Annotated in this window: 39 protein-coding genes; 23 read left to right on the forward strand and 16 right to left on the reverse strand. The window is 29.1% G+C overall.

Going from position 1 to position 49,293, the window contains the following annotated elements:
* Positions 1-240 precede the first annotated feature (240 nt).
* Together htpG and Q0H31_RS03800 are read left to right on the forward strand one after the other, a co-directional pair.
* On the forward strand, positions 241-2,160 hold the full coding sequence (gene htpG, locus Q0H31_RS03795; RefSeq protein ID WP_295295885.1) for a molecular chaperone HtpG: 1,920 nt from the start codon (positions 241-243) through the stop codon (positions 2,158-2,160).
* Between the two features lie 412 nt (positions 2,161-2,572).
* Entirely contained in the window at positions 2,573-4,174 is a 1,602-nt protein-coding gene (locus Q0H31_RS03800) for a peptide ABC transporter substrate-binding protein (RefSeq protein ID WP_295295887.1), read from the forward strand.
* A 389-nt stretch (positions 4,175-4,563) separates the two neighbouring features.
* On the opposite strand, the gene Q0H31_RS03805 is transcribed toward Q0H31_RS03800, so the two are convergent.
* Entirely contained in the window at positions 4,564-5,172 is a 609-nt protein-coding gene (locus Q0H31_RS03805) for a hypothetical protein (protein ID WP_295295889.1), read from the reverse strand.
* 258 nt (positions 5,173-5,430) lie between these two features.
* On the opposite strand from Q0H31_RS03805, the gene dapD reads away from it, so the two are divergent.
* The 4 genes from dapD to Q0H31_RS03825 all read left to right on the forward strand — a co-directional run bounded on the left by dapD (position 5,431) and on the right by Q0H31_RS03825 (position 12,064).
* Positions 5,431-6,135, forward strand: a complete 705-nt coding sequence (gene dapD / locus Q0H31_RS03810) for a 2,3,4,5-tetrahydropyridine-2,6-dicarboxylate N-acetyltransferase (RefSeq protein ID WP_295295891.1) — start codon at positions 5,431-5,433, stop codon at positions 6,133-6,135.
* 155 nt (positions 6,136-6,290) lie between these two features.
* Complete coding sequence (locus tag Q0H31_RS03815; RefSeq protein ID WP_295295893.1) at positions 6,291-7,463, forward strand: iron-containing alcohol dehydrogenase; 1,173 nt, start codon at positions 6,291-6,293, stop codon at positions 7,461-7,463.
* 303 nt (positions 7,464-7,766) lie between these two features.
* Positions 7,767-10,190, forward strand: a complete 2,424-nt coding sequence (locus tag Q0H31_RS03820; protein WP_295295894.1) for a hypothetical protein — start codon at positions 7,767-7,769, stop codon at positions 10,188-10,190.
* Positions 10,191-10,393: 203 nt separating this feature from the next.
* Positions 10,394-12,064 carry a hypothetical protein gene (locus tag Q0H31_RS03825; protein WP_295295896.1) on the forward strand — a complete coding sequence of 557 codons (1,671 nt, stop codon included), beginning with the start codon at positions 10,394-10,396 and terminating at the stop codon, positions 12,062-12,064.
* A 2-nt stretch (positions 12,065-12,066) separates the two neighbouring features.
* Here the strand turns inward: Q0H31_RS03825 and Q0H31_RS03830 are convergent, their stop codons facing one another.
* The 3 genes from Q0H31_RS03830 to mltG form a co-directional block, all read right to left on the reverse strand.
* Positions 12,067-12,282, reverse strand: a complete 216-nt coding sequence (locus Q0H31_RS03830; protein ID WP_295295897.1) for a hypothetical protein — start codon at positions 12,280-12,282, stop codon at positions 12,067-12,069.
* Positions 12,275-12,577 carry a BrnT family toxin gene (locus Q0H31_RS03835; RefSeq protein WP_295295899.1) on the reverse strand — a complete coding sequence of 101 codons (303 nt, stop codon included), beginning with the start codon at positions 12,575-12,577 and terminating at the stop codon, positions 12,275-12,277. Before Q0H31_RS03835 ends, Q0H31_RS03830 begins: the two co-directional genes overlap by 8 nt.
* Before the next feature lie 465 nt (positions 12,578-13,042).
* Positions 13,043-14,050, reverse strand: a complete 1,008-nt coding sequence (mltG, locus tag Q0H31_RS03840) for an endolytic transglycosylase MltG (protein WP_295295901.1) — start codon at positions 14,048-14,050, stop codon at positions 13,043-13,045.
* A gap of 314 nt (positions 14,051-14,364) precedes the next feature.
* Between mltG and Q0H31_RS03845 the strand changes: the two genes are divergently transcribed.
* The 9 genes from Q0H31_RS03845 (at position 14,365) to Q0H31_RS03885 (ending at position 24,398) form a co-directional block, all read left to right on the forward strand.
* Positions 14,365-15,633 (forward strand): PTS transporter subunit IIC, encoded by a 1,269-nt coding sequence (locus Q0H31_RS03845; protein WP_295295902.1) that lies wholly within the window; start codon positions 14,365-14,367, stop codon positions 15,631-15,633.
* Position 15,634: 1 nt separating this feature from the next.
* Positions 15,635-16,234: a ribulose-phosphate 3-epimerase gene (locus Q0H31_RS03850; RefSeq protein ID WP_295295903.1), complete on the forward strand. Its 600-nt coding sequence runs from the start codon at positions 15,635-15,637 to the stop codon at positions 16,232-16,234.
* A 10-nt stretch (positions 16,235-16,244) separates the two neighbouring features.
* Complete coding sequence (locus Q0H31_RS03855) at positions 16,245-17,048, forward strand: BtpA/SgcQ family protein (protein WP_295295904.1); 804 nt, start codon at positions 16,245-16,247, stop codon at positions 17,046-17,048.
* An 11-nt stretch (positions 17,049-17,059) separates the two neighbouring features.
* Positions 17,060-18,172, forward strand: coding sequence for a M42 family metallopeptidase (locus tag Q0H31_RS03860; protein ID WP_295295905.1), 1,113 nt, complete (start codon positions 17,060-17,062; stop codon positions 18,170-18,172).
* A gap of 14 nt (positions 18,173-18,186) precedes the next feature.
* Positions 18,187-18,468, forward strand: coding sequence for a PTS sugar transporter subunit IIB (locus Q0H31_RS03865; protein WP_295295907.1), 282 nt, complete (start codon positions 18,187-18,189; stop codon positions 18,466-18,468).
* A gap of 13 nt (positions 18,469-18,481) precedes the next feature.
* Complete coding sequence (locus Q0H31_RS03870; RefSeq protein WP_295295909.1) at positions 18,482-18,955, forward strand: PTS sugar transporter subunit IIA; 474 nt, start codon at positions 18,482-18,484, stop codon at positions 18,953-18,955.
* Positions 18,956-18,981: 26 nt separating this feature from the next.
* A complete protein-coding gene (locus Q0H31_RS03875) occupies positions 18,982-19,758 on the forward strand; it encodes a DeoR/GlpR family DNA-binding transcription regulator (protein ID WP_295295910.1) in 777 nt (258 codons plus the stop codon).
* A gap of 234 nt (positions 19,759-19,992) precedes the next feature.
* Positions 19,993-22,380, forward strand: coding sequence for a sodium-translocating pyrophosphatase (locus Q0H31_RS03880; protein ID WP_295295912.1), 2,388 nt, complete (start codon positions 19,993-19,995; stop codon positions 22,378-22,380).
* 185 nt (positions 22,381-22,565) lie between these two features.
* Entirely contained in the window at positions 22,566-24,398 is a 1,833-nt protein-coding gene (locus tag Q0H31_RS03885) for a methyl-accepting chemotaxis protein (RefSeq protein WP_295295914.1), read from the forward strand.
* Between the two features lie 555 nt (positions 24,399-24,953).
* Here Q0H31_RS03885 and Q0H31_RS03890 read toward each other — a convergent pair.
* Positions 24,954-26,897 carry a fructose-1,6-bisphosphatase gene (locus tag Q0H31_RS03890; RefSeq protein ID WP_295295915.1) on the reverse strand — a complete coding sequence of 648 codons (1,944 nt, stop codon included), beginning with the start codon at positions 26,895-26,897 and terminating at the stop codon, positions 24,954-24,956.
* A 198-nt stretch (positions 26,898-27,095) separates the two neighbouring features.
* Between Q0H31_RS03890 and Q0H31_RS03895 the strand changes: the two genes are divergently transcribed.
* Together Q0H31_RS03895 and Q0H31_RS03900 are read left to right on the forward strand one after the other, a co-directional pair.
* Complete coding sequence (locus Q0H31_RS03895) at positions 27,096-27,500, forward strand: hypothetical protein (RefSeq protein ID WP_295295917.1); 405 nt, start codon at positions 27,096-27,098, stop codon at positions 27,498-27,500.
* A 12-nt stretch (positions 27,501-27,512) separates the two neighbouring features.
* Positions 27,513-27,917 (forward strand): SAVED domain-containing protein, encoded by a 405-nt coding sequence (locus Q0H31_RS03900; protein WP_295295941.1) that lies wholly within the window; start codon positions 27,513-27,515, stop codon positions 27,915-27,917.
* Here Q0H31_RS03900 and Q0H31_RS03905 read toward each other — a convergent pair whose 3' ends face one another.
* The 6 genes from Q0H31_RS03905 to Q0H31_RS03930 all read right to left on the reverse strand — a co-directional run bounded on the left by Q0H31_RS03905 (position 27,918) and on the right by Q0H31_RS03930 (position 34,411).
* Entirely contained in the window at positions 27,918-28,814 is an 897-nt protein-coding gene (locus Q0H31_RS03905; RefSeq protein WP_295295918.1) for a class I SAM-dependent methyltransferase, read from the reverse strand.
* Between the two features lie 5 nt (positions 28,815-28,819).
* Positions 28,820-30,307: a transcription termination factor NusA gene (gene nusA, locus Q0H31_RS03910; RefSeq protein ID WP_295295920.1), complete on the reverse strand. Its 1,488-nt coding sequence runs from the start codon at positions 30,305-30,307 to the stop codon at positions 28,820-28,822.
* A gap of 27 nt (positions 30,308-30,334) precedes the next feature.
* Positions 30,335-30,880, reverse strand: coding sequence for a ribosome assembly cofactor RimP (locus Q0H31_RS03915; RefSeq protein WP_295295921.1), 546 nt, complete (start codon positions 30,878-30,880; stop codon positions 30,335-30,337).
* Positions 30,881-31,015: 135 nt separating this feature from the next.
* Positions 31,016-31,954, reverse strand: coding sequence for a thioredoxin-disulfide reductase (gene trxB / locus Q0H31_RS03920; RefSeq protein ID WP_295295922.1), 939 nt, complete (start codon positions 31,952-31,954; stop codon positions 31,016-31,018).
* Between the two features lie 85 nt (positions 31,955-32,039).
* A complete protein-coding gene (locus Q0H31_RS03925; protein WP_295295924.1) occupies positions 32,040-33,503 on the reverse strand; it encodes a helix-turn-helix domain-containing protein in 1,464 nt (487 codons plus the stop codon).
* A 119-nt stretch (positions 33,504-33,622) separates the two neighbouring features.
* Complete coding sequence (locus Q0H31_RS03930; protein WP_295295925.1) at positions 33,623-34,411, reverse strand: hypothetical protein; 789 nt, start codon at positions 34,409-34,411, stop codon at positions 33,623-33,625.
* 169 nt (positions 34,412-34,580) lie between these two features.
* Between Q0H31_RS03930 and Q0H31_RS03935 the strand changes: the two genes are divergently transcribed.
* The 3 genes from Q0H31_RS03935 (at position 34,581) to Q0H31_RS03945 (ending at position 41,031) form a co-directional block, all read left to right on the forward strand.
* Positions 34,581-36,095: a DUF4026 domain-containing protein gene (locus Q0H31_RS03935; protein WP_295295927.1), complete on the forward strand. Its 1,515-nt coding sequence runs from the start codon at positions 34,581-34,583 to the stop codon at positions 36,093-36,095.
* 83 nt (positions 36,096-36,178) lie between these two features.
* Positions 36,179-36,496 carry a hypothetical protein gene (locus Q0H31_RS03940; protein ID WP_295295929.1) on the forward strand — a complete coding sequence of 106 codons (318 nt, stop codon included), beginning with the start codon at positions 36,179-36,181 and terminating at the stop codon, positions 36,494-36,496.
* A 2-nt stretch (positions 36,497-36,498) separates the two neighbouring features.
* Positions 36,499-41,031 (forward strand): hypothetical protein, encoded by a 4,533-nt coding sequence (locus Q0H31_RS03945; protein WP_295295930.1) that lies wholly within the window; start codon positions 36,499-36,501, stop codon positions 41,029-41,031.
* Here Q0H31_RS03945 and pyrR read toward each other — a convergent pair.
* The gene (pyrR, locus tag Q0H31_RS03950) at positions 41,028-41,555 is read right to left on the reverse strand and encodes a bifunctional pyr operon transcriptional regulator/uracil phosphoribosyltransferase PyrR (protein ID WP_295295931.1); all 528 of its coding nucleotides are present in this window, start codon (positions 41,553-41,555) and stop codon (positions 41,028-41,030) included. The genes Q0H31_RS03945 and pyrR overlap by 4 nt on opposite strands.
* A 238-nt stretch (positions 41,556-41,793) precedes the next feature.
* Between pyrR and fliL the strand changes: the two genes are divergently transcribed.
* From fliL to fliN, 3 genes are read left to right on the forward strand one after another with little or no spacing between them, the layout of a single operon-like run.
* A complete protein-coding gene (fliL, locus tag Q0H31_RS03955; protein ID WP_295295932.1) occupies positions 41,794-42,342 on the forward strand; it encodes a flagellar basal body-associated FliL family protein in 549 nt (182 codons plus the stop codon).
* A gap of 30 nt (positions 42,343-42,372) precedes the next feature.
* Positions 42,373-43,404, forward strand: coding sequence for a flagellar motor switch protein FliM (gene fliM, locus Q0H31_RS03960; protein ID WP_295295934.1), 1,032 nt, complete (start codon positions 42,373-42,375; stop codon positions 43,402-43,404).
* 4 nt (positions 43,405-43,408) lie between these two features.
* Complete coding sequence (gene fliN / locus Q0H31_RS03965; protein WP_295295936.1) at positions 43,409-44,440, forward strand: flagellar motor switch protein FliN; 1,032 nt, start codon at positions 43,409-43,411, stop codon at positions 44,438-44,440.
* Positions 44,441-44,933: 493 nt separating this feature from the next.
* On the opposite strand, the gene Q0H31_RS03970 is transcribed toward fliN, so the two are convergent.
* From Q0H31_RS03970 to trxA, 4 genes are all read right to left on the reverse strand, one after another.
* Positions 44,934-45,476, reverse strand: coding sequence for a hypothetical protein (locus Q0H31_RS03970; RefSeq protein ID WP_295295937.1), 543 nt, complete (start codon positions 45,474-45,476; stop codon positions 44,934-44,936).
* Between the two features lies 1 nt (position 45,477).
* Positions 45,478-47,016: an NAD(P)H-hydrate dehydratase gene (locus Q0H31_RS03975; protein WP_295295938.1), complete on the reverse strand. Its 1,539-nt coding sequence runs from the start codon at positions 47,014-47,016 to the stop codon at positions 45,478-45,480.
* 9 nt (positions 47,017-47,025) lie between these two features.
* On the reverse strand, positions 47,026-48,675 hold the full coding sequence (locus Q0H31_RS03980; RefSeq protein ID WP_295295939.1) for a hypothetical protein: 1,650 nt from the start codon (positions 48,673-48,675) through the stop codon (positions 47,026-47,028).
* A gap of 109 nt (positions 48,676-48,784) precedes the next feature.
* Positions 48,785-49,102: a thioredoxin gene (gene trxA, locus Q0H31_RS03985; protein WP_295295940.1), complete on the reverse strand. Its 318-nt coding sequence runs from the start codon at positions 49,100-49,102 to the stop codon at positions 48,785-48,787.
* Positions 49,103-49,293: the final 191 nt, after the last annotated feature.

A 49,293-nucleotide genomic window follows, 5' to 3' on the forward strand; every position in this document is an offset into this window, starting at 1 on the left:
TTTAGTTAATTAAATTATAAGGAATACCTGCTTTTTTTAAACTAAAAAACGTGCAATATGTATGGCTCCTAAACATAGTTATTATTAAAAAATATTTGAATTTTTTTATTTTTATTTTATAATATATTAAACTTTATTTTAGACTTTATATATTCACTTCAATACTTTTTACATATTTAATCTTTAATCCGTATAAAGAATTTTTTTAATTTATAAAAACCTATAAAAGGAGAGTTTATTATGGCAGAAAAACAAATACTTAATTTTGAAGCCGAAACAAAACAGATATTAAATTTAATGGTGCATTCTATATACACTCATAAAGAAATATTTTTAAGAGAGCTTATATCAAATGCAAGCGACGCTTTAGATAAAGCAAGATTTGAATCTATAACTAAAAGCGATAAATATACTGATATAGATAATTTAAGAATAAAGATAGAAGTAGATGAGCAAAATAGAACATTAAGTATTATAGATAACGGAATTGGTATGACAAGAGAAGATGTTATCAATAATATAGGCTCTATTGCAAGAAGCGGTACTAAAGCATTTTTGGAGAAAATACAAAAAGATAAAGAAGCTTCAAAAGAAAGCGGAATAGATTTAATAGGGCAATTTGGTGTTGGTTTTTATTCTGCATTTATGGTTGCTGATGATATTATAATAGAAACTAAAAATGTTGATAGTGAAAAGGGTGTTCGTTGGGAGAGTAATGGAGACGGTTCTTATTCTATAGAAGATATTGATAAACAAGACAGAGGCACAAAAATCATACTCAAGCTAAAACCAAAAGATAAAAAACTAGAAGAAGACGGATTTGTTGATGATGATTATTGCAACAGATACACTTTAGAAAGTCTTATTCATAAATATTCAAACTATGTTCATTATCCTATAGTTATGGATATGCCTATACCAAAAAAAGATGAAAAAGAAGTTCAGCAATATGAAGAGAAAACTATTAACTCAATGGTGAGTATATGGCAGAAATCAAAAAGCGATGTTAAGGCAGAAGAGTATAATGAGTTTTATAAAGAGCATTTCCACGACTATGCAGACCCATTTGAAGTAATACATACAAAGGCAGAGGGTACTATAGAATATACTGCACTTTTATTCATACCTTCAAAAGCACCTTTCAATTTCCTTCATCCAGATTTTGAGAGAGGTTTAGAGCTTTATTCAAGAAACGTGTTTATAATGGGTAAATGTAAAGATTTGCTTCCTGAATATTTAAAATTTGTTAGAGGTTTGGTTGATTCTCCTGACTTCTCACTTAATATTTCAAGAGAGATTTTACAGCATAGCACTCAATTAAAAAGAATAGCTTCTAATGTTGAAAAAAAGGTTTTGGAGACTTTAGAAAATATATTAAAAAATGACAGAAAAAGATATCAAGAGTTTTTCAAAGAGTTTGGAGAATCTATAAAAATAGGAATATATTCAGACTTTAGTAAAAAAGATAAATTATCTAATTTGTTATTATTTGAGTCATCAGAAACAGCTGACGGAGAGTATACAACATTAGCAGAATATAAATCAAGAATGAAAGAAGGTCAGGAGTTTATATATTATGCAGCTGCTAAAGATAAAGCTACAATAGAAAAACTTCCTCATATGGAAGGCATGAAAGATAAAGGATACGAAGTGCTTTATTTTACTGATAGAGTTGATGAGTTTATGGTTAATATGATGAGAGAGTTTGACGGCACTAAGCTTCATTCTATACTTCAGGCTGATAACAACACAGAAAATAAAGATGAAAACAAAGATTCTGCTAATAAAGATGTACTTAATGCTATAAAAGAGGTGTTAGGTGCTGATAAGGTTTCTGAGGTGAGAGAGACTAACAGACTTAAAGAGAGTGTTGTTTGTTTATCAAATAAAGAAGATTCTATAAGCTTTAATATGGCTAAGGTGCTTGCTGAAAGCGGAAACCCTATGTTTGCTATGAAGCCTGAGAGGGTATTAGAAATTAATACTTCACATGATGTATTTAAAGCTATAGAGAAAGAGTATCAGGCTAATAAAACTTCTGATTTGTTTAAGGAGTATAGCGAACTTCTTTATGATGAGGCTTGTATACTTGAAGGACTTCCTTTAGAAGACCCTAAATTATTTGCAAGCAGAATGAGCAAATTAATGCTAAAGTTATAATTGATAATGATTTTATTAAAGATAGAAATTGGGAGAATATTTTTAAAGATTATATTTTTTCAATTTTTATCTTTTTAGTTTTTTTTGTTCTTTTTCCCTCGTACGAGCTGTACCACCTTGCCGCACGGTAATGCTATGGTTTAATTATAACTTCTTAGTCGTGTAGGGGAGTGCATTTTAATGTACAATTAAATTATAAAATTTATAATAAAAATGCAGTTTTTCGCGAAGCGTATCCGAAGGATATAAGGTTCTTTTATACCAATACCGAAAGGTAGCTATTTGCTAAAAGAACTGGGGTGTTACCCTACGGGCACGCTTTGCAGGGGGGCAAAGCCCTGCAATAATAAAAATAAAGAAAGCTAAAAAATGCAGTATTTTTTAAATATATATTAAGTATTGGAGTTAATTTATGAGATTAAAAATTATTACTTGTTTAATGATGTTATCTGTTTTATTAGCATCTTGTTCTAATAATAATGAATCATCTGATAACACATTAAATATCAACCTTGGTCCGCAGACAAAAAGTATAGACCCTGCTATAAGCTCTACAGTTATAGGTTCATACTATATCACTCATGCTTTTGAGGGTTTAACTACAATTGATAAAGACGGAAAAATGTCAGGCGGAGCTGCAGAAAGCTGGGAAGAGCTTGACGGCGGTTTGAGATACATATTCCATTTAAGAACTAATGCTAAATGGAATGATGGTAAAACTGTAACTGCTGAAGATTTTGTATATTCTTGGAGGAGGGTTGTTGATCCGAAAACTGCAAGCGATTATGGATATCAATTTGCTCCTGTAAAAAATGCAGAAAAAATTATAGCTGGTGAATTGCCTAAAGAAGAATTAGGTGTTAAGGCTATAGATGATTATACTTTAGAAGTAGTATTAGAAAGACCTACTGTTTATTTTTTGGATTTGGTAAGTTTTACTACATTCTACCCTGTAAGAAAGGACATTATAGAACAATATGCTGATAAATGGGAATTAAATGCAGAAACTTATATAGGAAATGGTCCTTTTACAACTATAGAAATTTCTCCTGATGATAGAATAGTAATGGTAAAAAATACAAATTATTGGAATTATAAAGAAGTGTTGCCTGAAAAATTAAACTTCATAATGATGCAAAACCCTACTGCTTCAGTTGCTGGTATAAAAGACGGAACATTAGATTTTTCTAAAGTAGTTCCTACTCAAGATATACCTGTATTAAAAGAAGAGGGTATATTGCAAATAAAACCTTTATTAGGCTCTTACTATTATTGTTTCAGCACTACTAATGAGATTTTAAAAGATGTTAGAATACGTAAGGCTTTGACATTAGCTATTGACAGAAAATATATAGTTGAAAATGTTACAAAGGGAGGAGAGATACCTACTAGTGCTTTTGTGCCTTATGGTGTTAATGATGTTGATGGGGGCGATTTTAGAGAAAAAGGCGGAGAGTTCTTTGATATAAATGATTATGCTAAAAATGTTGAAGAGGCTAAAAAGTTATTAGCAGAGGCTGGCTATCCAGATGGTAAGGGTTTTCCTGTTTTAGAGTTTAATACAGACAGCGGATTAAATGTTACAATATTTGAAGCTGTTCAGCAGATGTGGAAAGAGAATTTAGGTATAGATGTTCAAATAGTTCAAGAGGAGTTGGCTGCTTTCTTTAGCAATAGATATAGCAGATTATTTACTATAGTGAGAGGCGGTTGGTATGCAGATTTTAATGACCCTATTAATTTTTTAGATTTATTTACCACTCCAGCACCCCTAAACTTCCCAACTTTCAGCAATAAAGAATATGATGAATATTTAAAAGTAGCTTTAACTTCTTCAGATAGAAATGTTAGAATGGACGCCATGCATAAAGCTGAAAAGATATTGATAGATAGTTATGCTATAATGCCTATGTATTTCAATACTGAGCCTTTGCTTGTATCAGAGAAATTAAAAGGTGTATATTATAATCCTCTTTCAATACATAGATTTACATACGCTTATAAAGAGAAATAATTTTTAATAAATTGTATTTTTGATTAAGTTCTTTTACTGCTAAATGAAGTACATACGGTAGTAAAAGGACTGGGGGTGTGTACCCTAAGGGCACGCTTCGCAGGGGGGGGCTAGTCCCCACAAATAAAAAAACATAAAAATTATATTGTTCTTTTTCCCGCCTTACACGGTGCGGACTTCGTCAAAGAACCAAAAAGTGCAAATACTATAGTTAATATTTTTTAATAAAGCAAAAAAAATTTAGCAAATACCAATTGATGAAAAATCACACAACGCACGCAGAACATTACTTTAAAACATAGTAAATCTAAAATGATAAACCAAATTTTTAACCAGAATTTTGTCCACCGTGCGGTTAATATTTTTTATTCTTTTATATAAGAATTCTATTAATAAGTATTTGTAGAATTTTGAATTTCTTCAAGCTTGTTAATGGCATCTCTAAACATAGTAAAATTACTTTGCCAATTGCTTGTTGCTGTAGGGGATATTGCTATATCTTCGTATGTGTTTTCATTAAAATTATTAATAAAATTAAATCTTATATTTGATATGCTTTTTGCAGTGAAATTGTCAAACTCATTATCATTATTAAATTTATATCTTACTTCTATATCATAGTATTTTAAATTACCCATTGTAAATGGATTATACACTGTTTTTTGTATGTTTGTTAATTCTAAAGTGCTTCCGTCATCAAACATAAATATTATAGGAGTTGAGCTTGCTACTTGAAAATAGTACGGATATCTATATCTAAACTCTAATGTTAAAGTTCTTCCATATCTTTTGAAAAATCTAAAACTATTTTCACGCATATATTTTTGAGTATTTTTCCAAGAGGTAAGTATATTTATTTTTGATGTGAGTTTATCTCTTTCTGTGATATATGCTCTGTTTTTTATAATATCATACATTATACTGTTTGTATCCATATCGTTTTGAGCAAATAGCATTAGAGAGCTAAACACTATAAAGATAAATATATATCTGTACATAGAAAAACTCCATTTTTCAATATTATAACACACCGTATAATAAAACGGAATTATAATATTTAAAATTGAATGCAAATGTATATTTTTTAAATATAAATAAAAATCTTTTATTATTCTTTTAATAATCCCGATGGTTATTATTTATAAAAATATAATAATATTTATGTATATATTTTTAATAGATAATATAATTTTTTTGACAAATTTTAATTAATTGTGTATTATGTTAATCTAAAAAATTAAATTTGGGAGTAAAAAATGGATATGTTAGAAAAATCTGAAGATATAATCGCTTATATAAAGAACTCTACAAAAAAAACACCTGTTAAAGCATATATAAAAGGTACTTTATCAAATATAAAAACTAATGCTAAAATTTTCTCTTATGGAGACTTTAATTTTATAGTTGGCGATTATGATGAAATAAAAAAAATATTAGAAGAGTATAAAGAGTTTATAATGGACTATTATTTAGAAAATGACAGAAGAAACTCTGGAGTACCTACATTAAATTACTTTAACATTAATGCCAGAATTGAGCCGGGTGCTATTATAAGAGACAAGGTGAAAATAGGGGACAATGCTGTTATAATGATGGGAGCTATCATAAATATTGGTGCTGAAGTAGGCGAGGGCACTATGATAGATATGGGAGCTGTATTAGGCGGACGTGCTATTGTTGGAAAGAATTGTCATATTGGTGCTGGTGCAGTTTTGGCTGGAGTAATAGAGCCTCCTTCTGCTAAGCCTGTTATAGTTGAGGATAATGTTGTAATAGGAGCTAATGCTGTTGTATTGGAGGGTGTTCATATTGGTAAAAATGCTGTTATTGGTGCTGGTGCTATTGTTATAGAAGATGTGGCTGAGAATCAGGTTGTTGCTGGTAATCCTGCTAAAGTTATTAAAGAGAAAGACAGTAAAACTATTGATAAAACAAAATTAGTTGATGATTTAAGAAAATAATTTTAATTATTTTATAGTATTCTCAAATGATTGCATTTTTTTATTTTTGATTTTTTATAAAAATAATTTATTAGTAAATATTATTTTGTAAAAATTAAAATTTTAATAAAGTGCAATCATTTTTATATTTTATTATTTTTATAAGGGGATAAAATATGCAAAGCTTTAATTTACAGCTTCCTACTAAAGTAATATTTGGAAAAAATGCTCAGGAGAACACTGTTTCAGAAATAAAAAAATTAAATGCTAAAAAAGTATTTATAGTTTATGGTTCTAATAGAATAAAAGAAAATGGATTATTAGATAATATAGAAAATATGTTAAAAAAAGAAAGTATTGATTATGCTTTCTTTAATAATGTAAAAGCAAATCCTCTACTCTCGCATGCAAGAATAGGAGTAAAAAAAGCTATAGAGTTTAATGCTGATTTAATTTTAGGGGTTGGCGGAGGAAGTGTAATAGACACTGCAAAAGCAATAGCTATAGGAGTTGCAAATCCTGATGTTGATATTTGGGACTTTTGGACTAACAAAAAAACTTTAGAGAAAACTACTCATGTAGGAGCTATACTTACAATTTCTGCGGCAGGAAGTGAGACTAGTACATCTGCTGTATTAACAAACGATGAAACTTTAGAAAAGAGAGGTTTTAATACAGAGTTTAATCGCCCTAAATTTGCAATAATGAATCCTTGTTTTACTTTTACTTTGCCTTATTATCAAGTGGCATGCGGAATAGTGGATATTATGATGCATACTTTAGATAGATATTTTGCTGATAATTGCTATAATGAAACTACTGATGCTATTGCTGAGGCACTGCTCAGAGTTGTTATAAAAAATGGTCTTATAGCTATGAAAGACAAAACTAATTATGATGCTATGAGCGAGCTTATGTGGTGCGGAAGTTTGTCGCATAACACTTTAACAGGTTTAGGCAATGAAGCTGATTTTATAGCACATAAATTTGGTCATGAACTTAGTGCTAAGTTTGATGTAGCACATGGGGCTAGTCTTTCTACTGTTTGGGGGCATTGGGCTAAATATTGTTATGATTATTCTGATTATACTAAAGAGAGATTTAGAAAATATGCAAAAAATGTGTGGAATATAGATGATGCTCTTGAAGGAATAAATAAAACTATAGAATATTTCAAACAAATTAATATGCCGACTAATTTTACAGAGTTAGGAATTGGCATTCAAGATGATAATATGCTTAATGTGCTTACGAATGGCACTACTAAAAACGGCAGTTTAACTTTTAAACATTTTAGAGTTTTGAATAAAGACGATGTATTTAATATATTTAGAAGCTGTAATGTTTGATATACACTAAGAGTTTTTAATTTTTTTATTTTAGTTGTTTGCAGGGCTTTGCCCTTAACGAAGTACACACCGTGCAGCCCCCCCCTTTTCTTTTACGACCGAAGGAAGTGCCTGCGACTGAAAGGAGTCCTTCAGGGCGACTGAAAGAAGTACCTTTAGGTATGGGTGCGAAGGCGGGAAAAAGTTGAATAAAACAAAAACTTATATGACAAAATATTGTTCTTTAGTAAAATTAAATTAAGACTCTATAAAACTATTATGAAATTATTGACTTTTAGTGAAAATTAAAATATTATAACTATTATGTCTTACAGTAAAACTATCAGAGAAGAAGAATTAAAAAATAAAGTTGCTAGGGATTATTTTTACTCTTTTGATAATACTCAAATTATAGAGGAGATTGATTTTAGTATCGCTCCAAAAAAAGAAGCTGACAAAAAAGATACAGAATATTTTTTGTGGGCAGAAGCTAAAAAAGGAAATAAAAATGATATTTATGAATCCTTTGTGCAGCTTATACTCACTATCGGAAAAAAAAGAGTATTTGATAAACATTTGCCGCCGCCTTTCTTGGGGGCTTTTGATGCTGAGAAAATCGCTTTTATTCAGTATTATAAAGTGCTTGATGTATTTAATCAAAATGATTTTAATTGGAATGTAACGCCTTCTGACCATGAGTCTAAAGAGTTTAAACAGCTATACAACCTTGTAGAAAATACTTTGAAAAATGAAAGCTATATTTATAAATTTGATGATGATGAGAGAGAATTAAAAGAGTTTATAAGGGCTAATTTTATAGCGGGTAAAAACTCCTTATCGAAAGTGCAGATTGATAAGAATAATTTTGTTAATATATATTCAAAGTGGCTTAATGCCGTAAAAGAATCTATATCTGTGGATTGGGATAGGGCTAAAAGTTTTGGTATAATAGATGCCGATTTTTATTTGGCGGATTTACTAAGCGAGAATAATTTAACATTAAAAGAAAAACTATATGTAATACTAAAAACTGACCATTATGAGCTTGACAGAAAAATAGACGATATGGGGCTTGCATCGAGTAAGGAAGCGTATTTTTATGATAAGCAGAAGGCACATAATGAGTTTTGGAAGAGGTATCAAAGACCGCCTAAAAGTGAGTATTGGGATTATATAATAGAGAGGCGGGATTTACTTGTGCCGCAGGATATAAGAGAGCGAAAGGGGTCGTTTTTCACGCCGCAGATATGGGTTGAGAAGAGTCAGGAATATATAGCGGAAGTATTGGGGGAGAATTGGCAGGATGAATATTATATATGGGACTGTGCGGCAGGCACGGGGAATTTGCTTGCGGGGCTTACGAATAAATATAACATATGGGCATCTACTTTGGACAAGGCAGATGTAGAGATAATGAAAGAGCGAGTGAAGAATGGCGCGAACTTGCTAGAGAATCATATATTTCAATTTGACTTTTTGAATGACGAGTTTGATAAGCTTCCAGAAGATTTGAGGCGAATAGTAGAAGATGAAGAGAGTAGGAAGAAATTAGTAATCTATATCAACCCACCTTACGCCGAGGCTACAACGGGAACAACTATATCAGGAACAGGAAAAAATAAAGCAAACGTTGCTTTAGATAATAATACATATTATAAATATAAAGATATAATGAGCAGTGCGAGTAATGAACTATTTGCACAGTTTTTTATAAGAGTTTATAAAGAAATACCTAATTGTATATTGGCTTCTTTTTCAACTCTAAAATATGTTAACTCTACTAATTTTATAAAGTTTAGAGAAACTTTTAGAACTAAATTTTTAAAAGGCTTTATTGTACCTGCTTATACATTTGATAATGTTAATGGAAAATTTCCTATAGGCTTTATAATTTGGGATACTTCTAAAAAAGAGAAAATAAAAGAAATAAAACTTGATATTTTTGATAATATAGAAAATTATTTATATAGTAGAATATTTTATAGTAATGAAAATATAAAAAGTATAAATCAATGGATTACTCAATTTAATATAAAAAAAGAATTTATTGGATTAATTGTTAGCTCTTCTCCAGATTTTCAGCATAATCAACAAGTAGCTATATTGTCTAAACCTCAAGCAAGATATTGTTTCTATATTACAAAAAATTATTTAAAAGAATTCTGTATATATTTTTCAGTGCGTCATTGTATTGAGCATACTTGGATTAATCACAACGACCAATTACTTTACCCCCAAAATTCTTGGGAGGAGGACACTGAATTTCAGAATGATTGCATAGCTTTTACGCTTTTCCACTCTAAAAACAGAATTTCTTCAGAGCAGGGCGTTAATCATTGGATACCGTTCACCGAAGTGCAGCTTAATGCTAAAGACTCTTTCGCCTCTCATTTCATGACTGATTTCCTCTCTGGTAAAATTAAAAAAACTACTTCAGACAATGACAGTCTTTTTAGCAGCGACACAAAATCGTCTTCTCCTTTAAAATTTTCAAGTGAGGCTAATGCGGTTTTTGAGGCTGGGTTATCCTTATGGAAATATTATCATTCTTTCGACCTTATTAATGTTAATGCGTCCTACTATGACATACGTGCGTTTTTCCAGAAGTTTAATGACAAGGGGCGTATGAATCCAACCTCTAAAGACGAGACTTACAACTCATTACTTGCAGACCTCAAGTCTGAAATGGATATTCTTGCCCAAAAAATTGCCGTTAAGGTGTATGAGCATGGGTTTTTGAAGGAGTGATTTTAGTTTTTGATTTAACTTTTTAGCGTTGCCAAAGGTGAATTTTTTTATGCAGTTCTTTTGCTTCTTTTATACCAATAAAAGAAGTGGGGTGCGGGGCAAAGCCCTGCAGATAAATAAAAAACTATTTTTATAAAATGCATTATTATTGATGATTTATATATTTGGGTTATAATTGAAGTATGATTTTTTAAGAGTTTTTTATGATTGTATTAGATACTAATGAAACAATATTATCCCCAAGAAATATTAGAGAATGTAAAACAAAAGAACAATTAATATTATATCTTAAATTAAATTTGTTAGGTCAAGCTCTTAATAAAGGAAAAATTTTACAAGGTTATAGTTTGACTATTACAGATGAAGAAGAAAAAGACTATACATTAAATATAAGGGCTATAAATAATGATAATGTTGAAGAAAAAATTCCAATCTCTTTTAGTTTAGAGAATGTAATTCAATATTTTAGTACAAAAAAAGAAGATAAATATGAATTAAATTATAATATTAATTTTGAAAATATTATAATTTCTTGTGGGCTATTCATTCAAAATGTTAACTTTAATGGTTCAGTATATTTTCGCAATACTACTCTGCAATTAAATGTTGGATTTTATAATTCTAATTTTAATAAACTATTAGTATTTTCACATTCTGATTTTTATAAAATGCAACGATTAGAGTTTGATAATATTGAATTTAATAATATGTTATCATTTGCATATTGTAATTTTGACTGCAGAGTTGAAATTAAGAATTCAAAATTTAACGGTATTTCATTTTTTATAAGAAATACATTTCATTCAATTTTAATATTTAGTAAAAAATGTGAATTAAATAATATTATTTGTTTTTATATATCTAATTTTAAATCAAATTTAGAATTCAAAAATACAACTATGAATACAATTATGTATTTTCGTGGTTCTACAATAAGTAAATTATCATTTAATGAAATTAAATTTAATGATAATAATTCTATTCTATCAATAGATAATAATTTTATAGAAAATAATTATTATGATAGATTTTTTTATTATTTATTGGAAGATGAGAAAAAAGAAATATTAAAAGATATAAATAAAAAAAATAATGAAATAAATAAAATACATTTTTATAATATAAGAATAACAGGAAAAATTGATTTACAAAATATAGAAGTAAAAGAAGCAGATTTTAAAGGTTCTATTATTGATGGCGGTTTAATTAATCCTGTTAATTTCAAAGTGCATAAATTTGTCAATCGTGAAAGTGCTTTATTTCTTAAACAGCAGGCTTATGCCAGAAACAATGCTATTGATGCATTAGAATATAAGGCTAAGGAAATTGATAAACACAAAGAAGATTTAATAAAAGATTGGCAGAAAAATAAAAATTTCAAAACTTTAGGAGACATACTTTCTATTGAATTAAGTTCACTCTATAGCGACAATGGGCAGAATTGGGTTAAGGCTTTTATTTGTACTATTCTTTTTCCAACGGTGTTTTTTACTCTTTCATATAATATTTATAATATACCAATTTTTATATTTGTACTTATTTCATTTCTTTTTATACCATTATGTGATAATACAAAGATTACAAAATATATATTTATTTCAATGTTTACATATTTAATATTATTTATTCCTATTCAAAACTATATTTTTAGTATACTTATAGATATTGATAATAAAACTTTTATAAAAGAACTTCTTTCATATATAACACCTACAAATTTTAATCAAATAATATTAGATAAAACTAATGAAAGTTATATATACAAAGACAATACTATTATTAGAGCAATAAGTTATTTTTTAGGTAAGGTGTTGTTTTGGTACGGATCGGTGCAGACTGTTACTGCGTTTAGGAAGTTCGCTAAAGGGGCTTGAGCTTATTTACTCATTAGATATTTTGAAAGTATTTCGTTTGCTATTTCAGATATTGATGCCTCTGATTGTTTGGATAAAATTTCTAATTCAGATAATATTTTTTTGTCTAAATAAATAGGAGGAGTTATATTTTCGCTTTCAATAAAAAACTTTCCATTTTCAAAATTTGTAATTTTCTGTGCTTTTGAAAAATCATATTCTTTTTTTATATCACTCATAGTCCCTCCTGTTATAATATTGATTAATTTCATTTTTAGTTGCGTATCTTGCTGATATAATTCTTATAATTTCTTCGTTAGAATTTTTTGTTCTATCTGTATGAATAACAACTGCAATAAACTTTCCTTTAATATTTCCCATTGTAATAAATCTGTCTTCATAATCTGAATGTTCTTCATCTTTCATAATAAGGGCATTTCTATCTGCAAAAACATATATTGCATCTTCAAATGAAATTTTATGTTTTCTAATATTGATAAGATTTTTGTTGTTATCCCATTCAAACTTTATCATAATATTATTTTATATCATTAGACTATAATATCAATAGTATAAAATAAGCAGCAGATAGTTATATCGTTTAGGAAGTTCGCTAAAGTGCCTTGATACTAATAATATTGCCGTTAAGGTGTATGAGCATGGTTTTTTAAAGAATAAAATCATTTTCAAAAAGATACAAAATATAGGTATTAATTTAATCTTATACATTCCAAAATATAAAGTAAAAACATTTGCACTTTTTGGTTCTTTTTGCTGCGGAAAAAAGAATAATAAAATTTTTATCTTTTTTATTATTTGTGTGGACTATCCCCCTACGAAGCGTGCCCTTAGGGTACACGCCCCCACTTCTTTTGCGACCGAAGGAAGTGCCTGCGACCAAAGGGTGTTCTTCAGGGCGACCGAAAGGAGTACCTTTAAGTGTGGGTGCTAAGGCGTAAAAAGTTGATAGAAAATAAAAACTTCTATAACAAAATATAATTATTTTTTAAAAATATATTTATCAATATTTCTTAAATGCTCTTCATATGTTACAGAGAAAGCATGTTTGCCTGTGCCGTCTGCTACAAAAAATATATAATCTGTTTTGGCAGGGTTTAAAGATGCTTCTATGGCTTTAGCACTGCTTGAACAAATTGGGCCCGGCGGTAATCCTGTATTTTTATAAGTGTTATAAGGGTGTACCATACGTAAGTCATCATATTTTAAATTAGGCTTTTCTATATAATCGCCTTTTACCAAAGTCATAGCATAAATTGTTGTAGGGTCAGCCTCTAATCTTTTATCTATATTTAATCTGTTGTAGTATACTGATGCTATTAGTTTAGGGTCGTCATTAGGTCCCATCTCTTTTTCTACAATAGAAGCCATAGTTAACACTTCATGTACAGTTCTTCCAATTTTTTTAGCTCTCTCTTCTAAATCTGGAAATTGTTTGAAAAGTGAGTCTATCATATGAGTAACTAATACTTCTGCAGGGTTGCCCTTTACTATATAATATGTAGAAGGGAATATGTATCCTTCCGCACTATCAGAAGGAATATTATATTTTTCTAATATTTTTTTATCATGGCAAACTTTTAAAAATTCTTCTTTTGTTGTAAATCCTTGATTTTCTAAATAGTTAGCTATTTCGTATATGTTTTTTCCCTCTGCGATAGTGAGTCTTACCATAGCTTGTTTTCCGCTATTTAAATGCTTCATTATATCTATCATACTCATATTTTTATCAAGCTCATAATAACCGCTTAAAAGTTTTCTGTCATATTTTAAGTGTTTAGCCAACACAACGAATAATCTTGAATTTCTAATGAGTCCTTGCTCTTGTAATTTTTTTGATATATTGTAAGCTCCTTCTCCTTGTTTAATTTCAAAGTATACTTTTTGAGAATTTTTTGATATAGGAGTAATTGTATATACTATTAAACTAGCTATCGCTATAGCAAATATTACAGTTATAGAAACTATTATAATTAAAGCTCTTTTCATAATTTTGCATAAACCTTTATATGATTGATTATTGATTAATAATTATAACCAAATAAATAGAAATTGTCAAAATAATATTTTTGTTTAAGTTTATATTATGTAGTTTTTAATAATTATGGAGAATATAGAATGATGTTTTAGTTTACAACAAAAAAATCACAAATAAATCATTAATAAATCAATTATTAATTATATTTTAATCAAAAACATATATTTTTTTAATAAAAAGTTGACAACAAAGCAATTATTTATATAATTATATGTATAAATAATGATAAAAAATAGATAAATAATTAATAATAAGGAGTGCGTTTATGAATGCCATCATATCTATTACTAATTTTATAACTTCGCTCGGCTCTACTGTAATGCTTCCAATAATTGTTTTAATATTGGGGTTAATATTGAGAATGAAAATAGGCAAAGCTATAGTATCTGCTTTAACTATAGGAGTGGGATTTGTAGGTTTAGGATTAATAATTAATCTGCTTGTAGGTGCTTTAGACCCGGCTACAAAAATATTAATAGAAAAATTTGGATTAAATTTAGTTGCTTTAGATGTAGGCTGGCCTGTTGGTTCTGCAATAGCTTTTGGTACTACAATAGGAGCTTTAATAATACCTATAATATTTATTTTTAATATCATTTTATTATCATTAAAATTAACTAAAACTTTAGATGTAGATATGTGGAATTTCTGGCACTTTGCTTTTTCTGGTTCTATAGCATATTTATGGTCTGGAAATAACTACATTATAGGTATAGCGGTTGCTTTAATACACTGCTTCATATCATTCAAAATAGCTGATATAACAGCTCCAAAAGTACAGGAGTTCTTTAATATACCGGGAATTTCAATACCTCAAGGATTTGCTACAACTACTGTACCAATAGTATTAGTATTAGATAAAATATTAGATAAAATTCCTGTTATAAAAGATATAAATATAAACATAGAAAGCATACAAAAGAAATTTGGTATATTAGGTCTTCCATTGGTTATGGGTACAGTTATAGGGTTGATTTTGGGATTATTATCATATGGATTTAAAAAAGAAACATTGAATCTTGCTATACAGATGGGTGCTGTTATGTTGTTATGTCCAAGAATAATATCTATATTTATGGAAGGCTTTGCTCCGGTATCTGATGCAGCGAGGGAATTCATGCAAAAGAAATTCAAAAATCAAGAGTTCAATATTGGTTTGGATTCTGCTATAATGATAGGAAATCCAAGCACAATATTAGTAGGTGCAATACTTATACCTATTACACTCATACTTGCATTTATATTGCCCGGAAACAAAGTATTGCCTTTTGCTGATTTAGCTTCTACTGCATTCTTTGTAGCATTCGTAACACCTTTAGTAAAAGGAAATTTCTTCAGAACTTTAATATACGGAATAGTGATAATGGTAGTTGTATTATATGTTTCATCAGGTTTTGCTGAAGGATTAACTGCTATAGCTAAAAATATAGGCTATGAGTTTCCTGCTAATTCTTCTATGATAACTGGTTTATCAGAAGGAAACTGGATAGCATATGTATTAACTAATATAGTAAGACTTATAACAGGAAATTAATATGATAAATATATCTCCATCTATAGCATCATCTAATCTGCTTGATATAAGAAATGAAATAAAAAAAGTGGAAAATAGTAATTGCTATAGCTTACATATAGATATAGAGGACGGCAATTTTGTACCAAATATTACTTTTGGCATAAAACTTATAAACCTTATAAGAAAAGAAACTAATATGCCTATATCATATCATTTAATGGTTACAAACCCATTATTTTGGATTGATGAATTGCCTTTAAGAAATAATGATATTGTATTTATGCATGTAGAAAGCTATCAGTATCCAAAATACATAATTAATACAATAAAAAATAGAGGTGTAGATTCTGGTATTGCTTTTAACCCTTCTACTTCTATAGACAATTACAAATATTTATCAGCTATATGCGGCAACATCATGATTATGACTAGTGAGCCCGACAGGAATGGAGACAATTTTATAGAGGATATGGAAAGCAAGATAATAAAAGCAAAGGAATACAATTTTAATAATATATGGGTAGATGGAGATATTAACGCAGAGAGAATAGAAAAATTGAGCAAAATTGGGGTTACTAATTTTGTTTTGGGAAGATACTTTTTTTCAAAAAATAATTAAGGAGGATAAAATGAAATGGATTAAAGAGGTATTTAAAACGGAGAAACCTATTATAGCTATGTGTCATTTTCAAGCTATGCCGGGAGATCCTAGGTATGATTATAATAAAGGAATGGATTATGTAATTGAATCAGCATTTAATGATTTAGTTGCTTTACAAGAAGGCGATGTTGATGCTATAATGTTTTCAAATGAATTTAGTATGCCGTATCTAACAAAAACTCATCCTATAACTTCAATAGCTATGGCAAGAATAATAGGTGAGTTAAAAAAAGAAATAAAAAAACCATTTGGCGTAAATGTTTTGTGGGACCCTACTGCTTCTATAGACTTAGCTGTTGCTACTGGTGCTAGTTTTGTAAGAGAGATATTTACAGGTGTATATGCGAGTGATTTTGGTATATGGAATACTAATATAGGGGAAGTATCAAGACATAGAGATGCGTTAAGGGCAAATAATATAAAGTTATTATTTAATATAGTACCTGAAGCAGCAAAATATTTAGCAAGCAGAGAAATAGAAGATATAGCAAAAACAACAGTATTTAACAATTTGCCTGATGGTGTTTGTGTTTCGGGTTCTACTGCTGGGGCAGAGACTGACAGCTCTATATTAAAAAGGGTAAAAAATTGTATAAAGGATACTGCTGTATTTGTTAATACGGGTGTAAGATTAAACAATGTTGAAGAGAAATTGTCTATAGCTGATGGTGCGGTTGTTGGAACTACTTTTAAAAAAGACGGAGAGTTTTTTAATGGTGTAGATAAAAATAGAGTTAAAGAGTTTATGGACAAAGTAAAAAGCATAAGATAAATGGAGCTTCTATGAGCAGCAATAATGATGTTTTAATAAAAAGAGTAATGGAACTATCTGATATAATAGGGCCTTCATATAGAGAGGAAAGGGTTATAGAGTATTTGGTAAAAGAATTCAGAAAAATTACAGATAATGTTGAAGTTGATAATATAGGCAATATAAATGTAGTATTCAAATCTAAATCAAATCCTGATCAATTTATCACTCTTTTTGCTCATTCTGATGAGATAGGTTTTATTGTAAAAAAAGTTGAAAAAAACGGCTTTTTAAGGATAGAGAGAATAGGCGGTGTAAATAGGAATATACTCCCCGGTACAACAATTCAATTTTTGAATAGTGGTGATAAGGAGGTTATGGGAGTAATAGGAGTAAAAAGCCACCATTTTATGAAAGATTCTGAGAAAGGTGTTATTGCTGCTCCTGAAAGCTTATATGTTGATATAGGGGCTTTTTCAGATAAAGATGTATATAATAATTATAATATAAGGGTTGGTTCTGTAGGTGTTTTATATTCTAAAGCGAGACAAAATAGAGACCTTTTAATAGGAAAGGCGATGGATGATAGGGCTAATTGTGCTTTATTGTTATGTTTGGCTGAGGAGATAAAAGACCTTGATATAGATTTTTCTGTATGTATAACAATAAGCGTACAGGAAGAATTTAATATAAGAGGAATATTACCTGCCATAGAGAGAATTAAACCATATATAGCTATAGGATTAGATGTTACTCCGTCATGCGACACTCCGGATTTGAATGGATATTCAGATGTTGTATTAAATAATGGTGTTGGCATTACTGCTATGAATTTCCACGGCAGAGGAACTTTAGCTGGTATTATTCCTGATAAAAAATTATTAGAACATTTGACAAAAATAGCTGAGCAAAATAATATACCTTATCAATATGAAGTAGCTTTAGGAGTTTTAACAGAAACAGCGTTTTTGGAATTTGCTGGGAATTATGGTATACCTTGTGCTTCTTTATCTATACCAACAAGATATACCCATACAAACATAGAAACAGTTTCTATTAATGATTTAGTTAATGCCAAAAAACTTCTATACAATTTCTTAATTGATATAAAAAAAGATAATAAATACGGCAAAAATAATTTTTGATAAAAGGAGATAAAATGAAAAGAATTATAATATCATGCGGTTCTGGTATAGCAACTTCAACTATGGCTGCTGCTGCTGTAAAAAACATATTAGAATCATTATCAAAAGATATGGAAATAATAAAATGCAGTGTTCAAGAAATACAAGGATATATTGATGGTGCTGTATTGATAGTTTCTACCGCTCAAGTTCCATTTGAAACTAATATTCCGGTTGTAAGCGGGGTGCCATTTCTAACGGGTGTTGGAAAAGAAAAAACAATTGAAGAAATAACAAATATACTTAAAAACTTATAGGAGTTATAAATATATGGTAAACCCTATAGAATTAGCTTTATCTTCAAATTTGTATAAAGCAAACATAAAAAGCACTGATTGGAAAGAAGCTTTAAGAGAAACGGCTTCTATATTAGAAAAAAATAATTGTATTGATAATAATTATGTGGAAAAAATAATAGAAGATTCTGTTAAACTTAATTTTTATTATTGTCTGGGAGAAAACATAGCGATGCCTCATACTTCGCCTGAATTTGGTGCTATTAAAACTTCTATTGCTATAGTAACTTCAAAAGATGGTATATATTTTGGTAATCATGAATTCAATCCTATAAAAGTAATTTTTATGATTTCAGTAATAAAAGATGATGACCATATTGATTTTATAATGAAGATAGCTGAAATATTGCAAGACAGAGAGTTTATAGATAATATATCTAATTGTGAAAATGACGATGAACTTAAAAATATTTTATTAAACAAAATTAAAAATCAATCGAATATGTAAATGTTAACTTTTTATAATGGTAAAATATGAATACTATAGAAAAATATAATAGATTAGAAGAATTAAAAAAATTAGTAATACAAAAAAAAAGGTTAATGGTAGAAGATGTTGTAGAATATTTTAATGTATCATACCCTACAGCGAGAAGATATATACAAGAAGTATTAACAGATAATAGAGATTTAAAAAAAATAAGAAATGGTATAGGTTTAGTTTCAGATATAAGAGAATCTGAGATATATTTTGAAGAAAAATTAAATATTAATATAGAGGCTAAAAAATCGATAGCTAAAAAATGTGCCTCTTTAATATTAGAGGGCGAAACTATTATTATAGATTCTGGAAGCACTTGCTATTTTTTTGCACAAGAAATATATCATAAAAATTTAAAAGTAGTTTCAACTGATATAAAAATAAGTATGGAGCTTATAGATAATAAAAACATATCTGTATATACTATAGGCGGTGAAATAAGAAAGGGATATTATTCTATAGGCGGCGAAATAGCTAAAGAAAATATTAAGAATTTTTTCGTTAATACAGCAATAATGTCGGCAGATGCTGTAGATTTGGAAAGGGGTATAACTAATGCAGATGTGTTTGAAGTGCCTGTAAAAAAAGAATTAAGAAAATGCAGCGAAAGATTAATATTAATAGTTGATAGTTCAAAATTTAATTGCAATTCATTTTATCATATCATGCCGTTATCTAATATAGATATTATTATTACAGATTCTAATATAGATAAAGATATACAAAAAAAAATAAAAGAAGAGAAGAATATAGAATTGATAATAGTATGATAATGTAATATAGTACAAAATATGAATTTTAAAATTTATCATAATGTTTTTTAACTTAAATTATATAATTTTTAAAGTTTTTCGATATAATTAAGTAGTTTTTACACTAAATATATTCAATAATTTCCATTACAAACATACTAATTATGTGAAATCGTTGACAATTTATGTATTTTATGATATATTACATAACTGTATAATTTCTAACAAAAATTCAAAAAATAGGGTAAGTATATGAAATACGAAATTTTAGCTCAAAATGCCCGCTTTTTTACAATATCAGCGGCAATTCTAACCTTAGCTTTTGCATTCTATTTCTATAAATGGATGCGTAAGCAAGATGAAGGTACAGACAAAATGAAGGAAATAGCTTCGCATGTTCGCTCTGGTGCTATAGCTTATCTTAAACAACAATATAGAGTTATAGCTTTCTTTTTTGCTGGAGCTTTCATTATTTTTGCTATTCTTTCTTATGCTTTAAAAGTACAAAATCCATTCATTCCTATAGGTTTCTTAACAGGAGGTTTCTTCTCAACACTTTCTGGTTTCTTAGGTATGAAAACTGCTACTTATGCATCAGCAAGAACTGCTAATGCTGCTAGCAAATCACTAAACCAAGGCTTAACTATAGCTTTCCGTTCTGGTGCTGTTATGGGTCTTACTGTTGTTGGTTTAGCTTTATTTGATATATCTATGTGGTTTATAATACTTAATGCTTGGCTTGATAATAGTTGGTTTAACACTGACTTTTTGGCTTTAGGTAATATTGCTCGTGATTCTTCAGAGTTTATTTCTGCTAAGATTCACTTTGTTACTACTACAATGCTTAGCTTTGGTGTAGGTGCTTCTTTCCAAGCTTTATTTGCTCGTGTTGGCGGCGGTATATTTACTAAAGCTGCTGACGTTGGTGCTGACTTGGTAGGTAAAGTTGAAGCTGGAATACCTGAAGATGACCCAAGAAACCCTGCTGTTATAGCTGACAACGTTGGTGATAACGTGGGTGACGTTGCTGGTATGGGTGCTGACCTATATGAATCTTATGCAGGTTCTATACTTGCTGCTATGAGTTTAGGTTCTGCTGCTTTTGGTTATATTAATCCTGATATTAGCCCTATATATGCTGTATCTCTTCCTATGATACTTGCTGCAATTGGTACTCTTTCTTCTATAATAGGTGTATTCTTCGTTAAAACTAAAGAAGGTGCTACTATGGGAGAATTGTTAAAATCTTTAAGAGTTGGTGTTTATGTGAGCAGTGCTATAATAATAGTTGTTGCTTTCATATTAGTAAAAATGCTTCTTCCAAACAATTTGGGATTATTTGTTTCTATAATTGTAGGACTTATAGCTGGTAACGTAGTTGGTTTCTTTACAGAATACTACACTGCTGCTGAATATAAACCTACTCAATGGGTTGCTGAACAATCTAAAACTGGTCCTGCTACTGTTATCATCGGCGGACTTGCTGTTGGTATGCAATCTACTTTAATACCTGTTGTTACAGTAGTTGTTTCTATTATATTAGCATTTGGTTTTGCAGGCGGTTTTGGTGCTGGTGCTTCTGCATTCTCTCAAGGTTTATATGGTATTGCTTTAGCTTCTGTTGGTATGTTATCTACTTTAGGTATTACATTAGCTACAGATGCTTATGGTCCTATAGCTGACAATGCTGGCGGTAACGCTGAGATGTCTGGTCTTCCTGAGAGTGTTAGAGAGAGAACTGATGCTTTAGACTCTTTAGGTAATACTACTGCTGCTACTGGTAAAGGTTTTGCTATTTGTTCTGCTGCTTTAACTGCTATGGCTTTAATTGCTGGTTATATAGAAGAGATTAAAGTTTCTTTAGGCAGAATGATTAATACAGGTAATTTAACTTCTATCAATATAGGTACTATAGAGTATACTGCTAACACACCTGCAGAATTATATCAGAAAATAGTTTACAGCTTACATATGAATGAGTTTATGAATGCTTTCAATATTCACTTGATGAACCCTAAAGTATTAGTTGGTATATTTATTGGTGCTATGTTAGTATTCTTCTTCTGTGCTTTAACTATGAAAGCTGTTGGACGTGCTGCTGCTGGAGTTGTTGAGGAAGTTAGAAGACAGTTTAGAGAGATTAAAGGTTTATTAGCTGGAGAGGCTGGAGTAAAAGCTGATTATGAGAAAGCTGTTCAAATCTGTACTAAATCTGCTCAAAAAGAGATGATTGTTCCTTCTGTACTTGCTATAGTTGTACCTGCTGTTGTTGGATTTATATTTGGCGTACCTGCTGTTATAGGTATGTTAGTGGGCGGCTTAACTTCTGGTTTTGCTATGGCTGTTATGATGTCTAATGCTGGCGGTGCTTGGGACAATGCTAAAAAATATATTGAAGCTGGTAATTTAGGCGGTAAAAAGATACTTGATGAAAATGGTAACAAAATTACTAACCCTAATCATGCTGCTGCTGTTATAGGGGATACTGTTGGTGACCCATTCAAAGATACTTCTGGACCAAGCTTAAACATTCTTATTAAACTTATGAGCTTAATAAGTGTTGTATTTGCTGGTGCCGTTGTTGCTTTCTCACCAAAAATTCAGGCTTTACTTGGAATAGCTGACCAAATTATTAAGTAATAAATTTTATTTAATATAAACATATATAAGCTGCTTGACTTTAATAATAGAAGTTGAGCAGCTTTTTTATGTATAAAATTTCAATATTTATGTAATATGAAAATAAAAAAAGTATATATTATTCTTGACATTAAAGAAATTTTAATATAAACTCGCAAATTACAACAAAAATATAAGGACACATTATGAAAAATAGACATTCCATCAGAGTGAAAATGCCTATAGTAATCAGTTTGCTAAGTACATTTTTTTTGGTTTTGATAGTTGTTATATTATCGTTTAGGTCTAATAAAACAATAAAAGAATCTACTTTATCTGGATTTAATAGTACAGTTACTGGTTATAAAGAGATGTTGGATACTTGGTTAGATGACCAGAGGAATTTAATAAGAACTTATGCAGTATCTCCTGCTGTAATATCGTATCTTTTAAATAGAGATGCTGTTGATATTAGGTCTGTGCTTGCTGAGTTTGAGGCGATTAATGATTTGGTTTTAGATATAGGTTTAACAGATACAAATGGTATAATATTGGATAATGTAAACGGAGTAAAAATAGGTGAGAATATTATTACCATTAGAACTAATATTTTAAATATATTAAAAAGCAACAATAATAGAGCTTCTTTTGATGACCAATTACAGAAATCTGTTGCTGATAATAAATGGTCTTTGGCTGCTCTTTCTGGCGTATTTTATAATGGTGAGCATATAGGGAATGTATATATTATTATGGATTGGGAAGATTTATCTGTGAGGCTTCAGAATTTAAAACTTCCTGAAAGAACAAGGATATTTGCCGTAGATGATGATAGAAATATAGTTTTAGACACTAGAAATGAGCTTAATACTAAAGCTAATGAGGCTTATGAACAAATTATTACTTCTAATAAGTTATCTGGATATATGACTTATATATCTTCTGTAAGTCGTGATTCAAGAACAGCTGTTTATACAAGAATAGATAATGTGCCTTGGTATTTAATTATGGCGATGGACGATAAGATTATTTATCAGGCTAATAATGATTCTATAAAGATATCAATAGTTATTTGTATATTATCTATTATTTTTATAAATATTTTTGCTTTTCTATATATTAAGAGGGTTACATATCCATTAAAAGATTTAATGATTCATGCTACGAATATATCTAATGGGAATATAAAAGAAAATAATAGGGTAACTTATAGAAAAGATGAGTTTGGAGAATTAGAAAGAGTTTTTGATTTGATGAGCAGGAGATTATCCGAAGTAGTTTCTAATGTAAACAAAGCTTCTGATGAAATAATAGAGGCGGCAGAAAATATGATGGAAAGCAGCAATGAATTGTCTGAAAGAACAGATTCTCAGTCATCGAGTTTAGAGGAAACAGCAGCGAGTATAGAGGAGATGGTTTCTAATATTAAGATATCTGCAGAAAAATCTGTAGCGGGTAAAAATATGATGTCTGAATCTATTGTATTTATTGAAAATGCTGCCAATATAATATCAAAAACAGCTTCTAATGTTGAAGAAGTTTATCATTCCAGCGAAAAAATTAAGGATATTACTAAAATAATTGAAGATATTGCTTTTCAGACTAACATACTTGCTCTTAATGCTTCTGTTGAGGCGGCACGTGCTGGAGAGCAAGGTAAAGGGTTTGCAGTTGTAGCTTCTGAGGTAAGAAATCTTGCTCAAACTACTCAGGCTTCTGTAAAAGATATTACTGATTTAGTAGATAATACCACACAAAAAGTTGCTGTAGCTACAGAAACAGCTAAAGAATCTCAGAAGATATTTATTGATTTACAGAAAAAAGTATCTGAAACTTCTGAACTTATGGAAACTATTACATCCAATGCTTTGGAACAGGAATCCGGTACTAATCAAATAAGTATAGAAGTAAATAATATGGAAAGTGCTACTGCACAAAATGCTGCATTGGCTGAAAATTCAAATGAAATATCAAAGAGTTTAGTTGAAAAGGCTAGGTCATTAGAAGAAAGCATTAAGTTTTTTAAAATTATAAAATAGTAAATTATATATAAGAATTAAAGCTGCTTAACTTTAATATAATGTTGAGCAGCTTTTTTATTAATTTTGAAATTTGTTTTAAAACAGTAAATATTTATATTGTTTTAATTTTATTGTTTGTATAAGTTTTAGTTTATTCTATTTTTCCCACCTTACATACGCACAGGCACTTCCTTCGGTCGCACCCACAGGCACTTCCTTCGGTCGCACCCACAGGCACTTCCTGCGGTCGCCCTGAAGGACTCCCTTCGGTCGTAAAAAAGTGAGCTATGTATCCTAAAGGTACACTTCGCGAAAACGTAAATATTATAGATTTGTATGTTTGGAATATGTATAAAGTATAATAATAATGCATGTGTTTTAATCTGAAAAAATGCAGCCTTTTTGCTTCTTTGTGGCACGACTCCGGCACTCCTTTAAGTCGCACCTAGTAAGTGTCTATCGGCAAAAGAAGAGAGGTTCTTACGGGTACGCTTCGCAGTGGGACTAGTCCTAAAAATATAAAAACAAAATTGATAAACTTAAAAATTTTACTATTTATAAAAATAAATAAAATTAATTGATTTTCTCTTTTACAATACCATTTCTATAGGCATTGAGTAATTCTTCTAAATCACTTATGCGTTTATTTAATTCAATACCAATATCAGTTTCTCCAACTGTAATTCTGCTTACAAACCTATCTACTATAGTTGTTTTTGGAGATATTCTAAAACCAGATTCCACAACTTCTGCAAAAGGTCTATGCTCTGCGATAATCATGGCATTAGAGTTTGATATTAAAGTGTATCCTCCTATGCCTGTGCTTTTATGATATGCCTTAGAAAGTCCTCCGTCTATTACTAAAAGTATACCCCCGCCTTTAATTGGGCTTTCTCCTTTATGAGTCTTTACTGGAACATGTCCGTTTACTATATGAGATTTATGTATATCCAAATCAAATTCTTTTAATATACTCTCGCAATAATCTTTTTTATCTATATGATAATAATATGAATTATAGTTTTCTTTATGGGTTTCTTTATCTTCTATAAAATATCTTTCAAAGGTTGTCATTTTATTTTTGCCGAATAATGGAGATTTTGGTCCGCACCACAAATACCAGCAGTAATCCAAAGCATTAAGCTGTTCTTCACTTCCTGTTTCACAATAAAAAGCCTTACGAACCTTATCTTCAACTTGCTTTAAATATCTTTTTCCAGATAAATATTGACCGTCTATATATACATCATCAAAACTTCCATCTTCTTTTGTTGGTATGCATCCATGATATAGAAGGTTTCCGTTAAATATTTTGTATATTCCCCCCTTAGCATAAATATAATTAGTATGTTTTTGTAGTGTTGGGCTATTAATAAAAGAAAAAGCCAAACTCTGTATTAAAGTGTTTTCTCCTTCTGTAAGTTCAAATGGGTTTTTAGGGTCTATTGTTGGGAAGTTTTTATCTTTAAGCTCATAGGTTTTACCTTCAATATTAATAGTTCCTTTTTTATAATCAATCTTATCAAGAAGTATGCGTTCGTCCATAGCATAATTTGGGTGTCTTTTTATAAGTTGGCATTCTAATTTAAACTGTATTATAGATATTGCCTTATGCATCTTTGAAGCTAAATCTTTATCAACTTCATCATATATGTTTTTATCTAAAGTATTAGGCTTAAACACTTCGCAAGGGTCATCTTTATAAACCTCATTAGCAAATGACGACAAAGCTCTTAAATTAATTCCATAACTATATTCAAGCAAATCAAAATTATTATACCTAACAGCCAAACGTACAGCATTAGCAACACAAATTAAACTTCCCTTAGCAGCCCCAAGCCAATGTATATCATGATTGCCCCAAGCCATATCAACTTCATTAAAATTCATTATACTCTCTATTACCTTGTCTGGGTGAGGTCCTCTGTCATAAATGTCCCCTACAATATGAAGCCTGTCTATACTGCATTTTCTTATTAAAGCACATAGTGATATAATAAATTTTTCTGATGCCGACACATCTATTATAGAATCTATTATAGAAAAATAATAATTCTCTTTATTGTCTTCAACTGATGTTTGTAATAATTCATCAAGTATATAAGCAAAGTTTTGAGGCATCTTCTTTCTAATCTTTGACCTTGTGTATTTACTTGTAACAAGTTTGCATATTCTAATGAGCCTATATATAGTTATTCTGCACCAATCATTAAAATCTTCTTTGGAAGCTTTTTTATTAATCATATTCTTTGTATCTACTATAAGTATTTGAAGTTCTATTCTTTCATTTTCTGTTAAAGTGTTTCTAAATAATATTTCTATTTTCTCTTTTATAACTCCAGATGAAGTGCCTATTAAATATTCAAAACCTTCAGATTCCCCATGTATATCACTTAAAAAATATTCTGTACCCTTTGGTAATTTGCATATTGCTTTTAAATTAATAATTTCAACAGAAGCATCGTCTATATTTGGGTACTTTTGAGATAATAATTCTAAATAATCTTTATCTTTCATAATAAAAAATCTCCAAAATATTATTTAAAATACAAAAATATATATGAAAATATTTTTTTTATTCTAGAATAAGTCCGATATAGTATAAGTATATACAAAAAATAATATTAATCTATTATAATAAAAAAATATAATAGTAAATTTGATTAATTTTTATATAATAGATATATCACTTAAATATAGTAAAGAGTAATTTTTATGGCTGAAACTAAAAATATTAAAATATTTCATTCTATAAGAGGTGTTTCTCAAAATTTTGGAGAGATACCAAAAATTGATTTAGAGATTGATTTGGACAAAGAATATAATATATATAAAGATAATGACAATGTTATAAAAAAATTAAAAAATATCATAATATCAAAATTGGAAGAGTCAAATATTACAAAACAAGATAAAATAATACTTTATGCAATAGCACCAAATAGCATACTCGTATCCATATCATTTATATTAGAAAAGTATAAATATAATTTTGATTTTTTGCCCAAGCCTAAAGATTCTCTTATATGGGGATATAGAGATATTGATATTAATGACCCAGAATTAACTAATTTTATAGACAGTAAATCAACTCAATTAAGAATATCAAATATAAATTAGCCAATAGGTATAATATTATCCGGCAGGTCTAATATAGATAACATAGAAGAAGTTTATAAAGATAATGAAAACCTCATTATAAATAAAGGCTTTGATTATTCATACACAAATATCATCACCATTACACATGAAATAAGATTACAAGAGAACTCTGATAAAAGCTTAGTAAACAAAAAATGTTATGATATATTTGTAAGCGAAGTAAACTCTATTTTTAATGATATAGTTTCATACGAAAATATTAAAGAAGTTCATATATTAAGTTCTATACCGGCTAATAGGCTTTTATATTTGGGTAAAAAAATGGCTAGCTATAAAAATAATCATCTTACATTTTATATTTATAATTACAGCAGTCAGAATAATAGATATGAATTAGGTGCTATATTAAACAGCAACTTGGTTGATGAATATTAATTATATTTGTGCTATTACTCTAATATTCTCTCCATAAGACCATTTATTAGGTTTATTTTTATAATTTATAAAAGTTGTATTTGGAACAATTAGCGTTTTTAAAGCAAATATAGAAAAATCAAAAAAATTATTAAAATTAGGCAAAGAGCCTTCTAATAAGCTTATTCTTAAATTTTCATTATCCATGTTGATGTTATAATTATTATATTCGCTTCTTATTACTTTTAAATTTGCACTTTCTACAAACTTAATTAAATTATCCATAGTAAAATTAACAATATGCTCAGTATTTAGATACCTCATAAGCATTTCATAAGAACATTCTTCTGGCATAGGTGAATTAGGAACTTCTATATATATAAAACCCTCTTTTTTAAGCATGCTTTTTATTTTTATTAATATCTCTTTAGGTTCTTTGAAATGTTCTATTACATGTGAAAGTATTATAATATCATATTTAGATTTGCTTTCTAAAAAGTTTTCTTTTAAATCAATATTATATTTTTTTTGGGCATAAACTCTTGCATCATCATTAATCTCATATCCAAAAACATTATTATTATTTTTTTTAAAAAGGCTTAATAATAATCCGTCAAAAGCACCAATCTCGCATATATCTTTATTTTTCAAATCTATGGTTTGTTTGATAAAATTGAATTGAGATAAACTTCTTGCATAACGCATCTTGCTTTTAGCTGTTTCAAATAATTTATTTTTTATATTATTATGATATTCATTTTTATATAATGAGTTAATCTCTTCGTCTGTTGGAGAATTAATAAAGTATAAAGAACATTCATCGCATTGATAAACGTCTTTATACTCTTTCCAAATATTTTTAATTTCTCCAATTTTTTTATGATTATTGGAAGAACAAACTTTGCAGCCGTTTGCCATATAAATTATTCAAAAGAAAGCTCAATACCGCATTTAGGGCATTTAGTCATATCTTCAGTAATGCTAGAACCGCAGTTAGGACACTCATAAACTTCTATCTCTTCAACAACCTCTTCTGCAATTCCTTCATAATTTTCATCACTCTCTTCTACAACACTAACAACTTCTTTAAGTACATTTATTATATTATTAACAGTATCCTCATCAAGATTTGTTTTTTCTATAATATCTTTAGCATTCATTCCATAAAGCTCTTCTATAGAATTGATGCCTCCGTCAATAAGAGTTTTTATCACATCTTTATCTATATCAGTTAATGAATATAAATTGCTTATTGTATTATCTTCAGTGTTTTCAGTTTCAGCAGCAATTTCTTCTTTTTCTTCATTTTCTTCAACATTTTCAGCAAATATTTGATTCAAAGGAACTATATCTTTTAATAATTCAGGATTTTCTTTAATATCAGTTTCTGTTTTAAGGTCGAAAGTATAGCCAGTGAGCTGAGAAGCTAATTTAACATTATATCCGCTTCTTCCTAAAGCAAGTGATAATTGGTCATCAGGTATAATAATCATAGCTTCTTTTTTGTCAGGGTCTGTAATAATTATTCTCGTAGGTTTGGCAGGAGCAATAGCCTCTGAAATGTATTCTCTAATATCTTTAGACCATTTTACAACATCAATCTTCTCGCCTTCAATTTCTTTTATAATAGCCTGTATCCTTATACCTTTCTGTCCAATACAAGCACCTATTGGATCAACTTCAGGCTTGTTTGAAACAACAGCTATTTTTATTTTTAATCCCGGCTGTCTTACAACATTTTTTATCTCTATAGTGCCGTCAGCAATCTCAGGAATCTCTAATTCAAATAATTTCTTAATAAAATCAGCTTTAGTTCTTGTTAAATATATAGTAGGGTGACCAGACCTGTCATTTTCTACTTTATATATATATGCTCTTATTCTGTCCCCCGCAGCATAATGTTCTCTTGGAGATAAATCTTTTTTTAATAAAATGCCTTCAGTCTTACCTAAATTAACATATATATTTCCTCTGTTTTCTCTTTGGAAATATCCATTAACTAATTGATTCTCTCTTCTTTTGAATTCATTATATATAATATTTTTTTCAAGTTCAGAAATCTTTTGAAAGAAAGTAGTTTTCGCAGCAGTGCTCTCTATTCTTCCAAAATCTCCTATATGATCAACCAATATTAAAACCTCATCACCCAAGTTAATATCGCTGTCAAGCTTTTTAGCCTCTTCTAAAGATATCTCCTTTCTATCATCTTTTACCTCTTCAACAACATTAACTCCTCTGTATACTGTAGGGTTATTATTATTATCAAAATTAATATGAAAACTTACATTATCCCCATACTTCTTTTTCAAAGCCAAAACCATAACAGATTCTACAACCTCTTTAAGCAAATCAATACTTATGTCTTTTTCCTCAGAAAGCATTTGAAGGTAAGTACCAACATTTTCAAACATAATTAATTCTCCATTTTTATATTTTTACTAGCAATTTAATCTAGTTTTTATAATATCAGATTTTAATATTTTTATATCAACATTATCATCATTATTTATAACAATATAATCATCTTTAGCTTCTTTTAATATGGCAGCAGTTGTAATATAATTATCATCATCTACTTTGTATTTAATCTTTATAGGCATATCCTCAAAAAGCTCATAATTATCATCAAATTTCCATCTAAACCCAGCAGAAGATACCGTAATAGTGTAATCGCCCTCATCATAACCATTATTTTTTATCACTTCCTGAATTACTCTTGTAGCTTCAATACAATGATTATGCGAAACACTTTCCTTCTTCTTAAAAATAACAGCATAAACTTTTTTATTATCCTTAACAGCAAGAACTTTTAAATCCAATAAATAAATATTATGCTTTTCTATTAATTTTTTAGCATTCTCAAAAAGCAGCTCTTGGTCTATTACTTTAATTTCATCTTTTTTTACAGGCTTAACTTTTTTCTTTTTAGCATCTCTGCCGTATTCTTTTTGCCTTTGCGGTCTTCTATTGTTTTTTTCGCTCATAATACTAAATGTTAACAAAAAAAGAGAGTCAGTTTTTCCCTTGTGGGAGATAAAACCAACACTCTTTTATTAAAGTCCTATTGATTATAAAATTAATTCTATATCAATAAATATTTTTGTCAAGCATTTTTAAAATTAAAGATGAGATAAATACTCAGTAACTCTCACAGCTGCCACTGCCCCTTCTCCAACAGCATTAGCAACTTGTCTTACAGGCTTAAATACAGAATCTCCGCAAGCAAAAACCCCGTCTATATTAGTAGCCATAGTAGACATATCAACTATAATGTGTCCGCTTTCTTTCATAGCAATTCCAGTATCTTTTAATATGCTAGTAGCAGGCTCTTGACCAACAAATACAAATACGCCGTCTACAGCTTGTTCATGTATAGAATTATCTAATACATTTTTTATCTTTATGTTAGTAACCTTTCCGTCTCCGCAAATCTCATCTATCACACTGTCTAAAACATATTCTACTTTTCCAGTATTAGTTAAATGTTCTATATTGATAGCATCAGCTCTAAACTCTTTTCTTCTATGAACTAAATATATCTTATTAACGAATCTTGTAAGGAAATAAGCCTCATCAAAAGCACTGTTTCCGCCTCCAACTACAGCAACAGTTTTTCCCCTATAAAAAGCACCATCACAAGTAGCACAGTATGAAACACCCCTTCCAGCAAAATCTTCTTCGCCTTTAGTGCCTAATTTCTTGGAAAATCCACCCATAGCGAGTATTATAGTCTTTGTCTGATAAGTTTTTCCATCTGCTGTATGAATAGTTTTTACTTTATCTTTAATATTTTCTATTTTTGTAACTTCATCATAAACTATAGGATTTTTAGAAAATTTTTCAGCATGCCTTTGCATTCTATCAACAAGTTCAAAAGAAGTCATCTCCTCTGGAAAACCTAAATAATTTTCAACAGTATCAGTGCTCATCATCTGTCCGCCGATACCTTTTTTTTCTATAAGCAAAGAATTAGTTAAAGCTCTTCCCAAATAAAGCAAAGCAGAAAGACCAGCAGGACCGCCGCCTATAACAATAGAATCATATACATTATTTGACATATATTGAACTCCTTTTTTATTAGTAATAATTATTATATAGTATTTTTTGAATTAGTCAAACATTTTGTTATAGTATTATAACTTTTTATAGCTTTTTGAAATGCTTGTTAATATAGGCTATGATTTCGCTTGTGTTTGCTATTTCCCTAGATGAATTGCCAACTCTGATAAAGAATTTTTCTTCTTTAAGACCTTGTTTATTGGTGATTCTACTATATACAGGCTCTCTGCTCTTGCTTATGTAAACAATACATATATCTTTTCCTTCTTCTTCAACGAAGTCTATTCTAATATTTTCAGCAGAAAAAGCATTGCCGTAATAGGTTTCAACTAAAGTTCTAAGATGAAGCTCAAAGAAATCTTTATTAGGCTGTCTTAAAGTAGAATAATCATGCTCAAGTCCAATAATTTCTCCGTCATTAGTGATTCCTATGAATAGTCTTCCGCCTTCTGTATTAGCAAATGCGGCAATAGATTTCATTATCACTTCTTCAAGAGATTTATTTATTTTTTCTGTATTGCTGTCATATCTTAAAGTTGACTTAAACTCTATGTTTGTGCTTTCACCCTCTTTTATAATGTTTTTAATGTTCATATGATTGTTTCTCAGGTCTTCTATTATTCTTACATAATGAACAGAGAACATTACTATTAATCCTATTGTAAGAACTATAAACATAACGAAGAAAAGTATAATAGGTATTTGTATTTTATTTATTAATGACTTCTCTGGAATTATAATACCTATTTCAACATTATTTTCAGATACACTAAAATTCCCTTTATATCCCCAATAATGCTTATTATTATAAACTACTTTGGCTATATCTTCATTTTCATTTTTTTGAAACTCATAATTAAGCATATCTGCTATTTCAATAAAATCCATAGGGTTTTCATTGGTATTAGATAAAGATACAGGGAAAATTATTCTGCTGTTTCCAGTAACCAAATAAGCATATATATTATTCATATTTTTTATATCTAAGTCATCAAACTTTACATTGAATTGAGAAATATATTCAAAAGCAACATTTTCGCTTGCAATATAAATTAGATGTATATATGGTTTACCGTCTTTAACATAAAAAGAGTCTATACTAAGCTGCTCCATTGGTATTGCAGAATATTTTTGCATATTATTCGTGGCAATAGTACCTTGAACCTTATATCCATTGCCAGATTTTGTAATAGACATATAACTATCGCCAAATTGCATAGCAGCTTTTTCTATAAAAGTATGCTTTGGGAAAAAATTAGTTATTAAAACCTTATAAACATCTGGAGCCTGATTGATTATGTCAAATATAGGCGTCATTTGCATAGAAAAATAGTAGGTTGGGTAATATATTTTAGAATATTCCTCTACTACACTATTTTTTACATCTTGAAAAAGAGACTTAAAAAGAAACTTTACAGGTACAGGACTGCGCATTTGAAAATATACAAACCCTGCCGCAGATAAAAACAGAAATACTAATAGCACATCTCTAAGTATCTTATTACGTAATTCAGATTTCGAGATAAATCTTCCAGATATTATTTTCATGCCATATCCATAGTACCTATTTTTTTCTTAATCATCATACTATAATAACATAATATAATTATAATATCAACATATAAAAAAATAATAAAAAGTCAATACATAAATATTATAATATTTTATTACTGTGTTGCTCTCTTAAAAATAAAATTAGTATTCTGTTTTTCAAAAGTTCTATCAGGGTCGTAATTGTAGACACTTATCCACTTATCATCATCAAACAATATATCTGCTCTATAAGTATTTTTAGTATCATCTAGTTTATCAGTTCTTAATATAATAAGCTCATCATATCCAGCGTTTTGGAATTTTTCAGATTTTTTCATAGCTCTGGTAGCAACACCTCCTGTGGTTTCGTTTCCTTTAATTTCTCTATAAATTCCTGCTATAGTATAACATCCTAATAATGAAGAATTAGCAGTTTTTGTAGCAGCTGTAGTATCTGTAGCATCAGGATATATTATTACTAAACAAACACCTCTAAATTTCTTATCTCTAGCTGTTGTTGTTCCTACAGTACTTTTATTTACTTTTACTTTTAGATCCAAATTTGAATCAAAAGTATAAGTTTCTGTATCATCATTTTTAGATAATTCAAACTTAGGGGTTTTATCAGTATTTAGTATCATATTAGAATAAGCTTCAAGCAATTTATCAGTATCTGATATTCTATATTTTACCGTTTTAATAGTTCCATTATTTTCAAGTACAGAAACATCATAATAACCATAGCCTGAACCAGAATTTAAATCATTATCTATAATACCCCCGCTGTTTGTATTACTGCTGCCTGTATTATTATTTGTTATTTTATCCTCAACTATAGGGGGAGAAGATAACATACTTCTCGGATTTTGTTTGCAGGACAAAGACATAATTAAAAAGAACAAAACTAAAAATAATATTTTCATAATATGCCCCCCAAAAATTATTAGTATATATATTATTATAATCATATTAAAAAATATTTCAATCAAAAATAACAATTTAATAGTAAAAAATTAATAAATATATTTATAATTGCAAAAAAATATTTTTTATTTTATCATATATTCATTATTTTTAAGAGGTTAATAAAGTATGGATTATAATGAAAAACTATATAATGTATTTTCAAATAAGGAACATAGATTAGAATCTTGGATGGCGGCAGTATTTTCTAAAGAATATGACCATAATGTAACTATAGATGAACTTAAACAAATTTTAGCAGAGGAAAATAGTTTTATAGTTACAGAGTTAAAGGAAGTAGAAAAAGAGAACTACATAAGAGAAAACTCAAAATGGGAAGTAATATTAAAAGCAGAATATATAGAAGATTATGATGATGAGTGTGAAGAATGCGATGATGATTGCTCTTGCGAAGGACATGAATGCTCCAATAATCATGAAGAAGGTCATCAATGTTCTTGCTCTCATCACCATGAAGAGGAACATCAGTGTTCATGCTCTCATCACCACGAACATAACCATCAATGCTCATGCAGCAGCCATGATGATGAAGTAAAACAAAATGATGAACTTACATTCTATATAGCATTAATAGATGCCAAAACTGTAACAGAAAATGTACCTGAAATATTCTCTGTTAATACAATAAAAGAAGAAAATTATAAAGAGGCATTAGAAGTAAATTATGCTATACATATATCAACAGTATTTCAAAATTATCCGCTTACAGACTATCAAAGACAATTACAATTATTAAACAGCATAGTAGCAGATGCATCATTATTTTTAGATATGTCCTGCTCTACAGCACGCTCTGGAGATTGGCTTGCATACACTGCCACATTCTCGCTTTTGCCTTCATTAGACTATCTCTATACTATTCATGCTATATATGATGATGACAAAGATCCAAACAAAGTAGAATATTGGTTTCATACGCATGGTTTATACAGAGCTGGTGTAATAGAATTAGAGATACTTGGTGTTGAGGATTCTAATGCTCATTATGGAGAATTATTAAACACTGCAGCAAAACTATTTATAGAAAGAGGAGTTCCTGAAAAAGGTTTTAAATTTACTCCTGCTTATGGGGTTAGTGTTTGCTGGCTTCCATGGCAAGAGGCTTTAGAGAAACTTAATATTGATAAAGATTTTTCTGGAAGCTATAAAGACAGAAATGATAATATACATAACACTCCTTCCGGTGTGTTAGCGGCAGTAGATGAAAAAGGAAATTATCATACTATGGACTACTATAAAGATAAGCTTACGGATAACCCTATTTTTATGCTCAGCAATTTTGAAACTGCTATAATGAGAGAAGCGGCATTTGAAAAAATAGAATATTTTATAGAGTTATTAGCAAAGAAAAAGAAAGATGAGGATATTTCGTTTTTAGTAAAATTGGGTTATGCCAAAGAAGATGAAGACCCTAATGATTTAGAGCATTTATGGTTTGAGGTTCATGATTTTACAGATGATGGGTATTTTGATGCTACGTTAATAAATGAGCCTTATAAAGATTTAAATATGCATGAAGGCGACAGAGGAATGCATAGCATAGAAAATCTTACTGATTGGATAATATACTATAAATCTGTACATTATGACTCTAAAAATATATATTTATTATTTGAAGATTAAATTTATAATTTCTTGACCTTATATAGAAATAATGATATCATTATTAAATAATTAAATATTATAGTTTATTTTTATAAATAGAAATGAAAGAAAAAATTATTTGTCTATCTTTTATTTTATTGGTTTTTTTATTTGGTATTATAATTAATACTTTTTATAATAATGATACCAATACTAAAAGATATATAAAAGTAACTATGAAGGGTGCTGTAAGACATTCGGGTGTATATTTTTGCGAATATGGTTCTTCTCTTGCTAAACTGCTTGAATCAGCTGGCGGAATTACAGAAAGAGGATATTTGCCTGAAGGATTAGATTACAACACACCAATTACAAATGATATAACTATAAATATACCGGCTAAGTATTACAGCATTAAAAAAAATACTGAAGGGAGATGAAATTGAAATTAAATAATTCAAATATTTTTGATGATAATAATGATATCTCTCTCGATGAATATGATATAGATTCTCTTGTAGATAAAAATATAGAAATCAATGAAAACAACTTCCCTACTGTATCTATAGGCGATGAATCTCCAACTATACATAGTTCTATAATAGATGATAGTATAACATCTACTGCAGATGAAAATATAGCAACAGAAAATAATAATCAAGAAACAACTGTAGAAGCATATACTGAAGAAGAAAATAAAATATATAATGAAATAGAAAATAATATTGGAATATCTGAAGATGATTTAAATGTTATAAGTGATGTTGATGATTTTAATTTGGAGAGTCATTTCCAAAATTCAAATAATAATAATGAAACTGTAGAGGCATACACAGAGGAAGAAAATCGAGCATATAATGAAATAGAGAGCAATATTGGAATATCTGAAGATGATTTGAATGCTATAAGTGATGTTGATGATTTTAATTTGGAGAGTTTCTTTGCTAATAGTGCTTCTAGTATAGAAGATACAGCAGAAAATGTTTCAAATAATAATGAAGATATTATAAACATAGATGAAGTTTCTGAAGATAGTACAAATGATATTAATAATGAAACTATATCCGCATATACAGAAGAAGAGAATCAAGCATATAATGAAATAGAGAGCGATATTGGAATATCCGAAGATGATTTGAATGCTGTAGGCAGTATTGATGATTTTAATTTAGAGAGCTTTTTTGCTGATAGTGCATCTAATAGTACAGAAGAAAATAACATTACTGAAGCAAATACTATCAATAGCGAAGAAATTATTGATACAGATGAAAGTTTTGAAGAAAATAATATAACAGACAATGATATTAACAATGAAAGTATAGAGGCTTACACAGAAGAAGAAAATAGAGCATATAATGAAATAGAGAGCAGTATTGGAATATCTGAAGATGAGTTGAATGCTGTAGGCAGTATTGATGATTTTAATTTAGAGAGCTTTTTTGCTGATAGTGCATCTAATAGTACAGAAGAAAATAACATTACTGAAGAGATTGTTAATAGTGCTAATAATGAAGAAACCTTTAATAGTACCGAAAACAATTCTTTGTCAAATGATGACAGCATAGTAGAAATTAATGATAATGCAGAAGAGAATACTGCAGACATAAAAGAAGAAAATGACAACATATTTGAAACTACTGTTAATGATGAAATAAATAATGTTTTAAATAATTATTTAGAGTCAGAAAGTATTGAAGTATCTGAAAATAATAATTTAGAAAATATAGAAGAGAATATTGATGACTCTGATATAGAAATAGATAATGAATTAATTGATGAGTTGAAAGAGTTAGATAATTTAGTTGAAGATGTAGAAGAGATTGAAGAAAATGACATATCTGACATAGTATCTCAAGGTTTAGCAGAAATAGAGAACCTCGAATATGCAGAAAATAATTCTTTGGCAGTTGATGACAGGGTAGTAGAAATTGTTGAGGAAGATAACTCTATTGATGATAATGAAATTACTGCTAATATTGATAATGTATTTGAAACTACTGTTAATGATGAGATAAATAATGTTTTAAATAATTATTTAGAGTCAGAAAGTATTGAAGTATCTGAAAGCAATAATAATTTAGAAAATATAGAAGAGAATATTGATGACTCTGATATAGAAATAGATAATGAATTAATTGATGAGTTGAAAGAGTTAGATAATTTAGTTGAAGATGTAGAAGAGATTGAAGAAAATGACATATCTGACATAGTATCTCAAGGTTTAGCAGAAATAGAGAATCTCGAATATGCAGAAAATAATTCTTTAGAGAATGATGACAGTGTAGTAGAAATTATTGATGAGAATATTAATAATGCAGAAGAGAATACTAATGAAGAAAATATCCATAATATTGATGTGCCTGATATTGATGATGTAGATTATATAGATGAGGCAAATTATATTAATGAAAACAATAATCAAGATGATATTATAGAATTGTCCGGAAATGAACTTGATTTAATAACTAAAGATGAAAACATTGAATATAAATATATACAAAATAATAACAAAGAGTATATGGATATGAATAAAATAAAAAAAGATATAGAAGAATTAGAGATAGATGAATTATCTAATGAAGAGAATAATATATATAATAATCAAATATCAGATGAAGAGAAAAGTGAAGCATATGATTTAACAGATGAAGAAGTAAATATGTATAAAGCATATATAGAAAATAATGAATTAGATGATAATGAGCTTTCTAATGAAGAAATAGACATGTATAAAAGTTATATAGAAGGCAGAGAATATACTAATATTTCAGAAGAGGCTAATAGCTTTGAAGATACTGATAAAAAAGAAGACATTAATGAACTTACAGAAGAAGAAATAAATATGTATAAAAATTACATAGAGAAAGATGAATCTGAAGAGAAAACTGATGATTTAACAGATGAAGAAGAATTAATGTATAAGGCTTATATAGAAAATAGCGGTTCTGATGATTCTATTAATTCTACAGAAGAAGATAGAGAAATCAATGATTTATCTAACGCATCTATCGAAGAAGAAACAAATAATAATGCAGCAGAAAAACTAATAGAAGAAGTTCAAGATAATATAGAAAATAATGTAATAGAAGAAAACAAAGCAGAGCAAGATAAAAAAGAAGAAGATAATAATGATTCATTAACTAACTTAAAACAAACAAATGAAGAATATATTGAAAACAATAAAGCGGAAAAAGAGGAAAATAAAGAAGAAGATAGTAATGACTTTTTTGCTAAATTAAAACAAATGAACGAGGAATATAAGAGAGAGGAAGAGAAGAAAAAAGCAGAGCAAATCAAAGAAGATAGCGATGATTTTTTGGCTAAATTAAAGCAGATGAATGCGGAATATGTAAGAGAAGAAGAGGAAAAAAAAAACGAAAAAGTAACTGAAGAAAAAGCTGAAGATATAGAAGAAAGCATAAGCGATAATGCTTTAATGGAAAATGATGAATCAGAAAATAAAAGAGATGACAATACTCTAATAGGAGCAGAAGAAGGGCCAACTATAGATGATAATGCTTTAATAGGAGCAGAAGAAGAGGAACCAACCATAGATGATAATACTTTAATAGGAGCAGAAGAAGAAGAGCCAACTATAGATGACAATACTCTAATAGGAGCAGAAGAAGAGGAACCAACCATAGATGATAATACTTTAATAGGAGCAGAAGAAGAGAAACCAACTATAGATGATAATACTTTAATAGGAGCAGAAGAAGAGGAACCAACTGTAGATGACAATGCTTTAATAGGAGCAGAAGAAGAGGAACCAACCATAGATGATAATACTTTAATAGGAGCAGATGAAGAAGAGCTAACTATAGATGATAACACTCTAATAGGAGCAGAGGAAGAGTCAACTATAGATGATAATACTTTAATAGGAGCAGAAGAGGAACCAACCATAGATGATAATACTTTAATAGGAGCAGATGAAGAAGAACCAACTGTAGATGACAATACTTTAATAGGAGCAGATGAAGAAGAACCAACTATAGATGATAACACTCTAATAGGAGCAGAAGAAGAACCAACCATAGATGATAATACTTTAATAGGTGCTGATGAAGTAGAAGAGACTATTGATGACAATGCTTTAATAGGAGCAGATGAAGAAGAACCAACTATAGATGACAACACTCTAATAGGAGCAGATGAAGAAGAACCAACCATAGATGATAATACTCTAATAGGAGCAGAAGAAGAGGAACCAACCATAGATGATAATACTCTAATAGGTGCTGATGAAGTAGAAGAGACTATTGATGACAACAATATAACAGGTAATGATGAAGTAATAATTGATGATGCTGCTCTAATAGGCGATGATGAAGAGTTAGAAGAAATAGTTGAGAATAATTTAGAAAAATTGAATGAAATTATGGAATTAAATGCTGTTAATCAGGTAAAAGATTCCGATTTAAGTATTATGGAACATCTTATATCAGGCGAAAGTGATGAAGATGCTCATGAACTGATACATATAGAAAATAAAGAGAATAAAAAAAATAATAATAATGATAAAAATAGAAAGTCTGTTGAAGAATATGATGAAACAGATAAACTTCTAACAAAGGAATTTACAATGGCTGAAGAAAAAGAATTATATGAAACAGAAAAAAATAATATAGAAACAAATGTAAAAGTAGAAGATGAATTTAGCCTTAATGAAGATACAGAAAAGAAAGAAAATACAGGATATAACCCTAATGAAGATTTTGACGGAGAAATAAGTCAATTAGATTTGGACTTCGCTATAAAAATGTTTGAAGCAGAAGAAAATAATAACAGTGAAATGGAGTGCTGCAGTAAAAATGATTTACTATTATCAGAAAGCGAAATGAATAAATTTAAAAAATTATTTTTCTACTTTAAAAACATAGTAGAGAAAATGCCTCCGGAATTTTTAAAAGACTTCTCTAAGACAGAGTTTTATGATGCCTATTCATCTTTAAGCAGAAAATTCGATGATTAAGCTTTGTCTTTAAGTAAAACGATATCTTCGCCTTCTAATTCTTTTATTCTTACAGATATATATTGATCAGCAGGGACATTTAATGCAAGCCCTACATAGTTTGCCGATATAGGAAGCTCTCTTCCAAATCTATCAACCAATACAAGCAAAACAACTCTCTGCGGTCTTCCATATTCAAATAAAGCATTTAAAGCAGCTCTAATTGTTCTTCCTGTATAAAGTACATCATCTACAAGAAGAATGCTTTTTCCAGTGATATCAAAAGGTATATCAGTTTCTTTAATTTCAGGGAATTCCGATAAAGTAGATAAATCATCTCTATAGAGGTTAATATCAATAGCACCTATAGGTATATCTATGTTTATTTTTTCTTCTATAAGTTTTTTAAGTCTTACAGCCAAATAATCTCCTCTTCTTCTTATACCCACAATAGAAAGTTTGTCCATATTTTCTTTTTCAATTACTTCAGCGGCAAGTCTAGGAAGAACTTTTTCATAATCTTCAGCTTTTAATAAAACTCTCATTAATATAACCCCTTTTTGTTTATCATTAAAAATACTATTTTGATTATAATATTAAAGCAAAAAAAAGCAATATAATAATTTTTACATTTTCTAAAAAAAATATGTTAAGTATTTTCTTAGTTTACCGATTTTTAATATAGATACAGTAATAACAAAGTTAACATAAGAGTTGATTATTTATTTTACTGTTATATAATAAAAGGTATTATTAAATATTTAATTAAGCGAGGAAATTTATATGGCAGAACAAGAAGAAAACTTAGAATTAGAAGAAGGCGAAGAAGAGGAACAAAACGAAGCTCAAGCGAAGAAGAAATTCACTTTAAGCCCGATGATAATAAAAATACTAATGATAGTAGCTGCCATTTTAGTAGTTGCTTTAATATCTGGACTTATAGCGTTTTTTGTTTCTAAGAGCGTAGGCAGAGCAGCAGGAGTAAATGCCGGAGTGGTAGATGGCATGATTAAACAGCCGCCTCCAACATATTTCCCTATTACTCCAGAGTTTAATGTTAATACTGCTGATATGGATGTTGCAAGATTTGTAAGAGTAAGCATAGTATTGACTTACACTACTAATGTAAAACAATTAGCAGTAGAGCTTCCAGAGAGAGGATATATGATAAGAGACAGAATATATTCTTTAATAAGTTCTTATACTTATGACCAATTAAGAACTAATGAGGGAAAAGAGCAATTGAAGGCAGATATTAAACGTGAAATAAATAGTATGCTAAAAAACGGACAAATAGATGATATATTATTTGATAGTTTCTTATTGAGTTAATGAGTTAAAATAAAGTATAAGGATAATAGTATGACAGAAGTATTGTCACAAAGCGAAATAGATGCATTATTAAGTGCTATATCATCTGGCGAAGTGTTGGATAATATTGATACTAAGCGTGTGGAAGTAGAACATAGAAAGATTAAGATTTATGACTTTAAGCGTCCAGATAAATTCTCTAAAGACCAAATAAGAACGCTTCAGATGATGCATGAAAACTTTGCACGTGTTACTACAACTTCATTATCTGCTCAATTAAGAACTTTAGTAGGTATACACGTAGCAAGTGTAGATCAGCTTACTTATGAAGAGTTTATAAGAAGTGTAAGTAATCCGTCTACTTTAGCCATTGTGAGTATGGACCCTTTGAAAGGAAGTTCAATTTTAGAGATTGACCCATCTATTACTTTTACTATTATAGATAGGTTGTTTGGAGGAGCTGGAGAGAGTCCTAAAAACTTAAATAGAGAATTAACAGATATTGAGTTGTCTGTTATGGAAGGTATTATAGTAAGAATATTAGGTAACTTAAGGGAGGCTTGGTCTCAGGTAATAGATTTAAGACCTCGTTTAGGTTCTATAGAAACTAACCCGCAGTTTGCTCAGATGGTTAGTCCTAATGACATGGTTGTACTTATTACATTAGAGACAAAGGTTGCTGATGTTGAAGGTATGATGAACTTTTGTATACCTTATATTACTATTGAGCCTATACTTTCTAAATTCTCTGCTCAATATTGGTATGCTTCTGTAAGAAGAGGAAGCACTAGTGAAAACTTAAAGATTATTAAAGAAAAATTACAAAATATATATGTTGAAACTTCGGCTGAACTTGGTTCTATACAATTACCATTATCAGACATTCTTAATTTGCAAAAGGGCGATGTTGTTAAGTTTACAGAAACTAAGATTACTGACCCTGTAATATTCAAGATTGGTACTATGAAGAAATTCTTATGCTGTCCTGGTATATCTGGAAGCAGAATGGCTGTGCAGCTTACTGGTGTTATGGATGGAGAAACTGATATCACCGAAGATGATTTATTAAAAGAGGAGGATTAAGGTTATGATGAGTGACGGTGCATTATCTCAAGATGAAATAGAAGCTTTGCTTAAAGGAAGTGAAGAGGCTTTTGGAAGCAATGATAATACTTCAGCATCTGCTGGAAACGGCAATAATGTAGATAAGCAGCTTTTTAATGAAGCAGCTAAAGTTATAGCAGATAATCAAGCTTATTCATTATCTTCTATTTCTACAAAGACTGTGTCCATCACAAATATTACTACAACTGTTGGAGATGTAAGTAATTTGCATCAAATGCTTTCTGGTAAAGTGATAGAGGCAAAAGTATCATACACTGGCTCAGCTAATGGTAATGTTTATTATTTTATGGATGAAAAGGAGGCTTTAACTATAGCTTCTCTTATGACTGGTCAGGCTGAAACAGATTTAAATGATATGGTAGCTCAAGTATTAAAAGAAGCTTTCTCTCAAATGATTGGAGTTTCTGATAGTGCTTTAACTTCTAAGTTTGGAGGAAACTTTACTAATGCTCCTGTAGAAACTAGCGTATTAGATGATGCTGCTTCTATAAATATTGCTGGACATTTAGCTATAGTAAATGCTTCTCTAAGTATAGACGGCGAAATAGATAACGCTCCTTATATATTTGCTTTTGAATTGCCTGTTTTACAAGCTATTTTATCTAATGCTTCAAAAACTAATTCTAATGCAGCAAGCAGTAATAATACTCAAGCTAATGATGCTGCAAAACAGCTCGGCGTACAGCATGCTGAATTTAATTCTTTAATGCCTGCTTCTGATGTTCAAGGTACTGGTAACATCGGTCTGCTTATGGACGTTACTATGAATATGACTGTTGAACTTGGAAGAGCTACTATGACTATTAAAGATATTTTAGGTCTTGGTGAAGGTTCTATAATTGAGCTTCAAAAGTTAGCTGGTGAGCCTGTGGATTTGCTTGTTAATGGAAAATTAATCGCTAAGGGTGAGGTTGTAGTTATCGATGAAAACTTCGGTGTTCGTGTAACTGATATTATTAGCCCTATGGACAGATTAAGAAAAAAATCTAAATAAGAGATAAGATTTAATTAAACATAAATACCTTTTTTATAACGGAGTTTTTAAAAGCTCCGTTTTTTATTTTTAAAGTATATCTAAACGAGTATGTTTTGTTGTATATATTTTTAGCTTTGTATGTTTGGAATATGTATTAACATAAAATAATACCAACATTTTAAGCTAAGAAATGCAGTCTTTTTGCTTCTTTGGGTCACTACCACAGGCACTTCCTTCGGTCGCAAAAGAAGTGGGGTGCTACCCTACGGGCACGCTTCGCAGGGGGCAAAGCCCTGCAAATAACTAAAATAAAAAAGTTAATAATTATTAGTGTATATTAAAACTATTATTTTATATCAACTTTTTTGCCGCTCCAAAAAGTTGCAAAAAACGCACATATATAGATAATGTCTTAGGAATATGTATTAATATAAAATAATACCAACATTTTAAGCTAAAAAAACTAATCTCTTATAGACTTAATAATTTTTCAGTATAAACCTAAAAATTGCTATCTTCTTATTCTCACAAAATTGCTGTGAGTAAAATTATCATCTATATCTAAAACTATTAATATTCTATTTGCTTCTTTCCAATAATTTTTATCAAACGGCATTCTAAAACCAATACGCTGACCAACTGGAAACATTACATTATAAAATTTGTCATTGCCTGTAAAGATGAGTTTTTTGTTATTATATAATGATATGCTTGCATTTAATTCTTCTATTGTGTTAGAATTAGTATAGTTAAAATTATTAACTTCTATAGTGGCTACTACAAATTCATTGTTGCTTGAATCTATATTATTAATTTTAGTAGTGATAGGGGATTTAAACTTTCTAAAAAATTCTATTTTATCAAGCAGTCCAGCCCTATTTGCAAAGAAAAATAACACCACAATAGTGAGAAAACTTCCGTAAAGAAGCATAAACCATCTTTTAGAAAATATACTAGGATTTCTTGGTATTTTAGGCATCTTTGGAGTGTGCGGCGGTTTAATATTATAAAACTCTAATTCTGGTTTTTTTGGGTCGTATACCTCTCTTGCCAATTTACATCATCCTCTTTAATATTTTTGATTGAAAATAAGCAACATCTTTTGCCTGAACAGAATCATTTCCTAATTTTTTGCTAGCCTCTAAAAAACTTTTTGATTGTAATATCAATGCCAACTTTGAAGCTTCAAGCATTTGTAATTTTCTTGCTAAAAAAGCTCCAATAAAACCTGCTAATACATCACCCATTCCAGCTTTACCCATAGAAACTGTAGGGTTATAATTTATATATATATCATCATCATTCATTAAAAAGCTGACAGCGTCTTTTAATATTATATTAGCCTTGGTGTTTTCTCTAAACTTTCTCAAAGCACTATAAGGATTAGTTAAAGCTTCTATATGATTAATACCCATAAGCTTTTCAAACTCATAAACATGCGGAGTAAGTAAAAAGTTATTACCCAATTCTGATAAAGTGCTTTGAAACATCAAATATAAAGCATCAGCATCTACAACTGTTGGAATATTTATTTGCTTTAATATAGAATTAATAAAAACTTCTGTAGACATATCTCTGCCTATACCAGAGCCTATTATACAAGCATCACTCTTATTTATTTCATCAGCAATATATAAATCATCTGCTGTAAAATATTTATTATCATATTCCCCAACGCCTATAACAACAATTTCAGGCATATCTATCATTACAGCATTTCTTACAGTTTCTAATATTGCCTTAGGAACATAAAGCCTAATATATCCAACTCCGCTTCTATAGGCTGCCTTTGCAGATAGTATGCAAGCTCCTGTATATTCATAGCTTCCGCATACTATAGCAAGCTTTCCCTGCTCCCTCTTAGAATAAAAAGCATTTCTTACTATATCTATGTTCTCATCAAAATCTATTAAATTGGCAACATAAGGAGCTTCATCTAATATATTCTCTGGAAATATTGATTTTATTATAAATAAATCTCCAATATATTCTCTCGTGTTATACAAAAACATAACGTCTTTAGCAAAACATACAGTATAAGTTTCATCTGCCTTAAAGCAGCTATTAGAGCTATCATCAATATTTGAATATAGCCCAGAAGGTATATCTATAGCTATTCTTATAATATTTAAATCATTTAAACTATCTACTAAAAGTTTTTGTATACCGCCTAAAGGTCTTCTTCCGCCTGTGCCAAACAATGAATCTAAAACTATATCATTTTCATCTATCAAATCAATAGCTTCATAAACATTCTCTTCACTGCCTAAGTATTTAATTTCAACATTCATAGACTTTAATATATTGAAATTAGCATAAGTGTCTTTATTAACCTTATCTAAATTGCCGGTAATATAAACATTTACATTGTATCCGTTTTTTATTAAATATCTTGCAACAGCAAAACCGTCTCCGCCATTGCCTCCAACAGATGAGAATATATGCACAAAATGATTATTAAGCGTTTCAGCATACCTTTCTTCTAATAAATTAAATATATCTAAAGCCACATGTTCCATTAAAAGTATAGAAGGAATTTTTTCTGTTGTTTTTTTATCTATATTTATTAGCTCTTCTGTTGTTACTACCTTCATCTATTATCCTTATTGCCTATATTTAGTATTATCTTTAATTATTCCTATCAATGAAAATATAGGATTTTTAGTAACTTTATTATATCTGTTCATTCTATATAATAGATTATTCATTCCGGAATGTTCTGATAATATTTTTGTATATGCTTCATTAGATATGGAATTAGTATTATCTTTGAAAACTCTTATATCATAATAAGCAGCCAATTTTAATGACCACATAGCATGATTGTATTTTTTCCCGTCTTGTAAAATAGGGTAGACCTTAATAAAAGATTTTGATAAGCTGTTTTCAAATGCTATCAAGTCATCTACATTGCAAAAGTTTGGAATCAATTTATAAGTTATTTTACTTCCCTTTTTTATTGGTGTAATTATATCATATTTGTTGTAAGCAGATATTATAGGCCAGTAAGTAGAATTTCCATAAACCTCTTTGGCTATATCCCAATAATACATATTGTTTGATACAGTATAAGACGAACTTGCAGTATTAACATTTGTAAAATATCCGTTTACTATATTATATAGTTTCTCATTATCTACATTACTGCTTCCATTATTATTAACATTCAAAAGAAGCATAATGATAACAGCGATAACAATAACTATTGCTGCTGCTATTTTTAATAGTATAAAATTGTTTGTTGATTCTTTTTTTTCTTTGGATTGTTTCTTTGGTTTATTGGATTTTACTTGCTTATCAGAAATGTTTGATAAATCTAATAATTCATCTTTGCTGTAATCTTTCATTTCTAATTTATTTTCATTGGCAATAGCTGCTTTTTCATTAAAGAATTTATTATTAACTCTATTAATAAAAACTTCATCAGCATTAAAACCAACATAGCCCTTATTGTAGAAAAAAGTACCGAAATTATCTATACAAATGCTCTCATTATGGTCAACTAAATGTCTAATATTTTCAAATACAGCTTCAAAAAATTTTTTCTTTTCTAATCTTTCATCAACATTATCAATCTTAGATATAATGCTGTAAAGCGAAGCATCAAACCCCATATCCGCACTTCTAAAGGCTATATTATAATTCTTATCAATAAATATATTTCCAACTTCATAAATAAAGAATATTTTCTTTTCTAATACCAAAGAAGCAATATTTTCAAATAAATTATTAATTTCATCTTTAACAAAATTTCTAGTTAAATTTTTTTTTGCAGAACATAATCTATCTATTAACTTATTATATCCCAAATATTTATTTTGAATATTTTGAATCTTCATTTCAACTAAATAAAGTAAAGTTCTATCTTTTTCAAAGTTTACATAACCATCATCATGAAAAAAAGTACCAAAATTTTCTATATATACCTTCTCTCCATTATCAACTAAATGCCTAATATTTTCAAAAATCATTTCATATAATTTCTTTTTAATAGCTCTGTTTTTTACAGTATCATATTTTTCTGTGATAGTATTTAAAGAAGCGTCGAAAGACATATCCGCACTTCTAAACATAATATTATAATTTTTATCTAAATATATATACCCCAACTCATACATATAAAAAACTTTATTGTTCAAAACATATGGAGTAATACTAGAAAATAATTCATTGATAAGTTTATTGATTTCTGCTTTTGTTGTTCTTAATCTTGAAGACAATCTCTCAATTAATGTATTATTCGTACTAAACATAACTACCCCTTAAATAAACATAATCAAATTATATATTAATTTAAAATAAAAAAAAGCCTAATTCTGTAATTTTATACAAAAATCAGGCTTTTCTATTTTTGGATTTATTTTATAGATATTCTTGAAGCCATTCTTTTAATTGAGCCTCATTTTTCATACCTTCAGCTCTTTTAACAACTTCACCGTTTTTAAAAACCATAAGTGTAGGTATAGATTGAACACCATATTTAGCAGCTATTTCTTCTGCTTCATCAACATTTACAGCAGCAAAATTCATTTTATCAGAATTAGCGTCTGCTACTTTATGCAAAACAGGTGTTTGCATTTTACAAGGTCCGCACCATTCTGCAAAAAAATCTACCAAAGTTGCTTTATCTGATGATACTGCACTCTCGAAATTATCTGATTTTAATTCTTGTACTGACATGTTAATAATCCCCCTCGTTAATAATACTTAATGTTCGTATAATCTAAACATAATTTTAATAAATGTCAATAGAATTATATAGATTTTAAAAGTAAATCAACATAATTAATTTTATTGGGGCTGTCCTAGATAACTTAAATTTGTTAAAATTTAAGTATGAAACGCAGTAAATTAAGTAAAGATAAACAATT

Origin of the sequence: uncultured Brachyspira sp. (assembly GCF_934747485.1) — a bacterium.
Classification (GTDB): Bacteria; Spirochaetota; Brachyspiria; order Brachyspirales; family Brachyspiraceae; genus Brachyspira.

What these genes read in the sequence shown, in the direction of transcription:
- htpG (WP_295295885.1), top strand. Translation starts at nt 241, where the DNA reads ATGGCAGAAAAACAAATACTTAATTTTGAAGCCGAAACAAAACAGATA.
- Q0H31_RS03800 (WP_295295887.1), top strand. Translation starts at nt 2,573, where the DNA reads ATGAGATTAAAAATTATTACTTGTTTAATGATGTTATCTGTTTTATTA.
- Q0H31_RS03805 (WP_295295889.1), bottom strand. Translation starts at nt 5,172, where the DNA reads ATGTACAGATATATATTTATCTTTATAGTGTTTAGCTCTCTAATGCTA.
- dapD (WP_295295891.1), top strand. Translation starts at nt 5,431, where the DNA reads ATGGATATGTTAGAAAAATCTGAAGATATAATCGCTTATATAAAGAAC.
- Q0H31_RS03815 (WP_295295893.1), top strand. Translation starts at nt 6,291, where the DNA reads ATGCAAAGCTTTAATTTACAGCTTCCTACTAAAGTAATATTTGGAAAA.
- Q0H31_RS03820 (WP_295295894.1), top strand. Translation starts at nt 7,767, where the DNA reads ATGTCTTACAGTAAAACTATCAGAGAAGAAGAATTAAAAAATAAAGTT.
- Q0H31_RS03825 (WP_295295896.1), top strand. Translation starts at nt 10,394, where the DNA reads ATGATTGTATTAGATACTAATGAAACAATATTATCCCCAAGAAATATT.
- Q0H31_RS03830 (WP_295295897.1), bottom strand. Translation starts at nt 12,282, where the DNA reads ATGAGTGATATAAAAAAAGAATATGATTTTTCAAAAGCACAGAAAATT.
- Q0H31_RS03835 (WP_295295899.1), bottom strand. Translation starts at nt 12,577, where the DNA reads ATGATAAAGTTTGAATGGGATAACAACAAAAATCTTATCAATATTAGA.
- mltG (WP_295295901.1), bottom strand. Translation starts at nt 14,050, where the DNA reads ATGAAAAGAGCTTTAATTATAATAGTTTCTATAACTGTAATATTTGCT.
- Q0H31_RS03845 (WP_295295902.1), top strand. Translation starts at nt 14,365, where the DNA reads ATGAATGCCATCATATCTATTACTAATTTTATAACTTCGCTCGGCTCT.
- Q0H31_RS03850 (WP_295295903.1), top strand. Translation starts at nt 15,635, where the DNA reads ATGATAAATATATCTCCATCTATAGCATCATCTAATCTGCTTGATATA.
- Q0H31_RS03855 (WP_295295904.1), top strand. Translation starts at nt 16,245, where the DNA reads ATGAAATGGATTAAAGAGGTATTTAAAACGGAGAAACCTATTATAGCT.
- Q0H31_RS03860 (WP_295295905.1), top strand. Translation starts at nt 17,060, where the DNA reads ATGAGCAGCAATAATGATGTTTTAATAAAAAGAGTAATGGAACTATCT.
- Q0H31_RS03865 (WP_295295907.1), top strand. Translation starts at nt 18,187, where the DNA reads ATGAAAAGAATTATAATATCATGCGGTTCTGGTATAGCAACTTCAACT.
- Q0H31_RS03870 (WP_295295909.1), top strand. Translation starts at nt 18,482, where the DNA reads ATGGTAAACCCTATAGAATTAGCTTTATCTTCAAATTTGTATAAAGCA.
- Q0H31_RS03875 (WP_295295910.1), top strand. Translation starts at nt 18,982, where the DNA reads ATGAATACTATAGAAAAATATAATAGATTAGAAGAATTAAAAAAATTA.
- Q0H31_RS03880 (WP_295295912.1), top strand. Translation starts at nt 19,993, where the DNA reads ATGAAATACGAAATTTTAGCTCAAAATGCCCGCTTTTTTACAATATCA.
- Q0H31_RS03885 (WP_295295914.1), top strand. Translation starts at nt 22,566, where the DNA reads ATGAAAAATAGACATTCCATCAGAGTGAAAATGCCTATAGTAATCAGT.
- Q0H31_RS03890 (WP_295295915.1), bottom strand. Translation starts at nt 26,897, where the DNA reads ATGAAAGATAAAGATTATTTAGAATTATTATCTCAAAAGTACCCAAAT.
- Q0H31_RS03895 (WP_295295917.1), top strand. Translation starts at nt 27,096, where the DNA reads ATGGCTGAAACTAAAAATATTAAAATATTTCATTCTATAAGAGGTGTT.
- Q0H31_RS03905 (WP_295295918.1), bottom strand. Translation starts at nt 28,814, where the DNA reads ATGGCAAACGGCTGCAAAGTTTGTTCTTCCAATAATCATAAAAAAATT.
- nusA (WP_295295920.1), bottom strand. Translation starts at nt 30,307, where the DNA reads ATGTTTGAAAATGTTGGTACTTACCTTCAAATGCTTTCTGAGGAAAAA.
- Q0H31_RS03915 (WP_295295921.1), bottom strand. Translation starts at nt 30,880, where the DNA reads ATGAGCGAAAAAAACAATAGAAGACCGCAAAGGCAAAAAGAATACGGC.
- trxB (WP_295295922.1), bottom strand. Translation starts at nt 31,954, where the DNA reads ATGTCAAATAATGTATATGATTCTATTGTTATAGGCGGCGGTCCTGCT.
- Q0H31_RS03925 (WP_295295924.1), bottom strand. Translation starts at nt 33,503, where the DNA reads ATGAAAATAATATCTGGAAGATTTATCTCGAAATCTGAATTACGTAAT.
- Q0H31_RS03930 (WP_295295925.1), bottom strand. Translation starts at nt 34,411, where the DNA reads ATGAAAATATTATTTTTAGTTTTGTTCTTTTTAATTATGTCTTTGTCC.
- Q0H31_RS03935 (WP_295295927.1), top strand. Translation starts at nt 34,581, where the DNA reads ATGGATTATAATGAAAAACTATATAATGTATTTTCAAATAAGGAACAT.
- Q0H31_RS03940 (WP_295295929.1), top strand. Translation starts at nt 36,179, where the DNA reads ATGAAAGAAAAAATTATTTGTCTATCTTTTATTTTATTGGTTTTTTTA.
- pyrR (WP_295295931.1), bottom strand. Translation starts at nt 41,555, where the DNA reads ATGAGAGTTTTATTAAAAGCTGAAGATTATGAAAAAGTTCTTCCTAGA.
- fliL (WP_295295932.1), top strand. Translation starts at nt 41,794, where the DNA reads ATGGCAGAACAAGAAGAAAACTTAGAATTAGAAGAAGGCGAAGAAGAG.
- fliM (WP_295295934.1), top strand. Translation starts at nt 42,373, where the DNA reads ATGACAGAAGTATTGTCACAAAGCGAAATAGATGCATTATTAAGTGCT.
- fliN (WP_295295936.1), top strand. Translation starts at nt 43,409, where the DNA reads ATGATGAGTGACGGTGCATTATCTCAAGATGAAATAGAAGCTTTGCTT.
- Q0H31_RS03975 (WP_295295938.1), bottom strand. Translation starts at nt 47,016, where the DNA reads ATGAAGGTAGTAACAACAGAAGAGCTAATAAATATAGATAAAAAAACA.
- Q0H31_RS03980 (WP_295295939.1), bottom strand. Translation starts at nt 48,675, where the DNA reads ATGTTTAGTACGAATAATACATTAATTGAGAGATTGTCTTCAAGATTA.
- trxA (WP_295295940.1), bottom strand. Translation starts at nt 49,102, where the DNA reads ATGTCAGTACAAGAATTAAAATCAGATAATTTCGAGAGTGCAGTATCA.